Annotated in this window: 31 protein-coding genes and 2 pseudogenes (1 of these 33 running past the window's edge); 18 read left to right on the top strand and 15 right to left on the bottom strand. The window is 69.7% G+C overall.

Going from position 1 to position 57671, the window contains the following annotated elements:
- The first annotated feature begins 701 nt into the window (after positions 1–701).
- From FCI23_RS34735 to FCI23_RS34745, 3 genes are all read left to right on the top strand, one after another.
- A complete protein-coding gene (locus FCI23_RS34735) occupies positions 702–2027 on the top strand; it encodes a hypothetical protein (protein ID WP_136728156.1) in 1326 nt (441 codons plus the stop codon).
- Between the two features lie 285 nt (positions 2028–2312).
- Positions 2313–2825: a hypothetical protein gene (locus FCI23_RS34740; protein WP_136728157.1), complete on the top strand. Its 513-nt coding sequence runs from the start codon at positions 2313–2315 to the stop codon at positions 2823–2825.
- Between the two features lie 221 nt (positions 2826–3046).
- Positions 3047–3793 carry a DUF5131 family protein gene (locus FCI23_RS34745; protein WP_136728158.1) on the top strand — a complete coding sequence of 249 codons (747 nt, stop codon included), beginning with the start codon at positions 3047–3049 and terminating at the stop codon, positions 3791–3793.
- Positions 3794–3846: 53 nt separating this feature from the next.
- Here FCI23_RS34745 and FCI23_RS34750 read toward each other — a convergent pair whose 3' ends face one another.
- The 3 genes and pseudogenes from FCI23_RS34750 to FCI23_RS34760 all read right to left on the bottom strand — a co-directional run bounded on the left by FCI23_RS34750 (position 3847) and on the right by FCI23_RS34760 (position 9915).
- Positions 3847–4440, bottom strand: a complete 594-nt coding sequence (locus FCI23_RS34750) for a hypothetical protein (protein WP_246144352.1) — start codon at positions 4438–4440, stop codon at positions 3847–3849.
- Between the two features lie 84 nt (positions 4441–4524).
- Positions 4525–5620, bottom strand: a pseudogene (locus FCI23_RS34755) (integrase core domain-containing protein).
- Positions 5621–6072: 452 nt separating this feature from the next.
- A complete protein-coding gene (locus FCI23_RS34760) occupies positions 6073–9915 on the bottom strand; it encodes a Kelch repeat-containing protein (RefSeq protein ID WP_211265574.1) in 3843 nt (1280 codons plus the stop codon).
- 403 nt (positions 9916–10318) lie between these two features.
- On the opposite strand from FCI23_RS34760, the gene FCI23_RS34765 reads away from it, so the two are divergent.
- Both FCI23_RS34765 and FCI23_RS34770 read left to right on the top strand, forming a co-directional pair.
- Positions 10319–11245 (top strand): transposase, encoded by a 927-nt coding sequence (locus FCI23_RS34765; protein WP_136728160.1) that lies wholly within the window; start codon positions 10319–10321, stop codon positions 11243–11245.
- Positions 11172–11372, top strand: a complete 201-nt coding sequence (locus FCI23_RS34770) for a hypothetical protein (protein ID WP_136728161.1) — start codon at positions 11172–11174, stop codon at positions 11370–11372. Before FCI23_RS34765 ends, FCI23_RS34770 begins: the two co-directional genes overlap by 74 nt.
- Positions 11373–11495: 123 nt before the next feature.
- Here FCI23_RS34770 and FCI23_RS34775 read toward each other — a convergent pair.
- Positions 11496–11996: pseudogene (locus FCI23_RS34775) on the bottom strand (helicase associated domain-containing protein); the annotation flags it as partial.
- A 218-nt stretch (positions 11997–12214) separates the two neighbouring features.
- Between FCI23_RS34775 and FCI23_RS34780 the strand changes: the two are divergent.
- Entirely contained in the window at positions 12215–13009 is a 795-nt protein-coding gene (locus FCI23_RS34780; RefSeq protein ID WP_169317069.1) for an SGNH/GDSL hydrolase family protein, read from the top strand.
- A gap of 96 nt (positions 13010–13105) precedes the next feature.
- On the top strand, positions 13106–13387 hold the full coding sequence (locus FCI23_RS34785) for a protein NO VEIN domain-containing protein (protein ID WP_136728162.1): 282 nt from the start codon (positions 13106–13108) through the stop codon (positions 13385–13387).
- Between the two features lie 114 nt (positions 13388–13501).
- Here the strand turns inward: FCI23_RS34785 and FCI23_RS60520 are convergent, their stop codons facing one another.
- Positions 13502–13930, bottom strand: coding sequence for a DUF3761 domain-containing protein (locus FCI23_RS60520; RefSeq protein WP_246144355.1), 429 nt, complete (start codon positions 13928–13930; stop codon positions 13502–13504).
- A gap of 473 nt (positions 13931–14403) precedes the next feature.
- Here FCI23_RS60520 and pglW point away from each other — a divergent pair, with 473 nt between their 5' ends.
- Genes pglW through FCI23_RS34820 form a run of 6 tightly spaced genes read left to right on the top strand, consistent with a single transcriptional unit; the run spans position 14404 to position 32985 of the window.
- Positions 14404–18879, top strand: coding sequence for a BREX system serine/threonine kinase PglW (pglW, locus tag FCI23_RS34795; RefSeq protein ID WP_136728163.1), 4476 nt, complete (start codon positions 14404–14406; stop codon positions 18877–18879).
- 51 nt (positions 18880–18930) lie between these two features.
- On the top strand, positions 18931–22713 hold the full coding sequence (gene pglX, locus FCI23_RS34800) for a BREX-2 system adenine-specific DNA-methyltransferase PglX (RefSeq protein WP_136728181.1): 3783 nt from the start codon (positions 18931–18933) through the stop codon (positions 22711–22713).
- 23 nt (positions 22714–22736) lie between these two features.
- Positions 22737–26687 carry a PglY protein gene (locus FCI23_RS62555; protein WP_136728164.1) on the top strand — a complete coding sequence of 1317 codons (3951 nt, stop codon included), beginning with the start codon at positions 22737–22739 and terminating at the stop codon, positions 26685–26687.
- Positions 26684–29503, top strand: coding sequence for a BREX-2 system phosphatase PglZ (pglZ, locus tag FCI23_RS34810; RefSeq protein WP_136728165.1), 2820 nt, complete (start codon positions 26684–26686; stop codon positions 29501–29503). Before FCI23_RS62555 ends, pglZ begins: the two co-directional genes overlap by 4 nt.
- Complete coding sequence (gene brxD / locus FCI23_RS34815) at positions 29504–30835, top strand: BREX system ATP-binding protein BrxD (protein ID WP_136728166.1); 1332 nt, start codon at positions 29504–29506, stop codon at positions 30833–30835. It abuts the gene before it with no gap.
- The gene (locus tag FCI23_RS34820) at positions 30832–32985 is read left to right on the top strand and encodes a DEAD/DEAH box helicase (RefSeq protein WP_211265575.1); all 2154 of its coding nucleotides are present in this window, start codon (positions 30832–30834) and stop codon (positions 32983–32985) included. Before brxD ends, FCI23_RS34820 begins: the two co-directional genes overlap by 4 nt.
- A gap of 203 nt (positions 32986–33188) precedes the next feature.
- Here FCI23_RS34820 and FCI23_RS34825 read toward each other — a convergent pair whose 3' ends face one another.
- Together FCI23_RS34825 and FCI23_RS64655 are read right to left on the bottom strand one after the other, a co-directional pair.
- Positions 33189–33395, bottom strand: coding sequence for a dehydrogenase (locus FCI23_RS34825; protein ID WP_136728167.1), 207 nt, complete (start codon positions 33393–33395; stop codon positions 33189–33191).
- 397 nt (positions 33396–33792) lie between these two features.
- Positions 33793–34071 carry a DUF7848 domain-containing protein gene (locus FCI23_RS64655; protein ID WP_456318851.1) on the bottom strand — a complete coding sequence of 93 codons (279 nt, stop codon included), beginning with the start codon at positions 34069–34071 and terminating at the stop codon, positions 33793–33795.
- A 476-nt stretch (positions 34072–34547) separates the two neighbouring features.
- Between FCI23_RS64655 and FCI23_RS34835 the strand changes: the two genes are divergently transcribed.
- Positions 34548–35828, top strand: a complete 1281-nt coding sequence (locus tag FCI23_RS34835; protein WP_136728184.1) for a transcriptional regulator — start codon at positions 34548–34550, stop codon at positions 35826–35828.
- Here the strand turns inward: FCI23_RS34835 and FCI23_RS34840 are convergent.
- Complete coding sequence (locus FCI23_RS34840; protein WP_136728168.1) at positions 35809–36468, bottom strand: HAD family hydrolase; 660 nt, start codon at positions 36466–36468, stop codon at positions 35809–35811. The genes FCI23_RS34835 and FCI23_RS34840 overlap by 20 nt on opposite strands.
- 703 nt (positions 36469–37171) lie before the next feature.
- Here FCI23_RS34840 and FCI23_RS62560 point away from each other — a divergent pair.
- Positions 37172–37306, top strand: coding sequence for a hypothetical protein (locus FCI23_RS62560; RefSeq protein WP_265737790.1), 135 nt, complete (start codon positions 37172–37174; stop codon positions 37304–37306).
- A gap of 421 nt (positions 37307–37727) precedes the next feature.
- Here the strand turns inward: FCI23_RS62560 and FCI23_RS34845 are convergent, their stop codons facing one another.
- On the bottom strand, positions 37728–37973 hold the full coding sequence (locus FCI23_RS34845; protein WP_136728169.1) for a hypothetical protein: 246 nt from the start codon (positions 37971–37973) through the stop codon (positions 37728–37730).
- 133 nt (positions 37974–38106) lie between these two features.
- On the opposite strand from FCI23_RS34845, the gene FCI23_RS34850 reads away from it, so the two are divergent.
- Complete coding sequence (locus tag FCI23_RS34850; RefSeq protein ID WP_246144358.1) at positions 38107–39069, top strand: nucleotide kinase domain-containing protein; 963 nt, start codon at positions 38107–38109, stop codon at positions 39067–39069.
- Positions 39070–39119: 50 nt separating this feature from the next.
- Here the strand turns inward: FCI23_RS34850 and FCI23_RS34855 are convergent, their stop codons facing one another.
- The gene (locus FCI23_RS34855) at positions 39120–39677 is read right to left on the bottom strand and encodes a hypothetical protein (RefSeq protein WP_136728170.1); all 558 of its coding nucleotides are present in this window, start codon (positions 39675–39677) and stop codon (positions 39120–39122) included.
- A 42-nt stretch (positions 39678–39719) separates the two neighbouring features.
- On the opposite strand from FCI23_RS34855, the gene FCI23_RS58510 reads away from it, so the two are divergent.
- Positions 39720–40109, top strand: a complete 390-nt coding sequence (locus tag FCI23_RS58510; protein ID WP_211265576.1) for an integrase core domain-containing protein — start codon at positions 39720–39722, stop codon at positions 40107–40109.
- 116 nt (positions 40110–40225) lie between these two features.
- On the opposite strand, the gene FCI23_RS34865 is transcribed toward FCI23_RS58510, so the two are convergent.
- Genes FCI23_RS34865 through FCI23_RS34880 form a run of 4 tightly spaced genes read right to left on the bottom strand, consistent with a single transcriptional unit; the run spans position 40226 to position 55072 of the window.
- Positions 40226–46369: an AAA family ATPase gene (locus FCI23_RS34865; RefSeq protein WP_136728171.1), complete on the bottom strand. Its 6144-nt coding sequence runs from the start codon at positions 46367–46369 to the stop codon at positions 40226–40228.
- A 60-nt stretch (positions 46370–46429) separates the two neighbouring features.
- Complete coding sequence (locus FCI23_RS34870; protein ID WP_169317071.1) at positions 46430–47056, bottom strand: hypothetical protein; 627 nt, start codon at positions 47054–47056, stop codon at positions 46430–46432.
- Positions 47019–49022: a hypothetical protein gene (locus tag FCI23_RS34875; protein WP_136728173.1), complete on the bottom strand. Its 2004-nt coding sequence runs from the start codon at positions 49020–49022 to the stop codon at positions 47019–47021. Before FCI23_RS34875 ends, FCI23_RS34870 begins: the two co-directional genes overlap by 38 nt.
- The gene (locus FCI23_RS34880; protein WP_136728174.1) at positions 49019–55072 is read right to left on the bottom strand and encodes a DEAD/DEAH box helicase; all 6054 of its coding nucleotides are present in this window, start codon (positions 55070–55072) and stop codon (positions 49019–49021) included. Before FCI23_RS34880 ends, FCI23_RS34875 begins: the two co-directional genes overlap by 4 nt.
- A gap of 534 nt (positions 55073–55606) precedes the next feature.
- Between FCI23_RS34880 and FCI23_RS34885 the strand changes: the two genes are divergently transcribed.
- Positions 55607–55789: a hypothetical protein gene (locus FCI23_RS34885; RefSeq protein ID WP_136728175.1), complete on the top strand. Its 183-nt coding sequence runs from the start codon at positions 55607–55609 to the stop codon at positions 55787–55789.
- A gap of 389 nt (positions 55790–56178) precedes the next feature.
- On the opposite strand, the gene FCI23_RS34890 is transcribed toward FCI23_RS34885, so the two are convergent.
- A protein-coding gene (locus tag FCI23_RS34890) for a hypothetical protein (RefSeq protein WP_136728176.1) crosses the window boundary here: on the bottom strand, positions 56179–57671 show its 3' portion. 574 nt of this gene lie beyond the right edge of the window; the window shows 1493 of its 2067 coding nt (coding positions 575–2067); its start codon lies beyond the right edge, outside the window; the stop codon is at positions 56179–56181.

Genomic DNA, 57671 nt, shown 5'->3' on the forward strand with positions numbered 1-57671 from the left:
CCGCGCCGACCAGTGGCACGGGAGGCCGTCCGGCGGCGCGATATCGTCTTCACTCGGCAGGTGTCCTTCTGGGGAGAGCGATCAGGCGTAGAGAACCTCGATCATCTCAAACCAGCAGAAGCACCTGTCGTCGTATCAGCCGCCGAACCTCGCCACTACCTGCGGATTCGGGTCAGAACACCTGCCTGGACACCAGCACGACCGACCCCAGTCACTACTTCCTCGACACATACGGCCACCCGTGTAACGGTTCCACAGCCCAGGCCTTCGCCTTCCACGCGATGCCCAACGGGCCAGCCGGAACCTACGAGGTCACCAGCCAGGCCACCGGCCAATGCGTCGTCCCGTGTCGCAGCGCCCTCCGGCAAACGGCCTGCAGCGGATCAGTGCCTCCCGACTCCGTCAACGACGAGTGGACGCTCCAGCCAGTGGGCACAACCGGCAACCAGTACCGGTTCGTCCTCACCTATACGCTCGGCAATCCCACGCCCGCGTGCATACAGGTGAACCCGCAACCGAACGGATATCCTGGCCCCCTATTCAATCTGGCGTACTGCAGCTCCAGCACCGCACAGATCCTCACACTCAGCACCACGCCGTAGCGTCCGTCTTCCCTCGGCGCCACACCGACGCGGGTACGTTCAACCGCGGCGACCGGAGGCACCCACCCCGGCCACCCGTCGGCGGCTGTCCTCCGGCGCTTGTGGGACGCGCGGGGGGTGATCGGGCACGCGCTGGCGCTGGAGCGCAAGGAGCTGGCTACCTGGTTGAGGCTGCTGGAGGCGCTGTTCGCTCCGGGGTGGGCGCACCGGGACGGTTCGGTCACCCCGGCCGGGTTGTTGGGTGCGCGGACGGGGCGGGCTGCGTCGACTGATCGGCTGGCGCTGCTGCTGCTGGTGCTGGAGGCGACGGAGACCGGGCGGGTGCGGCTGTGCGGCGGCACGGTGGACAAGCAGCGGGGGCGGGCGGCGGTGACGCTGGCGCGGCTGCTGGGCTGTGCGGCGGCGGCGGCGGGCGGGGAGCGGGTGCTGGAGCGGCTGGAGGACGGCGGCCTGGTGGAGCGTCCGCGCCGGGAGACCGGCTCCGGGCTGCGCCACCGGGGCCGGCTGGTGGTGCCGGCGGTCGTCGCCGCGCACCGCCGGGACACGGTTTCGGCAGTCCCGGAGCGCCGTGCTGTGTCCCCTTCTGCTGGTTTTTCAGACCCCGACGGTACGGCCAGGCCTGGTGAGACTCCGGACCCGGGTGAAAACCCGCAGGTCAAGGCCGTGCCGGAGGCTGCCGGGCCCGGTGTTGAAGATCCCGACGCTACGGCAGCCCTTCACACTGACCACCCTTGTGTGGTTACTGAGGTTGCTGATGGTGCTGGTGATTTTGGGTTTTTCGGCGAAGCCGGTCGGGGGTCCTGCCGTCAGCCGGAGCGCGCGGGCGCGTGCGAGGACCGGGTTGCCGGTGGCGAAGGTACGCCGCGGCTGACTGTCGTGGACAGCGAGGGCGGCCCGCTTCGCGGGGAACAGCCGGAATCCCCCGCCACCCACGACCAGGATCACGACGACCGGGGCCAGGAGCGCGACCAGGAGCAGCAGCCGGACGCCGCCGTGCGGCTGCCCGCCCAGGTCGGTGCAGGTCACAGCGGCCAGCGACAGGGGAGAGTGCCCCGGCGTCCTGGTGATCTTCAGGTCGTGCTCGCTGCGGTCGCCGGACTGTGGGCGCGGCTGGAGCACGGCGGCGCCCGTCATGTGGTCATTGAGGCGGCACGCGCTCAGCTCGCTGCGGTGGCCGGTCTCGCAGGTCCTGCCGTTGCCGAAGCGGTGCTGGCGGACCGGCTGACCCGCCGCCTGCGCGAGCAGGGCGGACCGGCGGCGGTGAGCGATCCGGTGGGCTGGCTGGTCGGCAAGGGCCTGCCGCGCCGCGCCGTCTGCTCGGACGTGCGCTGCGACGACGGGTTGCGGCTGGACACTGGCGGCAGTTGCGAGACCTGCGATTTCCGGCTGGCCGACCGGCGCGCGGTGCGGGGCCGCGAAGGTTGATGCCGAGCTGCCCGGGGCCACCGAGGCGGAGCGGCGGGCGGCGTACGAGGCGCGGCTTCGGCACCGGACCGGCGTCGATGCCGAGAAGGCGCAGATCCGGCGGGAGCAGCGCGAGGCGGAGCGCGCCGCCCGCCAGGCCGCAGGCGTGCAGGCCCGCGCCGAGCCGAGGCGCAGGCCCGGCAGGCGGTCCCGTGCGCGGACTGCGGCGCGCCCAGGTCGGCGGGTCTGTGCGAGGCGTGCAGCAACCGGCATACGGCGGAGAAGCTGATCGAGGAGACAGCGCTGATGACGGCCGCCGCGTGGGCCAACATCTCCGACCGCGCGGACGTCGACGCGGTGGCCGAGGATGCCGAGGCCGGGATCCGGGCTGACGTGGACCGGGCCCTGGACGGTGCCCGGGCGCAGGGCGCCACCGGCGACACCCTGGCGTTGCTGGCCCGCATCACGGTGGAGACCGCCGCTGCCGAGTACCGCGGCTCCGCCTTGGCGCTGCTGGCCCGCAGCCCGGAGGCCGACACCGAGGCGAAGCTCGCGAACGAGAAGATGCGCAGCTGGCACCGGTTCGTCACCCGCGCCGCCGCGAAGGAGGCAGCCGGGCAGGCCCGGGCGCGCGTCGCCGGGCACCTGCTGGCCACCCGCACCGCCGCGCTGCTCACCGCCCGCCCGGCTGCCGGGACGCCGCCGGTCGACGACGGCGAGTTGGACCCGTACGCGGCAGGGGCGGCTCAGGTGCGTGCCGCGATGCGCACCCGGGTGCAGCGGACCGGCCCTCTCGGCGGGATGGCTGCGCGGTCATGATCTGGTGGGGCAGCAGCTGCACGACCACAGCCGAAGGTCTGCCCTGTCGACTCCATCGGACTCGACTACTAGATTCGAAACTTGAGGTTAGAAGAACGGCCAGAAACCCTGGCAATCCCGATCAACGGCCGCCGGTACTGGCGGGATAGAGGCATCGTTAGGCAGCACACCGTGCCCGTCCTGGGTGACGGCGTGAAGGCGTGCATGGCAGGAAGAGACCGGTGAGCGACCGCAGCGCCATCGAGTGGACCGAGGCGACCTGGAACCCCACCACCGGGTGCGACCGCGTCTCGGCCGGCTGCGACAACTGCTACGCCCTCGCCCTGGCCAAACGGCTCAAGGCGATGGGAGCGGCGAAGTACCAGAACGACGGCGATCCCCGCACCTCCGGGCCGGGCTTCGATGTCACCTTGCACCCGGATGCCCTGGACATCCCCTACGGCTGGAAGAGCCCGCGGGTGGTGTTCGTGAACTCCATGTCCGACCTCTTCCACGCCCGCGTGCCACTCGGCTTGGTCCGGCAGGTTTTCGAGGTCATGGCTGACACTCCGCAGCACACCTACCAGGTCCTTACCAAGCGGGCCCGCCGCTTGCGTCAGCTCGCGCCGAAACTGGACTGGCCGCCGAATGTATGGATGGGTGTGTCCGTGGAGTCGCAGGCGGAACTGCCGCGCGTGGACGACCTGCGGCAGGTTCCTGCCGCTGTGCGATTCTTGTCCTGCGAGCCGCTTCTCGGCCCGCTGCCCGGGCTGAACCTGGAGAGCATCCACTGGGTCATCGCCGGCGGCGAGTCCGGCCCACGCCACCGCCCGCTGGACGCGGCCTGGGTCACCGGGATCCGCGACCGCTGCCAGGACGCCAACGTCGCCTTCTTCTTCAAGCAGTGGGGCGGCCGCACCCCGAAGGCTGGCGGCCGCACGCTGGACGGCCGCACCTGGGACCAGATGCCGCTGCCCACGGCCGCCTGAACGGCCGTATCCCGTGAACATAGCCGGGCAGTCAGCTGCCCGGCCACACGGAGTCAGGCGGCGAGATCCTTGGGACGGACGGTGATCTCACGAATCTTCCTCACGCCCACACCGTCGCTGGGCGTCTTGCCCTGATCGTGCAGAAGCCGTACCGCCTTGCGCACCACCGGCTCGGTCACCTGCCCGTAGAAGTCTCCGAAGACCTCCAGCGTGTGGTCGACCAGCTTGATGGGCCGCCGGGTGAGCAGCAGCAGCTTCTCCAGGTTGTCCGCGATCTTTGACAGTGCCCTGTTTTCGACCTCCTGCGGGTCCGGGCGCGCCATCGACGCCATCGAGAACAGCGCCAGGTCGTCGCTTTCCTCGCGCGACTGGAGCGTTTTCCACCACTCGTCCCGCGCCCGGGCGACCGTGTCACCGAACACCCACAGGCCGTACTGGCTCCGGGTCGCGAACACCAGCCGGTAGACGGCACGTTTGCGCGGCGAGTGCGACACGGGCACCGACTGTACGAGCATGCCCATACGCCGGGCCAGACGTCGGGCGTACTCGGAAGCCACCGCCTCGATGGCGTCCTCCGCAGCGCCGTCCTTGTCGGCTGCGGCCGACGCGTCGGCGAAATACTCACGCCACCACGTCCCGCCGCACACATCGTCGAAGCGCTGCAGCGACTTCTCGTTACCCTTCGGCGAGCGGATGTGGCCTGCGGGTGCCGATTATTGCGTCCGCGCAGCTCAGGCGGCATGTGCGTACTCGTGCAGGGTGCCGCCGAGTAGGTCGCGTCGATGGACCTCGAGTCGGTCGAGTCGGTCTGGTTCGGTGATCGGTTCGGGAACCGGCCGCAGGGGTGCCGCGCTGTGCAGGGTGCGGTGAGGCCGGTGCTGGTTGTAGAACGACTCGAACTCGCCGAGCGTGTGGAGCAGGTGGGGCAGGTTCCAGATCAGGGTACGGTCGAGGAGTTCGTGTCTGCAGGTCTGCACCCAGCGTTCCATGATCGAATTCATGCGGGGGAACGCGCACACCGGTAGTGACGATCTCGATACCCTCGCCCTCGAAGACTGCATCGAACGCCCGGGTGAACTTGCTGTCGCGGTCCCTGATCAGGTACCTGACTGTGGCGCCGGCGTCCTGGAGGTCCATGACCACGTTCCGGGCGGCCTGGGTGACCCAGTCCGCGGTGGGGTGGGTGGTAGCGCCGAGAATGCGGATGCGGCGGCTGGCGTGCTCGATGACGGCGAAGACATAAAGAGTCGCGCCGTTCAGGGTGGTGACGGTAAAGAAGTCACAGGCCAGGATCGCGTGGGCCTGGCCGCGCAGGAACGCGGCCCAGGTCTGACGGTCGCGTTCGGGCGCCGGCTCGATTCCGTGCTGCTTCAGGATCTCCCAGACCGTGGAGGGTGCGACCTTGATGCCGAGGGCAGCGAGTTCGCCGTGGATGCGCCGATAACCCCAGGAACTGTTCTCGCGTGCCAAGCGAAGGACGAGAGCCTGGATGCTGCGCCGGGTCGGCGGTCTGCCCGGCCGCTTCTTGCGACCAGACGCCTCGGCGTGGCGACGGCGCACGAGGTCACGGTGCCACCTCAGGATCGTCTCCGGGGAGACGATCAGGTGCAGCTGCCGCAGCTTGGGCCTCGGGAGCCGATGGAGGAGCGCGGCAAGGAACGCACGGTCCGCCGGCGTGACGCGCGGCCTGTCAATCTGCCGCTGCAAGACGGCCAACTGGTGGCGCAGCGTCAATATCTCGATGTCCTTGTCCACATCACTCGCCGGCAGCAGCCGTATGAAGGCGAACACACCCGACACGGCGAGGTAGGACAGTCGCAGCAGCACGATCAATCAGCCTGACACGCTGGCCCGGCGATCACCGGCCGTTCGCGAGAACCTGCACGTCACAGGCCATGGATGGGGTTTTCGGCACCCGCAAGGTCAGCGCAGGCGCGGAACTTTTGGAACCGTACACCCCGCCCGGCGGACACCTGTGCGCGGACACACGCGACCGCGGACCTGCTCGTCGGTCAGGTCGCGGATCGCAGGCAGCGGCAGCGGAGGCCTGCGTCGGCCTCCGCTCACGCACAAGCCCGGTGAGCAGATCGCTCACCGGGCTGTCCAGGCCCTGACCCGGGCCCGGGCTGGAACCCCCTGTCGGATTCGAACCGACGACCTTCGCTTTACGCGCCGACCCGGGGCTTCGGTTGTCGTGTGTAACGTCCGCGCCTTGCGTGCAGTGGCGCCTTGCGTGCAGTGAGGGTGACTACCCGGTCACCCAGCTCCTTTCCTGGGGTTCAGTTCGTCTTGGACTTCGGTGGGGCGACATGCATCGTCACCTTCGCCGCCGGGAGCGGGTACGGGGTGGTGCTGTCGAACACGAGCTGAGCGCTGTAGTCGCCCGGCTTGGTGATCTGCGCGACCCGCGCGTCGAGGGTGACCGTGATGGTGGCGCGCTCACCGGGCCGCAGGGTGAGCCGCTGGGTGCTCTCATTCAGCCAGGGGGCGTCGTCGGTGTACTCCGGGAGGTTCTCCACGGCCGTGGTGGGGCTGCTTCCGCTGGTCGCACCGCCGACCTTGTAGAAGTCGAGGGCTCCGCCGCCCCGGTACGTCGCGGTGCCGGCGTTCGGGAGGGTGCTCCAGGTGCCGCTCTTCGGGTCGTAGGCGAAGCCCTGGTTGGTGATGGTGTCCCCGGTCACCCCGCTGGAGATCATCAGGAGGCCGTTGGCCGCGGCGTACGCCGAAGCAGCCAGCGGGATCGGCATGTCGGGCAGCTGGGACCAATAGTTGGTGGCTGGGTCGTAGACGTAGGCGTCCTGGACGAATCCGCTTTGGGTGAAACCGCCTGCGCAGTAGACCTTGCCGTCGATGCCGCCGCAGGAGGTATAAGAGATGGGCTCCGGGTACGGGGCGATCTGGTTCCAGCTGTTGGTGGCCGGGTCATAGACACTGGTGTCAGTGGTGCCGCAGCTTGAGGACGCGTCGCAGCCGCCGATCTGGTAGAGCTTGCCGCCAGCCACGGCGCTGCCGGCTGCCGCGTACGGCTTGGGGTCGGAAGCACCCGTGGTCCAGGTGTTGGTGGCGATGTCGTAGATCTCCAGCTTGGCGTCGATCGGGCCGTCGGTGCTCCAACCGCCGACGGCGTAGAGCTTGCCGTCGATGATGCCGTGGCCGGGGGCCTCCCGTTCGTCCGCGGCGCCGGCCAGCTGGGTCCAGGTGCCCGCGGCCGGATCCAGGACGTAGAGAGTGCTGTACATCGGGCCGTTGGCTCCGGCGACGCCGAAGGACGAGTAGACCTTCCCATCGTAGCCGTCCGCCGCGTTGTCCATCACGGCGTCGGGCAGGGCGGGTGCGCTCTGCCAGGGGGCTGCCGAGGGGACGTCCGAAGGCACAGGAGACGGCTTGGCCGCCGGCGTGCCGGTCTTCGCGTTCGCCCCCAGGAACCCCATCGGGTAGTCACCCGTGATCCGCTGGAGAGGAGCGCCCTTGGCCGTGCTGGGCTGCGACCCCAGGCCGTAGGCCTGTTCGCCGATCTGGAGCGTGGCGGTCGCGGTGCCGGTGTTCTTGACCGTCAGCTTCCTGGTGGCGTGCTTGCCCCAGCCGACCGAGGCGTCGAGCGAGCCCGGGGTCACCTGCAGCTGCCCGGCCTTGAGCCGGTAGGAGGCCGGGACGGTGTCGTCGGCGGGCACCTGCACCGTGTCGGACTGGGTGGTGTAGTTGTGCTTGGAGGCGTCGAGGACGTGCTTACCCGCTCCGGGGACGAACAGGGAGTAGAAGCCGTCCGCGGTGTTCGGGTCCTCCGGGGTGGGGACCGTTTCCGCCTGCACCGAGGGGTCGCTCTTGTCGGCGACGGTCGCGTCGACCGCCCCCTGGCCGGTGTTGACGTCCGTCACCGTGCCGACGGCCATGCCGCCTGGCGTGGGCGGGTAGTCGCGCTGCCCGACGAAGACGTTGTCGATTCCCCAGTACCAGCTCCACAGAGCCGTGTAGCGGAAGCGCAGCTGCACGGCCGGCTTGCCGGCGAAGTCGGTGAGCGGGATCTCGACCTTGTCCGGTCCGGCGGAGTAGCCAGCGTTCACGTCCGGTGTCCAGACGCTCGTCCAGGTGGCGCCGCCGTCGTCGGTGGCCTCCACCTCGAACGTCTGCCTGTACGGGTTGAGCGTGTACATGGTGTCGAAGGCGAGTTCCGGGTCGGTCTTCCCGGTGAAGTCGTACACCGGGCTGATCAGCTGGGTGTCCGTGTGCCCGGTTGTTCCGGCCAGGCGGCTGTCGACGCTGGCGAACGCTCCGCTGCCGCCCGTGTGGTTGCCGTGGCTGCCGGGGTCGTCGAACTGCCAGCCGTTGGTGAGGCCCGCGGCGTTGACGACGCTCCAGCCCTGCGGCGCGGAGCTGGTGGAGTCGAACGTCTGGGTGTCGCCGGAGAGGTGGAGGGCGTAGCCGGGGGCGGTGGCCTGCCAGGGGTCGGCGGTCGGGGCGGCGTCCGCGGTCACCGGGGCCTGGCCGACGTGGACGGTCTTGGTGGCCTCCTTGTAACCGGGCGAGAAGGCGTCGAAGCGGAGCGTGTAGTCGGAGCTCTGAGGGACAGTCACCTTGTAGGCACCGGTGACCGGGTCGCTCCACACGGGATTGCTGTCGCCGTCGATGGTGATCTTCGAGTAGAGCGGCCACTTGTGCCCGGAGCCGTCGGTCACCTTGCCCGAGAGGGTCTCACTGGGAAGCTGCGCGAGAGCGAAGTCCTTGGTGAAGGTGGTGCCTTCGGTGACGGTCACGGTCGCGGTGCCGCTCGCGTAGCCGAACGCGGTGACGGTGAGGTCGTCGCTGCCGGCCGGGAGTCCGAACTCGTAGCTTCCCTGGGCGTTCGTGTGCGTGACGCTGGTCCCGTCGCTGACCGTGGCGCCGGCGATCGGCTTGCCGGTGGCCTGGTCGGTGACGGTGCCGGACAGCTCACCGTGCGGACCGGTACGGAACGCCTGCAGACCGTTCGGGGTGCCCAGACCGGTCGGGCCGTCGTAACCGGTACCGGCCTTGCACTCGTAGAGGATGGTGCAGCTGCCGTTGCTGCCGCTGGTGACGTCGTTGAGCCCGTTCCCGGCCTCATAAGGGTAGGAGTTGGGGTACGTGCCCGGCGCGGGGGTGCCCGCGTCGGCGTACACACCGGCGATGATCGGGGACGCGGCACTGGTGCCGCCGTAGGCGGTCCAGCCGCTGTGGCCGTAGGTCTGGTAGACGGCCACGGCGGTGTTCGGGTCGGCCTCGGCGGAGACGTCGGCGACCGAGCGGTTCGCGCAGCCGCTGTCCTTCTGGAAGGCCGGCTTGGACTCGTAGGCGGAGCAGCCCGAGCCGGCGTTCGACCACGCCGACTCCGTCCAGCCCCGCGGGCTGTTCGCGTCACGGGTCAGGGACGTGCCGCCGACCGAGGTGACGTACTGCGAGGCGGCGGGATAGCCGACGCCGTAGCCGGAGTCACCGGAGGCCGCCACCACGGCGACGCCGGGGTGGTCGTAGTAGGCGTCGAGCGAGGCCGTCTCGGACGGAACCTCGCTCATTCCGTAGGAGTTGGAGATGTACTTGGCGCCGAGCGCGACGGCCTCGTCGACGGCGGCTCCCAGGGCGACGCTGTCGGCGCTGTCGCTCTCGACGAGGAGTATGTGCGCGTTCGGCGCGACCGCGGAGACCATGTCCAGGTCGAGGGATATCTCGCCGGCCCAACTGGAGTTGGCCGGCGGGTACTGGGTGCCGCCGCGCTGGTCGACCTTGGAGAAGCAGCCGTTTTCGGTGGTGCACGCGGGCAGGCCGTACTGCTGGCGGTACACGGCCAGGTCGGCTTCGGCTGTGGGATCGTCGTAGGCGTCGACGATGGCGACGGTCTGTCCCGCACCGCCGTCGCTCGGCAGGTTGTAGGCACTCTGCAGATCGGCCGGTCCCAGACCCACGGGAGCGGCCGCGGCGGGCTGCGGCCCCCTGGCCGACGGGACGTCGGTGCGGCGCAGTGCGTAGCAGGAGAACTGACCCGGCTTCGGGGTGCCGCAAGCGGGTTGGTACGAGGCGCTGTTGGTGGTGGTGGCGCCGGCGGCGGCTTGCGGCTGGGCTGTGGCAAGCGGTGCCTGCAGACCCAGAACCGCCAGCCCAGCGGCGCTCAAGGTGGCCAGGGTGGCGGACACCATCCGCGCCGCGGCTGACCGTCTTTAGTGAGACGTGCTCAACGAACAACTCCTTTACGTGCTTTCAGAAGCCGCCCACCGGCACTCGGAGTGACGGTGGACGTGAAGATCCGCTGAACGACCATTAGGAAGATCATATGAGACACAAGTCAATGGAGTGCCGGGGATCCACAGGTTCGGTGCTGCGACAGCTGCGAAACTTGACTCCGCCTTGGTGTTTCCCGGCACGGCAGCCTGATCAGTGGGCGAACCTGACCGCCCTCTGACCCGAATCCGCAGGTAGTGGGACTCTGTTGGCGAAGTCTGGCTGCAGTGACGTGGGACAGTGGTGGCCTGCCCGCCGAAGGGCGTTGTCCGCCAAGGGTGGCGCAGGACGGACGAAATGCGGGTCCGTGACGCACTCGGTCCGCTGTTCACCGACGCCGACTTCACCTCCGGCCCGCTGGCCGGGATGTTCTCCGAGCTGGGTCAGCCGGGCCTGTCGCCGGCGCTGCTGCTGATGGTGGTCATCCTGCAGTTCCGCCACAACCTCTCCGACCGCCAGGCCGCGGAGGCCCTCGCCGACCGGATCTCGTGGAAATACGCTCTCAGCCGCGAGTTGGACGCTCCCAGCTTCCACTACAGCGTCCTGTCGGAGTTCCGCACACGACTGGCCGCCGACGGCCGGGCCGACGCCGTGTTCGACCTGATGCTGGCCTGGTTGAAGGAGGCGGGCCTGGTCAAGGCGGGTGGGCGGCAGCGCACCGACTCCAGCCACGTGATCGCCTGCGTGCGTCGGCTGAACCGGATCGAGACGGTCGGGGAGAGCCTGCGCGCCGCCCTGGAGGAGATCATCGTGATCAGCCCCGGCTTCGTGGTGCCCCTCCTGAAGGAGGGCTGGGACCAGCGCTACGGCCGCAAGGTGGAGACCTCCCGCCTGCTCGGCCGTTCAGGCGCCTCCGCCCAGATGCTGGCCGAGCAGATCGGCACCGACGGCCAGGAACTGCTGGACGCCATCGATGCCGACCCCACCGCCGACTGGATGAACACCCTGCCCAAGGTCACCATCCTGCGCACCGTGTGGGACCAGCAGTACGAACGCACCCGCAGTGGAGCGCGTCCACTCGCCCCACGATCCCGACGCCCGCTACAGCACGAAGACCACCCCCGCCGGCGAGAGCGACCTGGAGTGGGCGGGCAGCAAGTGCCACCTGACGGAGAGCTGCGAGCCCGGCACCCCGAACCTGGTCACCGACGTGCACACCACCGCGGCCACCGACCCCGACGTCACCGCCACCACCGACATCCAGGACAAGCTCATCACCCGTGACCTGACCCCGGGCCAGCACCTGATGGACGCCGGCTACCCCAGCTCCGCCAACTTCGCCGCCTCCGTCAAGCGCGGCATCACCCTCATCGCCCCGGTCATCGCCGCCACCGGCCGCAACGCGAAGTGATGATCTGCAACCTTTTGTCAGTGATGGTTCGGCATAGTTATGTCAGTGTGGTTGTCATCGGGTTTGTGCTGTTCAGTGGGATGTGAGTCGGGTTTCGAGTGGTGACACGGATGCCGATTCAATGCTGACGACGCGGTAGTGGCGTTGCCAGTCGAGCGGCCAGGGACAGTTCCAGTCTGGGTCGATCGCGGCCAGCTGCTGCGCGCGTTCCTCGGCCCGTTCCGGGTCCTTCCCGAGACCGCCCTTCCTACGGAGATTGGCCATGTGCTGGCCGACCGGCACCATCGCCTCGCTCTCGCCCCAGACCTGGTCCTGGCGGGGAGCAAGGTGGCCCGTGGCCTGCCGGTAGGAGCGCAGCGCGGCGAGTTTGGTCTCCCAGGCTTCCTCGCCGGGTTCCCACACCATCCCGGCCTCCGGGGCGTCCAGCAGTTCCTTGCGCCGCGGCTCCAGCTCCCCGGCCCGCAGTGCCTTCCTCTGCTGGTGCACCCACCTGCCCAGCGGGAAGTTTTTCGTGACGCCCACCGTCGTCTCGGTGTCGTAGGGGACGGCGTACAGGCCGGTGATCTTGTTCTCCTTCCGCCAGCGGAGGAGGGCTTGGTAGCCCTCGAGCCACACCAGGGACTCTCCAGAAGCTCCTACATCAACGCCTCCTTCAGCGTTCGTGGCACACGAGCTGGCCGGATGATTTATCGGCACCCGCTGGCCGCGCCCCGACCACCTCCCGCTCTCCCACGGCGTGAACACGGGGTCTACGCGGGAAGAATCTTTGGCATGAACACTTCCCCTAGGTGGCTATCGCTTGCTACCAAGTGGTAGCCAGCTTTCCCGCCCAGGGAGGTTCCGTGAGACAGACCAAGTCGCTATCAGCTCTCGCCACGCTGATCCTCGCGATGATGTTCAGCCTGCTACTGACCGGTCCGGCACATGCTGCCGGACCTGCGTATGTGGCGCTGGGAGACTCGTACTCCTCCGGCAACGGCGCCGGGAACTACGACAGTTCGAGCGGCAACTGCCACCGCAGTTTCAACGCCTTCCCGTACCTGTGGAAGAACGCCCACGCACCCTCCTCGTTCGCCGACACCTCCTGCTCGGGTGCGGCGACCACGGATGTGACCAACAACCAGCTCGCCCCGCTGAACTCATCCACCGGGCTGGTCTCCATCACCATCGGCGGCAATGACGCGGGCTTCTCCGACGTCATGAACACCTGCGTGACCGGCACGGACACCGACTGCGTCAACCGGGTCAACCAGGCCGAGAGCTACGCCCAGAACACGCTCCCGGCCCGCCTGGACGCCACCTACAACGCGATCCGCGCCAAGGCGCCCAACGCCAAGGTGGTCGTGCTGGGTTACCCGCACATGTACACCCTCAACGTCTACTGCGTCGGCCTCAGCGACACCAAGCACCGCAAGATCGACGAGGCCTCGGACGCCATCGACAGCGTCATCGCCAACCGGGCCGCCGCCCACGGCTTCGTCTTCGGTGACGTCCGCACCACCTTCAACGGCCACGAGCTGTGCTCCGGCGACGGCTGGCTGCACTCCCTGGTGATCTCGCCAAGCTGGGAGTCGTACCACCCCACCGCCACCGGCCACGCGAGCGGCTACTACCCCGTCCTCAACGCCAACAGCTGATCACTCTCACGAACGACTGGCGCACGGCAGAGCCCCTGTCCGCGGCACTCCGCGAACAGGGGCCCTGCCGCGGCTGGTGACGGGTCTGGTCCGAAAATGACGTCTGAACGCTGTCCCGCTGAGGAGCCTCACGTGGAGGTGAAGGGCACCACCGGTGCGCCGACGAGTGTGGAGCTGACCATCAACGAGGTCCTGCACGCCCGTGACAAGGGCAACACGGTCGACTTGTACGTGGTCAGTGACATCACCGTCGACACCCGCACCGAGCCCTACACCACCGCCGAAGGAGTGCTCTCACACTTCAAAAACTGGGAGCCCGCCGAGGAAGACCTGCGCCCGCGCAAGTACGAGTACCGCCTGCCGGCGAACGGCAGCTGACAGCGGGGCGGTCCTGGCCGCGGCAAGCGAGTCGATGAGCTGACGCCAAATCACATGCCTCGCAACCAGAGCCCCCACCATGGTGGTGCCGTACCGGGGCTGGCAAGCCGGTATTCACCTGCGGGTCTTGCTTGATTTCCCCCGGATGCCCTCGCGCCGGTTCAGGGCGCAGCGCCGTGACCAGACGCTGCGCCGTCGGCTGCTAGTTGTAGAGATGGCGACGCCGCCGTGGTGGGAGCAGGCGCCTTGGTGGTGGGCGGCGTAGGTGTAGGTGCCGTCGTTGCACTTGGCGGTGGCCGGGTGGGACGTGGTGATGCCGCCGGAGGTCGACGAGCCGCCGCTGCTGCTGCCCGAGGAGCCGGTGCTGGACTTGTGCGTCGCCGTCGCTTTGGCTTGGGCTTGGTCGTCTTGGTCACAGTGACCGTCGGGTGCGGCGTGGCCGTCTTCGTGGCGGTCGCGGTGACGGTGACCGTGGGGCGCGGCGCGGGAGCTGGCCGTGCTGGAGTCACCGCCGCCGAATGCGGCACCGATCGAGAGCAGCAAGATGCCGCCAATCCACACGCGCTTGCGCTGGTGCAGCGGACGCGTGTCGGGCAGGTTGAGGCGGGCGGACGGCCCACTGCGGGCCGGGCTGGTGCTGGGTCATGTGGGTAGCACCTGCGCTGACGCGTAGGCGCTACCCGGTGGTGGACTGATGTCGTTGGCGTCACTGCGGTGCGGGCTGACCGTGCAGGCTGTCGCGGTCAGCCGGTGGTGAGGACGCCGAGGTGCTGGCGGCGGCCGGTGGTGCGCTGGGCTCAGCGGGGCTGTAAATGGCTGGCCATGGGGGGGTATGTCGCGTCTGCTGTCGTCCCTCCGCGTTGGGCGTGTGAACTGGCATGTTGTGACAGGATGGTGATAATAAGGTGCTCGACTCGGGCGAGAGTGGTCAGAATCTCGTAATCAGGCTGTCTGAAGAGTCATGCGCTACGGCCCCGGCGTAGCTAACAGGACGATGGAAGGCGCGGTGAACGTCGGTGGCGGCAGCAGGCGGGTCGGCATCCCCCCCACCGAGACCGGCGCCCAAGCCGGCTCAGCCCAAGGTCCAGCGGTGGCACCAGACCCGCACCTCCCCGTTCCCGTGGGAGCAGGACGCTCTGGACCACGTCAAGCGGCTCATGCCGCAGAGCGAGCCCTACCGCGCCTGGGCGACGTTCTCCTTCTCCGCGGCCTCCGGCCGCGTCAATGAGTGTGATCTGTTCATCGCCGTGCCGCGGGGCCTGTACCTGGTTGAGCTGAAGGCGCACCCCGGGCGCCTGGTCAACCACGGTTCCACCTGGTCCTTCCAGGGCGAGGACAAGATCCGCACCATCCCCAACCCGCTGCACCTGACGGACTTGAAGTCCAAGGAGCTCAAGGGCCAGTTGGAGTGGGCCGCCCGCAAGCTGTCCTCGGGTCGGGCCTTGCGCATACCGCGGGTGGAGCCCGCGGTCTTCCTTTCCGCCCCGGGTCTGGTCAGTGAGCTGGATGAGGTCCAGCGCATCCGCGTCTACGGGCGCGACGGCGCCGCGAGCGGCCTGCCCGGCATCTGGCAGGACCTGCTTGCCACGCCCCCGCTGCGCGAGGAGCAGCGCATCACCGCGGACTTCGCCCGCCGCCTGGATGACTTGATGCGCACGATCGGCGTCCGGGCCTCTACCGCGCACCTGGACTTCGGCGACTGGCGCCTGCAGCCGCGCCCCCTGGATGCCGGTGACACCTGGGAGGACCGCCTCGCGCAGCGCGAGGGCCTGGTCCATGAGGAGGGCCGGGTCCGCGTCTACCTGGTGGAGCTGCAGGCCACCGAGGCGGCCCGGCGCTCCACCGAGCGCGCCGCGCTGCGGGAGTATCAGGTGCTGCAGGGCATCACCCACCCCGGCATCGCCCAGGCCGTCGACTTCCGCGAGCACCAGGGCGGCCCGGCCATCCTGTTCCGCCACCGCCACGAGGATCTGCGGCTGGATGACTACCTGGCCGCACACGGGGCCAGGCTCAGCGACGAGACCCGCCGCGCCATGGTCCGCCAGCTCGCGGATGCCCTGCGCTACGCGCACCGCCGCAGCCTCTACCACCGCGCTCTGGCCGCCCGCTCCATCTACGTCACCGCCCGGCCCGACGGCGGGCAGCCGGCGCTTCGCATCACCGACTGGCAGAGCGCCGCGCGGGACTTCGAGGCCACCTCGCTCAGGTCGCTGGGCAACAGCCCGCTGGGTGAGGAGCACCTCCCAGACGCCGCCGAGGTCTACCTCGCCCCGGGCTTTGAGGAGGAGTACGCCGACCCGGTGGAACTGGACGTCTTCGGCCTGGGCGCGGTCGCCTACCTCATCCTCACCGGCACCGCCCCCGCCGCCCGCCGCAGCGAACTGATGACCCGGCTGGGCGCTGATGGCGGCCTGCACCCCTACGCCGTCAGCGACAGCATCGCCGCCTCCCTGGACGAACTCATCTACCAGGCCACCCGCTCCGACGCCGCCGACCGCCTCGAATCCGTCGACGCCTTCCTCAAGCGGCTGGACACCGCCGAGCAGGACGTCAACTCCCAGGCCGCCGCCGCGGAGGCCGACCCGCTCAGCGCCACCCCCGGCCAGGCCCTGGACGCGGAGTGGAGCGTGGTGCGGGTGCTGGGCAGCGGCGCGACGGCCCGCGCCCTGCTCGTGCAAGCCGACCCCGAGGACGGCGCGGGCTTCCCCCAGCCCCGGGTCCTGAAAGTCGCCCTGGACGCCGGGAAAGACTCACGGCTGCACGCCGAGGCGACGGCACTGAAGCAGGTCGGCGGCGGCCGCATCGTCCGGCTGCTGGACGGCCCGCGCACCCTGGGCGGGCGAACCGTCCTGGAGCTGGAGTACGCAGGCGAGCAGTCCCTCGCCCAGCGCCTGCGCGGCCAGGGCCGCCTGACCTACGACGACCTGGAGAGCTTCGGCGAGGACCTCTTCAAGGCCCTGGAGGAACTCACCGCCAAGGGCGTCCGCCACCGGGACATCAAACCCGACAACCTCGGCGTCCAGCACGGCGCGGACGGCCGCGAACACCTGATGCTCTTCGACTTCTCCCTGGCCGACGTCCCCGACCGCGACGTCAAAGCCGGCACCCGCGGCTACCTGGACCCCTTCCTCGACCACGGACACCGCCGCGAGTTCGACGACTACGCCGAGCACTACGCCGCCGCCGTCACCCTCCACGAGATGGCCAGCGGCGAGCGCCCCGTCTGGGGAGACGGCACCGGCGACCCCCGCACCACCAGCGACGAGCACCCGGCGCTCGCCGAGGACCTCTTCGAGCCCGGCCTACGCGAGGGCCTGACCGCGTACTTCGCCCGCGCCCTGCACCGCGACACCGCCCACCGCTTCGACTCCCTCAAACAGATGAGCGCGGCCTGGCGCGAGCTGTTCACCCACGCCGACGCCGTCCCACCCGCCACCACCCCCGCCACCGCCACAGCCACCACCGACTCCGACACCCTGCAAGAGATCCGCGACGCAGCAGCACTGGCCGCCGAGCCGACGACGGAGCTGATCGCCGCCGGCCTGTCGCCACGCGCCGTCTCCGTCGCCGCCGACCTGGGCGCCAGCACCGTCAGCGACCTCCTGGCCCTGCCACCACACCGCTTCTCCCAAGCACGCGGCGCCGGCGTCCTCATCCGCAACGAACTCAAACGCCGCCACAGACAATGGACCACCGCGCTACGCCGCAAGCCCACAGCAGGGACCCCGGGCGCGGCGGCGACGGGCAAGGCCGTGGGGCCCGCGACCCCGTCCGGCAAGGCTACGGCGTCCGCCGGGAGCGAGGAGGCGGTCCTGGACCAGGTGACCGCACGCGGACCGGTCGACCAACTCGCCACGCTGCTCGCCCCCGGCCCCACCCGCGCCACCTCCAACAAGTCCGAGGTCATCCGCGCGACCCTCGGCCTGCCCGGCGACGGCCCCCAGCCCGAACCGTGGGAGGCAAAGCTCGCCCCCTGGCCCACCCAAGTCGCCATCGCCGGCGCCCTGCAGACCGCCCAGCCCACCGTCTCCCGCCACCACGTCGCCGCCATCAAAGAGTGGGCACAGACGGGATGGCTGCAGCACATACGCAACGAACTCGTCGCCGTCCTGGACGCGGCCGGACGCGTAATGACTCCTCAGGAGCTGGCTGTCGAGCTGCGCGTGCGCCACGGCGCGGGCGCCGACACCCCCGCGCGGACCCTGGCCAAAGCCCGCGCCGTCGTCCGCGCCGCCGTGGAGGCCGAGGCCCTGCCCGACGGACGCGACGAGGAACACCAGCCACGGCTGGCGGTACTGCGCCGCGGCGAGCGGGTGCTCATCGCCTTGGAGTCGCTGCCGGGATCGAACGCACCCAGCGCCCCCGACCTGGCCGACTACGCCGCCAAGCTGGGCGCGAAGGCCGACGAGCTGGCCGGCTCCGATCCCCTGCCGGGACGGGCCTCGGTCGTGCGGGACCTGCGCGTCGTCCCCACCCCGCAGGGCATGGCCCCGCTCGCCGAGACCCGCCTGGTCGCCCTGGCCGCGGCGGCAGCGGCGATGGCGGCGGCGTCACCGAGGCTGGAGCTCTACCCGCGCGACCTCAGCCTGGACCGGGCACTGCGCATCTCCCAGGCCCCGGCCGGTGTCCGGCGAGAGCTGGGCATCACGGTCGAGGACCTGCTCGCCAAGGTCCGCTACCGCTTCCCGGAGCTGGACTTCGGCGCCCCCACGCACGTCAGGGTCGAGGACGCGCTGAAGAAAGCGGACTTCCCGCTGGAGTACGACACCGCCGCGCACTGCTTCCGCCCGCCCGCGCCCTCGGTGAACGGGACCCAGCTGCGCAGCGGAACGGGCACGGGCACGCTGACCGCCGCGGGCAGCGCCGCCATCGGCGCGGCCTCGGCCGGACGCGACCCGGACGCGCTGCTGGCGGGGAAGCTGCGGGGGGCGGTCGAGCGCGGCGGCTTCGTCGCCCTGAACGTGCACCTGAAGTACCTCGCGGGCGCCGCGGAGGCGGTGGCGGGGGCCTTGCCGGTGGTGCCGGTGAACCTCGCGCAGGTGTTCCTGGCGGAGTTCCGCGCTCTCGCGGGCGAGCGCGGGACGGACTGGAGCAAGGTGCTCGGCGCGGACACCACCTTCACGCGCTCGGGCGAACTGCCCGGAGGCCTGCGGTCGTACGTCTCGCGGGTATGGCCCAGGGTCGGCGAGCAGATCGCGCAGACGGCGCGAGAGCGGCCGGGCGCGGTGGTGTTCGTGCACACCGCCGGGCTGCTCGGGCGGTACTGGGAGGCGGGCGGACGGGAGACGCTCGTGGAGCTGCAGAACGCCGCACGGCGGGGCGGGGCGAGCCCGCACGGGCTGTGGGTGCTGTGCCCGTCGGAGTCCCCGCGCGGAACCCCCCACCTGGACCGACGCACGGTGGAGGTATTGGGGGAGGCCGAGCGGGTGGTGCTGGAGCGCTCGTTCCTCGACACGCTGAGGACGGCCGGGGCGGCACCGCTGGCCGGCTGAGAGGCCGCCCCTCGGGAGGGCGGCGCTGGATGTTGCTGCATGTCAATGGGGATGGGGAGGGGCGGGCGAGTGTCCGGGCGTGGCGTGAACCAGACGGAGCTGCTGAAGGACCTGCGCAAGCAGGTCACGGCACTTGAGGACGACCTGCGTGCGCGCAGCGAGGTCGTGGCGGAGTACCAGGCCAAGCTGGAGACCGAGTACGCGCAGGCCCGGGAGGCCAAGCGCACCGCGGCGACGTACGGGGCGTGGCGGGACGAGCGGATCACGCAGGTCGCGGCCGCGTGGGTGCTGGCGTGCGTGTTCGTCCGCTTCTGCGAGGACAACCAGCTGATCGCCGACCCGTTCCTGGCCGGCCCGGGTGAGCGCCTGAAGGACGCTGAGGACCGCGACGCGGAGTTCTTCCGGTTGAACCCGGAGAAGAACGACCGGGACTGGCTGGTGCACGCGTTCGAGTCGCTGGCCGCGACCAATCCGGCGGTGGCCGGGCTGTTCGACCGCGCGCACAATCCGTTGTGGGAGCTGGCACCGTCGTACGAGGCGGCGAGTGGGCTGCTGAAGTTCTGGCGGCGGCGCGGGTCGGATGGCGAGATCCTGCACGACTTCACCGACGAGACGGTGGTGGGGGCCGACGGCGTCGTCGAGCACGAGGGGTGGAGCACCAGGTTCCTCGGCGACCTGTACCAGGACCTGAGCGAGCACGCGCGCAAGACATACGCACTTCTGCAGACGCCGGAGTTCGTGGAGGAGTTCATCCTCGACCTGACGCTGGAACCGGCGGTCCGGGAATTCGGCCTTGAACCGGAGACGGTCGTCGGCGGGGACGGTGAGATACGCAAGGGCCTGCGAACGATCGACCCGGCGTGCGGGTCGGGGCACTTCCTGCTGGGCCTGTTCAAGCGGCTGCTCGCGAAGTGGCAGAAGGCCGAGCCGGGCACGGATGTCTGGGAGCTGATCCGGCGCACGTCGGAGTCGGTGCACGGCTGCGACAAGAACCCGTTCGCGGTGTCGATCGCCCGCTTCCGCCTGCTGATCGCAGCTCTGCAAGCCGGCGGGGCGAAACGGCTCGACCAGGCCCCGGCGTTCCCAATCAACGTGGCGGCGGGTGACTCGCTGCTGCACGGGCGGGGGGCGGCGGGCATCCAGGTCGATCTGCTGTCGGACGGCGAGGCTTTCGCGTACAGGACGGAGGACGTCAAGGAGTACGCGGAGCGGTGCGACCTGCTGGGGGTTTCGAGCTACCACGTGGTGGTGGGAAACCCGCCGTACATCACGGTGAAGGACAAGCAGGAGAACGACAATTACCGCAAGGCGTACAGCGCTTGCGCGGGGACGTACGCGCTGTCGGTGCCGTTCGCGCAGCGGTTGTTCCAGCTCGCTATCCGTGCGGGTGGGTCGGAGCGGGCGGCGGGGTATGCCGGGCAGATCACCGCGAACTCCTTTATTAAGCGGGAGTTCGGGAAGAAGTTGATCGAGGAGTTCTTCGTCAGCGATCGCGAGGGCGTGCACCTGACGCACGTTATTGACACCTCTGGGGCATACATTCCCGGGCATGGTACGCCGACGGTGATCCTAATCGGGCGCAATCACATCCCCCGTCAGAGGGAGCCCATTCGCGCCGTGTTGGGTGTGCGCGGTGAGCCATCGCAACCGGTGGATGCGGCGCGGGGTGTAGTGTGGACTGCGATTGTCGATCAGGTGGGAGCGCCCGAGAGCGAGTCGGAGTGGGTCTCTGTGATCGATTCCGAGCGCGGTAATTGGACTGTGCATCCCTGGTCTCTCAGCGGTGGCGGCGCGAGTGATCTCGTTAGCGCGCTTGAGGCCATTGCCTGTAGTCGCCTGCAGGATTCCGTCCGGCTGATCGGGCGTACAGCACACACGGGGTCCGATGATTCCTACTTCGCCCCGCCAGGTGCATGGCGGCGCCAGGGGGTCGCTGCCTCCCGGTCCATCCAACTTGTCCAAGGGCAGATCATACGAGATTGGGATCTAGACCCGGTGACGGAGGCCCTGTTCCCATATTCGAAGGAGCTGATCGCTGATCTTTCTGATATTTCCTCTTCCAAACAACTGTGGACACATCGGGTACTTTTGCGCACTCGCCGCGAGCCTGGTGGCACACACGAGGAGATCGGCCTGACGTGGTACGAATGGAGTCGATGGCATCCTGAGCGGTTCTCAGTACCGTTTGGGATCGCCTTCCCGTTTGTGGCGACGCACAACCACTTCGCGTTGGACCGGGGCGGGAAAGTGTTCAAGCAGACCGCGCCGGTGATCAAGTTGCCCGAGAGGGCGGGGGAGGATGAGCACCTGGAGTTGTTGGGGGTGCTCAACTCGTCGGCGGCGTGCTTCTGGCTGAAGCAGGTTTGCCATGACAAAGGCAACGGAGGGATCGGTGGCGGTATCGCCAGTGAGGACTGGGAGAAGTTCTACGAGTTCACTGGCACCAAGCTCCAGGAGTTCCCCCTCCCTGGCCGACTCCCCCTCGCGCTCGGCCGCGCTATCGACGCATCCGCGCAGGAGCTCGCTGTCCACGAGCCTTCCGCTGTGTGCGCGTCCGGCGCGACGCCGACCCGTTCCGTGTTCGACGCTGCCTACGCCGCCCACACCGCCACTCGTGAGCGGATGGTCGCGCTTCAGGAGGAGCTCGATTGGGAGGTCTACGGTGCGTACGATCTTGTCCGGTTGAGCGGGACAAACGATCAGCGCCTCACCGCCCCCGACATCGACGCGCTCCCGCCCGTCAAGCTCGGTGAGCGCGCGTTCGAGATCGTCCTCGCACGCAAGGTCGCCGCTGGCGAGCTGGACACGGCGTGGTTCACCCGTCACCACTCCACGCCCATCACCGAGATCCCCGCCCATTGGCCCGGCTGGTACCGCGCCATCGTCCAGAACCGCATCGACGTGATCGAGAAGCGCAGGGACCTCGCGCTGATCGAGCGGCCGGAGTGTAAGCGCCGTTGGGCGTCCGAGCCGTGGGAGAAGCGGGAGAAGGAAGCGCTGCGCACCTGGCTGCTTGACCGAGTCGAGGATCGCCGCCTGTGGTTCGCGCTTCGCGACGGTTTCGAGCAGCCGCGTCCGCTCACGATTAGTCAGCTTGCCGATGAGCTCGCCAAGCTGGACCCTGAGGTGTCTGCCGTTGCAGCGCTTTATGCCGCCGACCATCTCGGCAAGCGGGACCTTCCGCTGGAAGCGGTCTTGGCCGAAGTCCTCGACGTCGAGCACGTCCCCTACCTCGCTGCGCTCCGTTACAAGGACACCGGCTTGCGCAAGCGCGCCCAGTGGGAGGATGTCTGGGAGCAGCAGCGGGCGGAGGACGCGACCGGTGAGCGTCTGAGCATCCCGGTCCCGCCGAAGTACGCCTCCGCCGACTTCGTCAAGACCTCGTACTGGTCCAACCGCGGCAAGCTCGACGTTCCCAAGGAGCGGTTCGTCTCCTACCCCGGTGCCAATCCCGACGCGGACCCGACCCTGCTGCTCGGCTGGGCCGGCTGGGACCACCGCGACCAGGCCCAGGCGCTGGTCAACGTTGTTAAGGACCGCGCCTCCCAGCTGAGCTGGGAGGAGTCCCGAATAGCGCCGCTGCTTGCGGGGTTGGCTGAGCTGATGCCGTGGGTGCGGCAGTGGTTCGGGTCGGACGACCAGGAGTGGGGCGGCAACGCGGCGGAGGAGTTCGGGGCGTTCTTGGATGCCGAGCGTGCCAAGCGCGGCTTGAGCGCCGCGCAGCTTGCGGCCTGGCGTCCCGCGCCGAAGGCCCGGGGCCGCAAGGCCGCCGCTACTGCCACCGCCCGTACCGCGAAGAAGACTGACACCGCTGCCGACATGCAGTCGGCCTGAGCGGGAGAGGGAGACCACCGCCCATGAGTTCTTCCAGTGACGCCCTCTACCTGAAGGACGTTCTCAATCTGCCCGAGTCCGTCCTTGCGGGTGACTTCAAGGTCGAGTTGTCGGGCGGCTTCGGCGAGTCCGGGCAGCGGGTTCGCGAGTACGTCGTCACCGACCAGCTCGAGCAGGCGTTCCGCAAGTCCTTGGGTATCGTCAAGGCGGCGGTCCGCGACAATGCCTCCCACGCCGCGTACCTGCACGGTTCCTTCGGTTCCGGCAAGAGTCACTTCCTGACCGTCCTGCACGCGGTCCTCAACGACAGTGGGGCAGTGGCCCGTGACAAGCCGCGCCTGCAGGCGGTTATCGCGGAGCACGCCGACTGGCTGGTTCAGGAGGGGACGAGGAAGCGGTTCCTGATGGTGCCGTACCACCTTGTCGGCGCGGCGTCGCTCGATTCGGCACTGCTCGGCGGCTATGTGGCGACCGTCCGGCGGCTGCACCCGGGCGCGCCGGTGCCGCCGGTCTACCGCGCGGACGCAGCCCTCGCGGACGCCCGCCGGCAGCGCGACTTCCTCGCGGACGACGCGAAGTTCATCCAGTGGCTCGGCGACCCTTCCGGACCGGCCTCCGCCCAGAGCAACGTCGAGGCCGGCGACGACCTGGAAGACCTGGACGCGCTCGCCGCCCCCGCCTCCGGTTGGACCTCCGCAAGCCTGGACGCCGCCTTCGCCGCAGCCGCCGGCAGCGATCTGCGCAACGCGCTGATATCCGCGCTGATCTCGGACTCCGGCCCCATGTCGGCCTACGCCCGCGGCGCGCAGGGCGACAAGAACGCGTTCCTACCGCTGGAGAACGGCCTCGCCGTCATCAGCCGCCACGCGCAGAGCCTCGGCTACGACGGGCTGGTGCTCTTCCTGGACGAGTTGATTTTGTGGCTGCAGGCGCACCTCACCGAGAAGGCGATGGTCAACGACGAGGTCAGCAAGCTGGTGAAGCTGATTGAGTCGGGTGACACCGACCGGCCGGTGCCGATCGTGTCGTTCATCTCCCGGCAGCGTGACCTGTCCCAGCTCGTCGGCTCTGATGTGGTCGGCGCGGATGTGAAGAACCTCGAGCAGCAGGTCGGCTACCTCGCCGGGCGCTTCGATGTCGTCAGCCTGGAGGACCGCAACCTCCCTGCGATCATCAAGGAGCGTGTTCTCCAGCCGAGGGACGACGCGGCCCGCGCCGCGCTGCGCAGTGCCTTCGCCGGCGTCGAGTCCTCCGACGCTGCTGTGCGGGGGGTGCTGCTGGATGCGGCGGGGGCGACCGGTGCGGACTGGGCGGACTTCAAGGAGCTGTACCCGCTCTCGCCGGTCCTGCTCAACACCCTGGTTGCTCTGTCCGGTGCGCTGCAGCGTGAGCGGACCGGTTTGAAGCTGATCCAGGAGATGCTCTACCGCCGCCGCGGCGACATGAAGCTCGGCGACCTGATCCCCCTCGGTGACCTGTGGGATGTGTTGGCGGACGGTATGGGGGAGGCGTTCACTGACCGGCTGCGTGCCCAGTCCGAGGCCGCGATCCGCTTCCACACCAAGGTCCAGGCGTACCTCCTGCAGAAGTACGGCTCCACGGAGGAGGCCGGCTACCGCGCGGATGACCGTTTTGTGAAGACTCTCCTGCTGGGCTTCCTCGCGCCGGAGGTCCCCGCTCTGGCTCGCCTGACCGGCGGGCGCCTGGCCGCGCTGAACCACGGCTCGCTGCGCTCGCGCGCGGTGACGCCGGGGGAGCTGGCGGTGCGGCGGCTGCGGGAGTTGCAGGCGGAGTTCCCCGGTGAGCTGCGCAGCGACGGCAACGACGCCGACCCGGTGTTCACCCTGCACCTGTCCGACCTGGACGTGGAGCCGATCCTGGATGCGGTGGGGGAGAAGGACAACGTCGGGCAGCGTCGCATCTGGGTCAAGGAGCGGCTGTGGCAGGCGCTGGGCGTGCGTGACACGGGCGCGTTCGTGTGCGAGCACGAGGTGGTGTGGCGGGGCACCAGGCGCACCGCGGAGTTCGTCTTTGAGAACGTCAAGGAACCGGCGACGATGCCGACGATGCAGTTCTCGCCCAGCGTTCCAGGCCGTGTCCGCTTCGTGGTCGACTACCCCTTCGATGAGTCCGAGGGGCATCCCAGCGATGACACCGCGCGCATCCAGCGGCTGCGGCAGGAGGGTTTCGAGGCTCCCACGATCGTGTGGCTGCCGTTCTTCTTCTCCCCGCAGCGCTCGGCGCAGCTCGGCCGGCTGCTGAAGATCCAGTACCTGTTGGAGCGGGACCGGCTGGCCAACTACGCCGCGCATCTGCCCTCTGACGACCAGATACGGGTCAAGCACCAGATGGAGGCCCAGCGGGAGACTCTCACCAGCCAGCTCACCGACGTGCTGCGGCAGCTGTACGGGATCGCGAGCGTGGATGAGACCAACGTCGGCGCGGAGACCCCCGACGGGCTGCACGTCTACTGCCTCTACCCGGGGCACACCCCGCAGCTGCAGGGCGGCGCGCCCTTCGACTACAACCTGGCCAAGCTCGCCGACGGGCTGTTCGCCGCGCTCTACCCCAAGCACCCGGACTTCGACCCGCAGGAGACCCGTAAAGCTGTCACCCCCGGGGAGCTGAAGAGCGTCTACGGCTGGATCGCGCGAGCCATGGAGGACGGGTCGCGCCGGGTCGTCGTCGACAGCAAGCAGCTCGGGCTGGTCAAGCGGATCGTGCACCCCCTGGAGCTGGGGGAGGTCCACGACGGGCCGCTGAACGTCGGCACCGAGTGGCGCCGCCGCATCGAGCAGCACGCCACCGCGCAGGGCGTCACCGGCGACTACGAGGTCGAGGACATCCGCCGCTGGATCGCCGAGCTGGGCTGGAGTGGACTGGACAAGGCGGTCAGCAGCCTGCTGATCGCCGTGTACGCGCTGGTCGCGGACCGCTCCTGGGTCTTCAACGGCTCCTCGGCTGCGGCCCCGGACCTGGAGCGCATCGGCCCCGGGTGGGCGCTGCGCGCGCAGGAGCTGCCCAGCGAGGAGGAGTTCACCGCCGCGCACGGGCGCGCAGCCGCACTGTTCGGGGAGAGCGTGCCGCGGGTGCGCTACGCCCGCAACGTCAACGACCTCGCGGCGAAGGTCCGCGCCAGGGCGCAGGGCTGGGAGCCGGCCGTCAACGGGCTGCGGCGCTCCCTGGCCAACCACCGCACCGCACTCGGCGTGACGCAGGAGCAGAGCGCCCGCGAGATCTCGGTGCACGACGCCGCCGACCTGATCGCCCGTCTGGTCCGGCACAAGGACGCGACCGCGCTCGTGCGGGAGCTGTCCGCGCTCGCCTACGCCACGTCCGATGACGCACTGGCGAAGGCGATGTCCTCGGCGCATGCCACGCTGGACGCTCTGGACCGCGTCAAGTGGCAGCTGCTGGGCAGCGTGCGCGGCCTCACCGGCCGGGGCGACGGTCTCGCGGACCGGGCGCAGCGGCTGCTCGCGGAGATCGCCGAGGCGGCCGCCGCGGTGGAGCGTGACCGGGAGTTGGCTGCGGTGCTGAATGCGGCCGAGAGCCGCGCTGTGGACATCATCAGCGAGTCCGGGCGGCTCAACGCCCTCGCCGCGCCGGCACCCGCCGCACCCGCCCCGGCACCGGCTGCTGCTCCCGTCCCGGGCCCGAGGGGCGCGGACCAGGTCAGCCTGACCGTTCACGGCCACCCCCCGCTGCCCGCTCAGCCGCAGGCGGACCCCGCCACGCCCGCAGCTCCCGCCGAACCCGCAGCTCCCGCCGCGCCCGCCGACGCACCCGCTGCTCCTGCTGTACCCGCGGCCCGGCGCCGCCGCCTGATCCTCGCGACCAGCCCAGGCAGCCTGGACCCCGACCTCGCCCAGGTCCTGGCTGAACTCACCCAGCAGATCCGCGCTCACGCCGCCGCGAAGCCCGGCACCGAGATCGAGATCGGCTGGCAGGAACTGGAAGGCGGTGCGTCATGACCCAGGCCACCAGCGGTACCGCTGTCCCCGAGATCGACCAGCGCGCCGTCGAAGCCCTCCTGTGGACCGCCCTCCCGCACGCCAAGGGCTGCCGCCTGGTGCTGGTTAGCGGCCGCTACCGCGAAGGCGCCCCGGCGGAGTTCACCACCCGCCTCGCCCAAGATCGGGCGGCGGACGGTGAGCCGCAGCAGCGCCGGATTCATGTCAGCCACCAGTCCTCGGTGCTGGGCATCGTGGACGCCTGGCAGAACCATCTCGCCCGGCACGCCGACGCCGCCGGCGGTGGCGACGTCCTCGTGGTCACCACGGACGCTCCCGATACCCGCCCGATGCCGCTGGACCTGCGCGGGGAGGCCATCGGCCGCTCCCTGCTCACCGTGGACCGCGTTGAGATCGTCAAGCAGCGGTTCGGCGCGGTGGACGTCGACCCTCGCATCCGCCGCGAACCCTGGCTCGCCGACGCGCTGCTCGCCGCTGAGCCTGCCGGCGGCTGGCTCCCCGTGGGCTCCGTGTTGACCCTGGATGCCGCCATGCACGCCCTGGTCCATGCCCGGATCGGCCTGGGCGACGGCGTGTCCACCGACGCGGTGCCACTGGACGTGGAGGCCTTGCTCACCTGGTCCCGCACCCCCGGTGGCCCGGCCCGTTTCACCGAGCTGCAGATGGAGGAGCGAGCGGGGCTGACGGGCTGGCTGGAGCGGGCGGTCGGTGACTCCGCGCCGCTGCTGCTGGCCCTGGCGCAGGCCGGGCGCGGCGGCGACGCGATGGCGCTGGGCGTCGTGGCCGCCGTCCTCACCGGGCCGCGGGCCACCCCGGACGCGGCCCTGGCCGTTGGAGCGCTGTTCGGCTCCGTCCCCTTCCGCCCCGACGAGCTGCGCCACTACACCCGCGCCGTGGAGGGCGTCCTCGCCCGCTGGATCACCCAGGCCACGGCAGGTGGGCCGCGCAGCGCCGAGGCGCGCACCGGTGTCCTTCAGGTTTTGGAGCAGGCCGACGGCCTGGCCGATCGGGCGGGTCTGCGTGAGGCCCTGGCCGACAGCGTCTTTCTTCCCTCCGGCTTCCGCGCCCGGCTGCGGGCACTGGCTGCCACTCTCACGCCGCGGCCCGGCCAGCGGGCCGTGGCGGCTGCCGAGGCGGCCTTGCACCAGCTGCGGGGCCATCACCTGGCCGATCTGCTCTTCCCCGAGCAGGTGCAGCTCGCCGAGATGGCCGTGCGCCTGCAACGCTGGCTGACCACCGGCCAGGCCGGCATCGCGGCCGGCTCCGGCGCGGTCAACGCCGCCGTCCACGCCCACCTCGGCGACTGGGGCTGGGCCGACCGCGCCCTGAACCGGCTGTGGGCCGGGGACGGCGCCGCCGACCCGCACGTCAACGAGGCCTACCGCATCGTCCACGACGCCGCCCGGGCCCGCCGTGACCACCTGGACCGCGACTTCGCCCAGGCCCTGGCCACCTGGACGCAGCACGCCACCAGCACCGCACCTGAGGGGGCGCTGCTCGTGGAGGACGTGCTGCGGCGCATCGCCGTGCCGCTCGCCGCGCAGCGGCCCCCGCTGATCCTGCTCCTGGACGGCATGAGCAGCGCGGTCGCCGCCCAGCTCGGCGAGGAACTGGGCGCCCCGCGCTGGACCGAGGCCGCACCCGAGCCGGGCCGGCGGGCCGCCGCCGTCGCCGCGATACCCTCGGTCACCACCGTCAGCCGCGCCACCCTCCTCACCGGCGCCCTGGTGAGGGGCGGTCAGAGTGTGGAGAAGGACGGCTTCGCCGCTTTTTGGCGGAAGCGGCGGCACGAGGCGGTGCTGTTCCACAAGGCGGAGCTGCCCGGCCCGGCCGGACACCGCCTCGCCCCCGAGGTCATCGCAGCCATCGCCGGGGACGGCGTGGTCGGCGTGGTCCTCAACACCATCGACGACGCTCTCGACCACGGCCAGGAAAGCTCCAGAGGCCACTGGACGGCCAGCAGCGTGCGCTACCTGTCCGAGCTGCTGGACGCAGCCCGCGGCCAGGGCCGCCCGGTGGTGCTGGTCGCCGACCACGGCCACGTCCTGGACCGCACCCTGGAGGGGCCGCTGCCCGCGCAGGGCGTGGAGTCCGCCCGCTGGCGCATCGGCCGACCGGGGGAGCAGAGCGGGGAGGACGAGATCCAGCTGGCCGGCCCGCGCGTGCTGGAGGGCGGCGGCACGCTCACCGCGCTGTGGCGCGAGGACCAGCGCTACACCCCCCGCAAAGCCGGCTACCACGGCGGCGCGGCCCTGGCCGAGATGACCGTCCCGGTCCTGGTGCTGCTGCCCTCGGCCGAGATCCTGCCGCCCGGCTGGTCGGTGCTGTCCCCGGAGGCCGTCACCCCGCCGTGGTGGCACGACGCGTCCCGCACCGGCGCGAACGCCGCCGCGGTCCCCCCTGCCAAGACCCCCACGAACAAGAAGAAGACCAAACCGGCAGCCGACGACCTGCTGTTCCAGGTCCCCGGGGCAGCCCCCGCACCGGCCTCGCCCCTGACCCTCGGCGCGAAGGTCGTGGACACCGGCGTCTACGCGGCACAAAAGCAGTTCGTCCGCAAGGGCCCCGAGAAGAAGGCCGTCGCCGCCGTCATCGACCACCTCGCCGAAGCAGACGGTACGCTCTCGCTCGCCGCCGTCAGCGCAGCCGCCGCCTCCTCCGGCGGCCGCGCCCCGCGCAACGCGGAATTCTTCGTCGCGGCCCTGCAGCGACTGCTCAACGTCGAGGGCTACCCCGTCCTCGGCCTCATCGACGCCGGCGCCCGCGTCAGACTCGACATCGCACTACTGAAAGACCAGTTCGGAGTGACAGCGTAGATGAGCACGGTCTCTGCAGTCAGCGCAGCCCGCCGCCGCGAAGTCGTGGACGCGCTGCGGCGCGGCACCGTACCGCACTCGGGCCTGGACCTGTTCGCCGTCGGCCTGGACCGCTTCTCCGCCGCCCTGGACGACGACCTGGCCACCGCCGCCCGCGGCGGCGCCGCCTTCCACGCCATCCGCGGCGAGTACGGCTCCGGCAAAACCTTCTTCGCCCGCTGGCTCGCCGAACGCGCCAAACGAGCCGGACTGGCCACCGCCGAAATCCAGATCTCCGAGACCGAGACACCCCTGCACAAACTGGAGACCCTCTACCGCCGCCTCACCGAACGCCTCACCACCGCCACCCACCCCCCCAGCGCACTGCGCGCCGTCATCGACTCCTGGTTCTTCACCCTCGAAGAAGAAGTCCTCGACGCAGGCCAAACCGACCAGGACGACGCCGAAGCGCTCGCCACCGCCGTGGACACCCTCATGGAACAGCGCCTCGCCGACGTCGCCCGCACCACCCCCGCCTTCGCCGCCGCCCTGCGCGGCTACCACCGCGCGCACGCCGCAGGCGACGCACCCACCGCCGAAGCACTCATCGCCTGGCTCGGCGGCCAAAAGTCCGTCGCCGCAGCCGCCCGCCGCTCCGCCGGAGTGCGCGGCGACCTGGACCACTTCGCCGCCCTCGGCTTCCTGCAGGGCCTGCTGGCAGTCCTCCGCGACTGCGGCCAGCCAGGACTGCTCATAGTCCTGGACGAAATCGAAACCCTGCAACGGGTGCGCGGCGACGTCCGAGAAAAGGGCCTCAACGCGCTGCGGCAACTCCTGGACGAGATCGACGCCGGACGCTTCCCCGGCCTGTTCCTCGTCATCACCGGCACCCCCGCCTTCTTCGACGGCCAGCAAGGCGTCCAGCGACTGCCCCCGCTCGCGCAGCGCCTGGCGACTGACTTCTCCACCGACCCGCGCTTCGACTCACCGCGCGCCGTGCAGCTGCGCCTGGCCGGCTTCGACCTGGCCCGACTCGGCGAGCTCGGCCGCAACATCCGCGACCTCTACGCCGGCCAGGCCACCCACCCCGAGCGGATCGCCCGCGCCGTGGACGACCAGTACCTCGCCCAGCTCGCCACCGCCGTCACCGGCGGACTCGGCGGCAACGTCGGCGTCGCACCCCGGCTGTTCCTGCGCAAGCTCGTGGCCGACGTCCTGGACCGCGTCGATGAGTTCGAGGACTTCGACCCGCGCAAGCACTACGCCCTCACCGTCTCATCCGCCGAGCTCAGCGACGTCGAACGCAACGCCGCCGCATCCAGCGCCGACGACATCGACCTGGACCTGACGTGAGCGACACCGTCTCGGAGGACCCGCTGGAGCGACTGGACACCGTACTGCTGCACCACATCGTCAACACCCTCGGCTGGAAGACGCTCCGCCCGCTCCAGCAGGAGGCCATCGACCCGCTGCTGTCCGGAACCGACACCGTGCTGCTCGCCCCCACCGCGGCCGGCAAGACCGAAGCCGCCGCGTTTCCCCTGCTGTCCAAGATGGCCGCCGAGCACTGGACGGGCACATCCGTGCTCTACGTGTGCCCCCTCAAAGCTCTCCTGAACAACCTGCTGCCCCGTCTGGAGACCTACACCTCCTGGCTCGGGCGCACCGCCGCACTGTGGCACGGCGACATCTCCCAGCCCCAACGCAAAGCCATCCTGCGCCGGCGCCCGGACGTCCTGCTGACCACGCCCGAGTCGCTGGAATCCATGCTGGTGAGCGTCAACGTCGACCACCATGCGTTCTTCGGCGGCCTGCGCGCCATCGTCGTGGACGAAGTCCACGCCTTCGCCGGCGACGACCGCGGCTGGCACCTCCTGGCCGTCCTGGAACGCCTGCAGCGCGTCGCCGGACGCCCCCTGCAGCGCATCGGACTGTCCGCAACCGTCGGCAACCCCGAGGAACTCCTGCACTGGCTGCAGGGATCAGCCGCCGGAACGCGCCCCGCACGCGTCATCGCCCCGCACCTACGCAAACCCGCCCACACGCCCCCAGGCGCCGCCTCGGCACCGCCGCCCGGCGATGTACAACTGGACTACGTCGGCTCACTCAGCAACGCCGCCACCGTCATCGCCGCCCTCCACCGAGGCGAAAAACGCCTGGTCTTCTGCGAATCCCGACGCCACGTCGAGGAACTCGGCGAGACCCTGCGCGCCAAAGGCATCACCACCTTCCTCTCCCACGCCTCCCTGTCCGTGGACGAGCGCCGCCGCGCAGAGCAAGCCTTCGCCGACGCCCGCGACTGCGTCATCGTCTCCACCAGCACCCTCGAACTCGGCATCGACGTCGGAGACCTCGACCGCGTCATCCAAATCGACGCACCCCACACCGTCGCATCCTTCCTCCAACGCATCGGACGCACCGGACGACGACCCAACTCCACCCGCAACTGCCTCTTCCTCACCCTGGACGACGGCGGCCTGCTCTCCGCCGCCGCCCTGCTGCTCCAGTGGTCAAGAGGCTGGGTCGAACCCGTCCTCCCCCCACCCGAACCACGTCACATCGCCGCCCAGCAGATCCTCGCCCTGTGCCTGCAAGAACACCGCATCGGCGACAACCTCTGGCACGAGTGGTGGGGCGGCCTCGGCCCGTTCGGCCCAGCAGCCGCACCCATCGTGCGCCACCTGGTCCGCGAGGGCTACCTCGACCAGGACGGCGGAATGCTGTTCATCGGCCCCGAGGCCGAACGCCGCTTCGGACACCGGCACTTCATGAACCTCACAGCCGTCTTCACCGCCGCCCCCGAGTTCACCGTCCTCAACGGCCGCACCGAAATCGGCAGGACCGACCCCACCCTCCTCACCGAGCAATGCGCCGGACCGCGACGCCTGCTGCTCGCCGGACGCAGCTGGCAGGTCACCTACATCGACTGGCACCGCAAACGCTGCTTCGTGGAACCCGTCGACGGCGGCGGCAAGGCCAAGTGGAACAGCGGCGGACTGCCCATGGCCTCCTTCGACCTGGCCCGGGCCGCCCGCGAGGTCCTCCTCGGCCAGACCCCGCCGGTCGCCCTCACCAAGCGCGCGGAAGGCGCCCTGGCACAGCTGCGCGAGGAGAGCGCAGAGACCGTCCACCCCGGCGGCAACCTGATCATCCGCGACGGTGCAGGCAAGGACCTGCAGTGGTGGACCTGGGCCGGCCACCGCACCAACCTCACCCTGGCCGCCACCCTCGCCGGCATCGCCGACCCCCTCCAGCGCGGCGACGATCTGTACGTGCGGCTGCGCTCGGACCTCACTGCGCAGATGTGGAAGGAGGCCACGGTGGACGCCGCCGACCGTCTCTGCCTCCCCGAGGTCGACCCCCGCGCCCTGAACGGCCTCAAATTCAGCGCCGCCCTGCCACAACGCCTCGCCGAGGCGACCCTCGCCGCCCGCCTCGCCGACCTCGATCACGCTGCCCAGGTCCTCACCGAACCGGCCCGCTTCGTCGACTTCCGGGCCTGATCCTCGCCTTGGCGGAACACGCGGTTCGCGATCTCTTGCCGACCGTCGAGCACTTCGCGTAGGAGGCGGCTCACTCACGGACCACCGCTTTACAAGTTCGATCCGGGGCGCATGCCCACCTGGGACGAGCCTGTCCAGCGGGAGGCTGGCCGCCATCGTCCGTCTGTCGCCGTGGCTGTCCGTCATCCTGTCAGCCATCCAGGTCAGCGCGCGAAGAGATCGGGATAGGGACAGGACTCCAACGCCTCCCAAGGCCGGTCGGCCCACTGCCACCACAGATGCGACGCCGCACACCGCCAGAGGGACCGGCACGTGCGTTTGCGGTCGTCCTCCCGCCGACCGAGCACGAGCCCGCCGGAGGTCAACGCCGTGCCGCACACCGGACACTCGGGCACGGGTTCAGTGGACATGCCACTCACGGTACCTCGGGCCCCGTCCCTGACCCCCCCGATGCGAACTACGGGCGGGGCGCAGGTCTGCCCGGCTGGTCAGCCGTGTTGCTGAGGTCGATGACGGTCGGCTGCGGTCGCGGTGGTTGCTGTGCTCCGCTGCGGTACGGCAGTCGTCTGGGCGGCGTGAGGAGCCTGTGATTCAGTTCGCCGTGGCTGCCTGCCATGCCTCTGGTGCACCTCCTCCATCTGCCACCATTCCAGAGCCACCCCGTGATCGAGAAGTCGACGGACCTTGGTGAGGCCTCCGGAGGAATGCCACTGCCCTGCGCACGCGTCTTGGTTCCCGCTGCCCACGTGGGACCTTCTCCGTCCTGCCCCGGCTGATGATGACCAGCAGCGCAGACGGAAGTCTTGATCACGGAGTGGGACAGCCATCCTCCTCGCACAGCGGATTTCCCGAGGCGGGATCCACGCGCCAATAGGTCTCGGTGTGCAGCTTGAACAACCGGTGATCCGTATTGCGACCGGTGTGCTGCATCGCCCACTCCTGAGGCACACGGCCGTCGTTGTCCACGGGCTCCGACTCCTCATGACACGTCATGCACTCGATGGTGAAGATCGCATCCGGCGAGCCCTCACCCGTTTCCCCGTGGAACCTCCATGGAGCCCGCTTGATCACCGACCGCACCGTCATAGGACTTCCCCTCGGCTCCTGGCATTGGCGCCGGCCACGCGCGCGCTGAGCGATTCCTTGTCGCTCGCAGGGCGGAGGTCAGCCAGGACCGCGACCCACTCACGCCCGCCGCCAATTGGTCTGAGCCACACGCGCGTTTCCGTCCGTCCCATGACCCGCCCGACACGGTTGCGCTTGGCGTCCACCGAGACAGCGCCCACCGCTGGGGAGTACGGGGTTCCCTTAGGCTCACCCTCCGCATTTGCACCCGGCGCCACCGCGTCGCCCATGACCATCCCCCCGAGACCTCTTGCTTTCCCTTGGCCCTAGACATGATGGGGCCAAAGAACGTCCTGAAGAAGGTCGCTCAAGGGACTGAAATAGGACTTCTGGAGGACCTAAAAGGGCTACCATCGGGACAGGGGTCCCCAAAGCGGTCCTTTGAAGCTACCGTGGGCCGGAGTGATCAGGACCCACCAGGAGCTGTGAGGAAGTCAGTGGCCAGGCCCGTAGGGAACGCTCGACTCAAGGCAGCCCGCCAGGCAGCGGGATATGCGTCCCAGGAAGCGTTGGCGGAGGCGATCCGCCATGCGGCACCGCAGCTCGGCATCAGGTCGTTGCAGATCAGCGTGCGTCAGGTGCGTCGATGGGAGTCGGCGAATCCACCCTGGCCGCAGCCGGACTTTCAGCGGGTACTGACTCACCTACTGGGCCAGCCCATGGAAGACCTCGGCTTCACCGCGCCTTGGGGAAGGGCGAGCTCGCAGCAGGAAGGCCCCGGTCGGCGAACCACTACATCGGCAGCAGCGCCCGCAATCGGGCCGGCCGCCGGGCCCCTGCCCATCACCGGAAACGCCACGCAACCAGCCTCCGTGGGTGCCGTTTTCGCTGCGGTCACCGCCGCCCACCGACGGCTCTACTGGTCCGTCCAGCCCTCCCAGCTTCATGCCACCGTGGTAGAACACACCCGCTTGGGAACAGCCCTGATCGGGGAGACGACCGGCCGTTGCCGGACGACGCTCGCCGCCGCTCTCGCCGAGTCCTACCTACTGGCCGGGCGCATCGACTTCTTCGACCTCCAGCAGCCCGGGGCCGCAGGCAACGCTTTCGTCCGTGCCCTCCAGGCCGCCGGGGAAGCCGATGACGCCCTACTCGGCGCGGCGATCCTGGCCCACACCGCCTTCATTCCGGGTTGGGCCGGACGCAAGGAGGATGCCGAGGAACGGATGTCGGCCGCCCGTGCATACGCCCGCCGGGGGAACGCGCCTGCGATGATGCTGGCGTGGCTCGACGCCGTCGAGGCCGAGTGCATGACCCGTTGCGGCGACACCCGCGCGGCACTTCGCCTGATCTCCCACGCCGAGGACGTGCTTGCCGAAGGCCCCGACGAGCCGTGCCCGGTGTGGATGGACTGGTTCACCCCGATCCGCCTCGCCGCATTCAAGGGAAACACGCAACTCGCCGCCGGGCACATCGCCCAGGCCCGCGAAACGCTGCGCGAAGTACTGGACCACCTGCCCGCCGGCGACGGCAAACAGCGCACGGTCATCCTTGGCGACTTGGCCGCCGTTGAGGCTGCGGACGACAAGCCGGAGGCAGCCTGCCATTGGGCGGGCGAAGCGCTCGACCAGCTCCGGGTCACGTGGTACGCAGCAGGCATGGACCGCATCCGCGATGTCCGCAAGCGGCTGCACCCCTGGCGGAACGAACCATGGGTCCGTGACCTGGACGACCAAATGTACGGGTGGGGGACGACCGTCAGTGCTCTCCAGCGTTGAGTTCGGCGACCCGGCCCGGAAGCTCGGCAAGGCTGTGCAGCCGCAAGGTCGCGACAGTGACGGCCTCCGGGTCGTCCCACTGGATCGTGGCCCACGGTCCGCGCCGGATCAGCGCCGTCGCCATGCCCACCTTGGCCGCCGGCCGGATGTCGTTGTCCAGCCGGTCACCCACATACAGGATCTCCTCCGCCGCGCACGGAGCGGCATCTGCCACGTGGGAGAAGAACGCCGGGTCCGGTTTGGAGACGCCCCAATCATCGGACGTGGCGATGAAGTCGGCCGGAAGATCGAGCGAGCGCAGAATGCCGCCGGCCCGCATCGTCTGATTGCCCGCGATGCCCACCCATAGACCAGCGTCGCGCAACGCCCTGAGCGACGGACGCACATCGCAATACAGGTCGCCGTCGTCGAAGTGCTCCGGCTGTCCGGCCTGGGCCCGCTTCTCCCGCTCCTCGTAGAGGTCGAAGCCGGGGCGGAAGACCTGGAATGTCTCGCGGTAGTCCCGGCCCTGAGCGATCACGGCCCCGAACATCGCCGCGAACGTGTGCCGGGGCACCCCCAGCCAGTCCGCCCAGGTGCCATACTCCCGGGTCTCGTTCACCAGGCACTCACCGACGTCAAACACCACAGCTCGGATCATGACGATCAGCGTAGGACACCGCGTACCGCCGCGCCGTCCCGCTCGTGATGGGGACGGCGCACCTCACTGCCCAGGGCGGCTTCGTCCGCTAAGGTCACGGGCGCGGCATCAGTCTGCTGTTCCTCCGCGAGCCCTCGGCCCAGCGGGCTCCAGACGGAGGCGAAGAGGCTCGGCCTCGACCACCACAGTCCAGCTCACTTACGCGACATGCGCTGCCTGTTCCTCACGTTCCGCGGGCCGACGGGACTGAGTGAAGGGTGCCTCGATGTCGGATCAGATCAGCCGCCGAGCCTGCCAATACGCCCGGTACACCGGCGCACCCCGGCAGGTCGCCTGCCGGGGCGCCGCCGCCCTCGCGCCGGACGCGCCGATCATCCCAGCGCCGACGGAACGCGCACAGCTCCTCCTCCAGGCCGAGGCCATGTACTGGGTGCTCCAGACCCACGCGGTCTTCACCGAGTACCCCTCGGCATCGAGTACGCCGAACCCACCCGGCCGGCCTCCGCCTGTACATCGAGGGCGACAAGCGCGCCGACAACCTCCTGACCGGCCTGCTGCCCTGCTGGGAACCACGAAGCGCGACGGGCCGCGGCGAGGTCCACGGACTCCACGGTCTGCGCATCCGCCGACGCACCGAGCGGGGGATCGAGCTGCACCGGCCCGGGCAGCCGACCGGCCTCTGGCTGACCGGCCCGCTGCCGCGGTGCGGTACTGGATCGCCCACTACCAGCGAGGACTCACGCTGCGCGCGCTCCACCGGGCCGCGTACGGATCCGGGTACCACATGGGGACGCTCGCTGTCGGCGTGATCCTCGTGTGGCTCCGGCACCGGCACTGACCCCATGACCGTGCAACCCCCGGACGGTTCGATGGATCCGGGGGCTGCCTCGCGTGACCGACTCGACGACGCACGCCCCAGTGGAGCGCGCTGTGCCAGCGGGCGCCCAGCCGCTGGATCCGCTGAGCGTTCAGCCCAGGGACCAGTACGGCGCGCAGACGGGGGAGCAGACGCGATGCCGCGCGCCGGGCCGACAGAGGGCGCCGACACGCGGGGGCGTTCGTTTGCCACCCCACTCTGCGTGTCTACTGCGCGCGGTAGAAGCGACCGGCCGACCGGCGTTCGTCCGGCAGCCGGGCCCTGGAGCGAGGTGGGAGAGGCCGGGGCCAGGGGACCGCGTTCGAGCATGTTGCCGAAGGGTGTGTTAGGTGCATCTGCACCGAGAGGGCGGGAGAGGGTGACCTCCTGTGCGCCTGCTCCGTTAGGACGGCGTGCGGCGCGGCCCTGGCGTGCGCACCGCCGGGAGGTCGTGGTGCTGCTCGTCGGCGGCGAGTGCGTCTGCCGGCAGCCGCCGGTAGTCGTGCAGCAGTTCGGCGAGGCGGTCCGGGTCGATGTCGGTGGCGGTGACCAGTGCGGCCAGCAGTTCGGCCCGGGAGGTGCGTTCACCGGCCGCGGCCGCGGCGCGGACGAGGACGTTGAGTCTGGCGTCGACGTCGGCGGGCCACATGACGGAGGTGGTGCGGCGTGTCTCCTGGCGGCTTCCCCCTCGGTGACACTCGCCGCGTATAACGAATATATATTGAGTGTATGGTGACGCTGCTGCAAGACCGTCAGGCTTCCGGAGCATTACGGCTGAGCCGGTGACGGTGCAGGTGGCGGGGCGGACGCTGCGGCCCTCTGCGGTGTTCGACACCTATTGGCGGTTCGCCGCAGCCCGCCAGGCGGTGTACGAGGCGCGCCTGGCGGGGCGTCCGCAGCCGTGGACCGACGACCCGATCCTGAGCCGGCACCGGTTCACCAACTGCTATCGTGCCGCCGACCGCGTCAGCCAGGTGCTGATCGGTGAGGTGGTCTACCGCGGGTCGCAGGACTGGGAGGAGGCTTTCTTCCGGACTCTGCTGTTCAAGATCTTCAATAAGGCATCCACCTGGCAGCTGCTTACCGGCGCGCTGGGGGAGGTGCGGTGGGACACCTACGACTACCGTGCTTTCGACGAGGTGCTGTCCGCGGCGTTCGCCAAGGGCGAGCGGCTGTACTCGGCCGCCTACATCGTGCCCCCGCCGCAGCTGGGCGAGGACCGCAAGCACCGCAACCACCTGCGGCTGCTGGAGATGATGATGACCTCCGGCGCGCCCGGCCGTATTCTGGACGCGCCGACGATGCGCGACGCCTACGAGGTGCTGCTCGGCTATCCGGCGATCGGCCCGTTCTTGGCCTACCAGTACCTGATCGACCTCAACTACGCCGCGCAGATGCCTTTCCCGGAAGGGGACTTCGTCGTGCCCGGCCCTGGTGCCCGTGACGGTATCCGCAAATGCTTCGGCCGCGCTGCCGACGGCGTCGAGGCCGAGATCATCCGCTACATGGCCGACACCCAGGGCGAGCATTTTGCCCGGCTGGGACTGTCCTTCGGCGGCCTGAAGGGCAGGCCGCTGCAGCTGATCGACTGCCAGAACCTGTTCTGCGAGGTCGACAAGTACGCGCGCGTCGCGCATCCGGACATCGCCGGTGTCAGCGGCCGCAGCCGCATCAAGCAGGCATACCGCCTGGATGCTGCTCCCATGACGGCGTGGTTCCCGCCGAAGTGGGGTCTCCAGACCTGACCGGCCTGGCCGATGGGGGTGTGGAGGGCCGGCCGGCGGCGTGCCTTGGATCAAGCGCCGATGCCGAAAAGCGGTGCGGTGGTGGTGTGTTGCAGGGATGCGAGTTCGGCTTTGGTGCAGCCCAGGCGGGCGCATCCGGCCATGACAGTCAGGGAGCCGGGGGTGAGCCCGGCCTGGGTGGCGACCCAGGCGAGCAGGTGGCCGAGCGCGAGGTAGTTGCCGTAGGCGCGGTCGAACATGTAGTGGCTGCGGTAGTAGGCGGCCAGGTGCACGGTGTTGGTGGCGGAGTCGAGCTGGAACGAGCAGTGGCTCAGGCAGGGGAAGTCAAGGGTCTGGGTGTCCAGGGCGGCGACCCGGATCACCGCTTCGACTCCCGCCGCGTCGCCCGCGGCCGGCACTTCCTCCTCCACCTCCTGATACGGGTCGGTGTCGGTGACGTGGGCGACACCGGCTTCGTAGATCGCGTTCCACTTCGCGGACTTGCTGAGCTTTTCCAGCCGGTCGATGACGCGGGCGAGTTGGTCGACCGGCTCGGGCTTGTTGCCGGCTCCGGGGTAGGCCACGAGACGGCCGAAGTAGGTGCCGTGCACGTTGCGCGGTATCTCCATCAGGCGCGGATACATCGCCCGGTAGCGGGAGGTGAGCTGCGGGTGCGCACATCGGGCGGCGCACCGGCCGGCAGCTCATCGCGTCCCTTCCGGTTCTCCCTGCGCGACCGGGACGGGAAGTTCTCCGACGCCTTCGACGCCGTCCTCGCCGGCGCAGGCGTGCAGGTCCTTCTCCCACCGCCGAGATCGCCGAAGGCGAACGCCTTCGCGGAACGCTGGGTCGGCACCGCCCCCCGCGAGTGCACGGACCGGATCCTGATCATGAACGAGCGGCACCTACACGTCGTCCTGGACGCTTACACCAATCCCTCCACCAACGACCTCCCCGCACCGTGGAGACCGGCCAGAGGGCACCCGCCATCCCATGGGGAGGCCGCATCCGCCGCACCCAACTACTCGGCGGCCATCAACGGGTACCAGCAAGCAGCCTAACCGCACCCATACAAACGACCTGGTCAACAGCCCGAACCGGAATTTTCACGCGGGACAGGGTGCGGGCTGCCGCACACCCACCATCTCGGCAGCCCGCACTTCTTGTCGTTGCTCTGTTAGCCGGCGTGAACCCGGTTCCAACACGCACGAAGGACCGGCTCAAGGCGGTGCTTGCCTGCGGTGTCCACATCGAAGACCTGCATGGCGCGCAGGATGCGGAGGGCGTCGGCCGCGTCCAATTGATCACCGTCCGTGTCAGCCTCGATGGCCGCCCGGAGGTCGTCGATGATCATGCCGTCATCGGTCATGAACACCAGAACCGCGCGGTAGGCGATCCACTGAGGCGTCTTGGAGGTCAGCCCGGCCTGTCTCAGGAACTCGTTCGCACCGTCGCCGCTGTCCAGAGCGGCCGTTGCCTGCCGCAGCGCCTTGCCCCCGTTCGGCTCCAACTTAAGGGTGGCCGCGAGCCGGTCGACCAGCAGAGGCCAGCCACCGGTGGTGTCCCGGAGGTCCTGCAACTGCGACTCAGAGGAGAACGGCACTCCCTCCTGTTCCTGGGCCCAGGAGCGAAGGCCGTCCGGTGTGTACCGGCGCAAGGGGAGCGCCTCGATCTCAAGGCCTTCGACCTGGCCTCCAGCCAGGGCGAGTGACCACAGGGACCGCTGGTCGGGACCCGCGATGACGACCGCCGAGCGGGTGACACCGGACTCGACCGGGTTGCGGTGGACGGCGATCTCCAAGGTTTCCCTGCACGCCTCCTCGCCCGGCGACTTCACCGTGAGGTCCGATACGACCACCCGCTGCTGGCCGGCCTTGCCTCCCATGAGTTCACGATCGAAGTCGGAGCGCTTCGATACTTGTGGCATCTCCCAGCCGGTGGTCTCGGCCACGTCTCGCAAGGCGGCGCTCACCCGGTCGATTCCGGTGGCGATCGTCCCGATGATCAAACGAGCCTGATTACCGTGACCAGGCAGTACGTCCGCGATCTGATCGGCGGTGAGGGGGGAGTGGGAATGGCCGTCGCGTGAGCGGTGCCGCGCTTCGAACTTGCTGAAGTCCTCCGCCACCCTCCGGCTGGAGGCCTGCTCCAGCTCAGCCTCCACCATCCCCAGGTTGCCGATCATGCTCAGTGCGTTGGCGCTGCGCAGGTGCCAGCCGCGATGGTCGGGATCCGGCGCGAGCACGCCGAGCCCTTCCATCTCGGAGAGGTAGGCGCGGAACTGGTCGGTGTCCAGATTGTCGAAGCCCTTCGGCCACCAGTACGTGCACTCCTCCCGCAGCTGAACCTGACTCAGCCGGGCGTCGAGGCCATAGTGGTGCGCGTGGTGGGCGACCACGTTGGCGATCACGTTGTAGCGGGAGTCGAGCCGCAGCGTGTCATGGAAGGCCTCGGTGATGCTCACCCGCAGGTCCTTGTCCGACTGGACCGCCTCCACGTCGGCGCGCGTGATGGTGTATGGCGGGCCAGACGCAGTGCCGCTCCGCTTGGAGTGCATGGTCTGCACCAGTCGGTGGCCGAACATCTGGAGAAGGAACGGCTGGTACGAGCAGTGCCCGAGGATGCGGTGCACCAGCGCGGGCTCTTCGAACTCGTACCCCAGCACGGCAAGCGGAGCGATGAGGAGATTCACTGCATCCTGCGGACGGAGCGGTCCGATCACCGTGGGGCGCTGGGCGAGGTGGCTGAACGGGCTGTTCACGGCGATCTTCGCGTAGCGCTGCACCGAGTGGAGTCCCGCGAACACGACCTTGACCCGGTCCTCCGTCTCGGCGCCCAGGTCGCGCAGCCGGCGGGTCTCGGTGAACTGGGGAGAGTCGGACTCGAAGAAGCCGTCGGCCTCGTCGAGCATGATCAGCAACCCCCGCTTGGTGTCCTCACGGAGCCATGTCTTGATGCCGTCCAACACGTGCTGGTAGGCGAGGGTGGAGTCCGCCTTCACCCTCCGAGGCAGGGCAAGCGCCTCACGCTCCAGCAGGCGTCGGCCGATGCGGTCCCAGACGGTGGAGGACGGCGCGTTGGTGCCGGTGAAGGTGGAGTCCAGCGACAGCAGCAAACTGAAGCGGGAGTCCGGGATTTGAGCCTCGTACTTCCGTCCGGCCTCCTTCAGCAGGGCCGACTTGCCGAGTCCGCGCCCACCGAACACCACCTGGTCGCCCGTGGCCCGCTGCACCGAGGTGAGCTCGTCACGGCGGCCGAAGAACATCTCCTCGGACACGGGAGCACGCTTGCCCATGACGTAAGGATTGACCGCCGAGAAGGGCAACAGGACGCGCATGGCCGAGTCCAGACGCTGATTGCCGATTGCGGCCAGATGGGCGAGTGCCGAGTCGTCGAGTACGACGATGGCTCGCCTCCCACCGGCGCTCTGCGCCGCGAGGGCCCTGCGGTTCCGCACCGACAGCGTGCCGAAGTACGCGACGAGCAGGCTGTCGTCGTTCGGATCCTGCTGGATCCAGGACATCAGGGTCTCGGCCGAGGGCCTGTCCCACACCAGCATCACACGGAGGCTGCCTCGCAGTCCGGATCCGAACGCGGGCACCAGCGCCGACCCGGTGTACTCGACCGCGGGTACATCGAGGAAGCGGTAGCTGCCGGACCGCGGCTTTTCGATCCGCTGCGGGCCCTTCTTGCTGCTGTAGCCGATCAGGCGGAGAGCGGGCATCAGCAGCTCGCTCTCGCGGACACCCTGGGTGCGGAGACTTCCCTTCCGAGAGGCCAGGTCTGCCCACCCGGCGAGACCTTGGGCCGTCTGCTCGGCGATCTCGGGTGACAAGGCGGAGTAGTCGAGCGCTTCAAGATCCTCAAAGCGCCTCCGCTGCCGCACTGCATTGATCAGTTCGCTGGAGATGCCCATTCCGGGCAGGGCGTTCGGAACGTCCGGGAAGAAGGCGGCCAGGCTCCGGTCCGCCGCCTGGGTGTCCGGGATGCTTTCTCCGTTCACCAGGTGGGAGATGAGCTCATCGGCGGTGAGCAGATCGCGGGCGCTGATCAACTGCTCGACGCGCTCCCGGTCCTCGGCATGGAGTCCGTCGATCTCGTTGAGCCGCGTGAGCAGCGCGGCGGCGTGGGTGGCGTGCGCACGGTTCAGTTCCCCGGAGAGTGCTGCCAGGTCGCGCCGTACGCGGGCGAGATCGCCGTCGGGAGCGGGCACCGCATCCTGGACCCGGCGCTCGAAGGTGCGTTCCCGCTCTTCGGTGAGGGCGCCATCGACGCGGGCGCGCCGCAGGTTCTCCTCAAGGCGCTGGCGTGTGTCACGCAGCTCGTGGGCGACCTGCTTGCCGGACTCCAGGACGAGGGACTGCAGTTTCTCCGGAGGAGTGGTGTGCTCTCCGAGGTCCGGGAGCTGCCGCTTCGTCCAGAGGTCGAGCAGTTTCTGCGCCGTGGCGAAGTGCTCGTTCGACACCTGGACGCGTACGGCGTCCTCCCAGGAGCGGTCTCCCGCGCGAGCCAGCTCGGCGGCAGGCACGTCGGGGGCCGCGATGCCCCCAGCGGTCGCGTCGACGACGGCCCCGGGGACCTTGAGGAGTTCCGCGTGCAAGGCGAGTTCGGTGGTCAGCTCGGTGTCCTCCAGCTGCGCCTCACCGGACAACAGGGCGAAGGTCCGGGCGAGCGACGTAGCCGTGGCCTCCATTGTGGCCGCTGCGACTCCGTCACCAGTGACCGCCTGTTCGCGCACGTCACGAAGGACGTCCTCGCGGTGCCCGAGGACCAGGGCACGCATCTCCTGTACCTGGTCAGCGCTCCAGTTGGTGTCGCGTGCGCCGAGCTCCTGGGCCTGCCGGATCCACCTGTCGACCAAGGCGAGCCGGTCCGCCGTGTGGCGCAAGAGATCCTGGCGGGCCGGACCATCCAGGCGGCTGCGGGCTCCCGGAGACATGAACTCTCGGTCGATCTGGTCCAGTTTGGACTGGATGACCGCCGGCTCGCGAAGCTCGCGCACCGTGCGGGAGAGCGCGTCGAGACCGCTCCTGTCGTCGTCCACCGCGTGCCGCAGCAGCGAGCCGATGAGCCCCTTCTGCGGGTTCCACCAGCGGCGGACGATCTTGTGGGCTCGGGTATACCGGATGCTGGGGACCTGGTCGAGCGCCTGCTTGCAGTCCTCCCGGGCATCCTCCAAAGCGCGTTCCAGCTCGGCCGTGTCGCGGGCCAGGGCGAGTGGCGGAGAGTGCAGGAGCAGGGACTTGAGCGCGCGCTGCGCGACCTCGTCCGCGACCTGGGCCAGGCTCAGCGGCAGTCCGGAGGCAACCCGGCTGAGCGAGGCACCGGCCTCGGAGTCGCCAGTGACCAGCACGGTGCGCAGGAGCGCGGCGGTCGTGAGAGCGGCGTCGGGACGGCTGGCTGTGAGTTCCTCGAAGTCAGGACCAGCGAGCAGCGTGCGCATGCGAGTGGCGCTTTCGCTGCTCGCCGAGCGCACGGCTTCGGCGCAGGCGGCGAGCTGCAGCGCGGTGATGCGGTGGGACGGTTCGCCGAGACCGGCGGCGAGGGAGGCGGCCAGGCCGTAGCGCTCGGCCGAGATGAGCTTGGCGAGAGACTTGTGGGATTCCGAGGGCCTGTTCTCCGCCGACCGCCCAGGGTGCTCGGGACGAGGGGAGGCCGCGGGCGCCGGGCCGGCCGAGGGCTCGGGCACCGGGGGCACCGGGTCAGGTTCCGGCTCTACGGCGCCGGCATCAGGTTCCCCCTCCGCCGTCGGGACGACCGGAGCGTTCACGGCAGGCGGTTCCTCCGCTGCCCGAGGCTCGGGAACCGTGGCGCCCACGGCGCTCGCCGCCTCGTTCGCTGCGGTGGCCGGGTGACGGCCCTCGTCGTGGTCACCGGTGGCCTCTTTCGCGGATCCGCGGGTGGGCCGGGGCAGAAGGGCGGCGGTCGCGGCTTCCGTGGGGAGCGCCTCGGGGGCCGATTCCGCAGGGACGGATTCCTCCCCTTGCACGGTGGCCTCGACGGGTTCCTCCCCTTGCACGGTGGCCTCGACGGGTTCCTCGTCTGCGGGACGGAACAGGAGCTGCGTGTAGTTTCCGGCAGGATACGCCAGCCACCGGCTCTTCACCGCGGTGGGGAGCAGGGCGAGGACCTCAGCGGGGTCGTGCTCGTCGGCGTGCAGCTCCACCATGGTCAGCAACGCGTCGAGGGCCTCGGCGTCTTCCAGGTCCGCGGCACCCCACTCGGAGGCGTCGCGAATGGCGCGTGCGCGCTCCCGGGCGGTCACCAGGTCCTGGGCGAGCGCTGCGTCGTCGTGCCGGCATGCCAGCCGTGCCACCTGGGCGAGCCGCTCCCGCAGGGGCGCGGCGGACAGTCGGTCCAGCGCCGCGCGGGTTTCCTTCCGGACATGGGCCAGGTCTGCCTTTGCCGGTTGTGCTCCGTGCGCCCGTAGACCGCGGGCCGCGGCGTCGAAGGCCTCGGTGACGCTACGCAGGGCGCTTAGATCGGCGTCATCCGGGCGGGCCTCGGCGGCGATGGCCGCTGCCGTACGGCGAGCCGGTTCGGCGGCTGCTTCCAGCGCTTCCTTGACGGACTGCAAGGCGGCGCCGAGCCGGTCGGAGTCAGGCCGCTCGGCGACGAGCTCTACTTCGACCTGAGGCGGCCCGTCGGCCTCATCCGGCATGTCTTCCCCTTCGTCCTCTTCGGCTGTCGCATCAGGAGCCAGATCCACCACCAGTTGCGCGGCCTCCAGGACACCCTCGACCGGAACACCCGTGTCCGTCATCCAGGGCTGGATGAGTGCCCACGACCAGATGTGAGCGCTGTCCACACTCGCCCCGAGCTGTGCCCAGGCGGTCAGGCGCAGGAGGGCGGGGCTCCAACGATGCGTGAGGGGGCGCGATGCGTCTTCCGCGACGCCGTTGGTGTGCTCGAAGGCCAGTGCAAGGTCATGGAAGACAGGGTGGGTTAGATGGCGGGCTGCCTGCTGGGCTCGCGGACCTTCCGGATCCCGCTGGATACGCGTCAGCACGTCATGACAGAGCGCTCGGTAGACCCGGGTGCCGTCGATGGGAATGCGGAGCGTACTGAGCAGATTGCGGCGCCACTGCACAGGAGTGGAGTTGAGCGCGTGTTCCACGTCCGCCTCGGTGAGCCTCGACAAGGCGCCGGCCAAGGGCGTGGGGTTCGCTGACCGCGTTTCCGTCAGCGCGGCGGAGAGCGCTTCGAGGGCCGCGAGCAGGTCGGGAGTCAGCCCCTCTTGTTGCAGAGGTCCGAGGTCGACTGGGTAGGGAGTATCGCTCTCCCCGGCTGGGGTGGTGCGGGATTGCCGGGACAAACTCATACAGGCTCCAACATGGCCGATCGATGGTGTGGAGACGCCCGTGGACGGGGGCGGAAGGGGTCAGCGCCCGCGCTTGTGCGGGCGTACGTAGGTGAAACCGCGCGGCAGCTCGGCGGGACCGCTCAACCGGAACCGGCGATGGTCCTCGCGGTAGAGCGTGCGTTGCTCATCGGTCGCCTCGTGTCCGAGATGCCCGATGCGTCGCAGGAAACCGGCAACGCCGTGCAGTTGTACTGGTTGATCGGGCCGCGCCGACGCCTGCCGGTCCAGTTCATTGGTGTGGGAGCCGGCCTTCACCTCGATCCGATGCGGCCGGTAGCAGACGAGTTGCACGATCGACTCACCCGGTCGGGGCGGATGATGCGTATGGCCCTCCTCGCTTTGGCTGCCCCGTGCGATGGTCAGATGCTGAGTGGCGAGCAGCCCGGTGAGGGCGGTTTCGATGCGGCTGGCCTCGACGGGGACGCCGCCCATGACGGCGTTGACGGCTGCGGGCACGTCCCGCCGGGCCAGCATCGCCTGCCCGAACCGGTCGAGCAGGCCGAGCCGGCGGATCGCGGTCAGTAGTAGCTGATGAGATGTCAGATCCTCGGTGGGTTCGGTGCCGGCTGGGAGTCCGGTGGAGCCGTCACGGGTGAGCACCATCGGGTCATAGCGGTGCTCGATCAGTTCTCCGTCGACGGTCACCGGCTGGGGCAGCAGCGTGGTCCGTGCATGGATCACGTTGCTGCCGCGCTGCCAGGTGAATGAGAGCCAGATCCCGGGAAAGAAGTCGAGCGGCCAGGCGATCCCTCCCGTCCAACCGGGTTCCTGTTGTGCCCGCGGTGACACGCGCGTCGTGACAGGCCTCGGCAGCGGGCAGCTTGACTCCGGCGTGATAGAGCACGACCCGTACCAGGCCGACCGGAGTGCCGACGGGAAGGAACTCGTTACCGATGCGCCCGGGGATCGGCAGGTACTCCTGCATCACATGCGCCAGCCGGAGCGGCTGTTGCCACTCGGCCTGGCTGTCATGCGCCGCCGGCAGGAGGGGGGCGCCGAGATCGCTGTCGTCGGGCCACAGCGGGCCGGGGGCCGACGGCCCGGCATCCGCGTCCGGCGGGCTGCCTTCGGTGCTGCCTTCGGTCCTTCCGCCCGTCACACTGTCCGTCCCGCCGTCGATCCCGCCGTCGGCGGAGACCGGCGGAGCCAGGCCGTCCGGGTATTCCTGTGCCGGCTCCCCGCGGTTCGCGGGGTTCTCCGCAGGGGCCTCCACGGGCGCCACCGCGAAGCAGGCCGGCTCTGCGTCGGCCTCACGAGCTGTTTCACCTCCCCGTGGGTGCGCCGGCTGTACCGCGATGTCCGGCCCGGGAGCCGGGTGAGCCCGTGGCCCGCGGGCCGGTGGCCGGGGGAAGCTCTCCGCCCAGCCGAGGCCGGCCGGTTCATCCGTGAAGCCGTCCCTGGGCTCAGTCTCCGTACGGTCCTTGGCGAGCACGGCACGCCAGACGCCGCCCCCTTGCCAGCGGTCGTCCAGGCTTAGCCGGACGCCGGAGGGAAGCAGACCGGTTGTCTCGTCGTGCTCGCGCCGTGCGTAGTCGGCCAGGACGGAGTTGGCGTGGCAGACGGCCAGCGGGTAGCCGGTGCCGCGTATCGCGTCCTGCCATTCCGGACGGCCCCGCAGCACGGGGCCGAGCGCGGTGTACACAGGCCGTGGTTCTGAGAGGGCGGCGCGGCGGTCCGCCCTGGGAACCGCATGGCTCGCCGTCGACTCGGCCAGGCGGACCAGGTCGCTCCGCCCCAGAGGGCCTGAATCTCCGAGCCGCTGGGCCATCGAGGCCCGCGTGAACGCGTACTCTCCCCACACCCGAGCCGCATCGAGCGACGCCAGCGCCTGCCGCACCGTGCCCATCAACCCTCTGACGGCCGCCATGAGCTCGTCGTTCGAGCTTCCTGGAGCGAGCAGCAGGGGAAGAGGAGTCGGCGCCAGGGCGCTGGTCAGCTGATCGCGGCCGCGGGTCACGAGATAGCGGGCGTAGTAGTCGGTGTCACTGAGGTCGGCGTCCGCGAACTCGTACCTGGACTCGACGAGCAGGTGCCCGAATGAATCGGTCCGGCCTAGGCGGCGCAGCCGCTGGAGCCGCTCCGCTGTAGGCGCCATCCCCTGCCCGAAGGCCGCGCTGTCGAATACGAGCCGCTCGTACAGGGAGGGAGCCTCGTCGGGTGCGAGAAGCGCGGGCCCCCGGGCACCGGAGGGTGCCCCCGAGATCCAGCCGGGGGTCCCTCCGTACGGATCGAGCTCGGGGTGGGCCCCCTCTTTATAGACGATCTCCGCGGGCAGCAGGTCGCCGCCCGTGCGGATGTTGATCATCGCGCCGACGGGCAGCGCGTCCGGGCGGTCGCCGCGCGCGACCGAGGGGAAGTCCCCGAAGTCCAGCGGACCTCCGACGTATCCGCCGGCCTCGACGTCGTATCCGAAGTACAGGGCGTTGAAGGCGACGGTGGTGTGGACGGGGGCAGCTCGGTGCGCCACGACCGCCTCCAGATAAACCAGCAGTCGATCCCGCGTCTCGGGGTCGCAGTCGTCCAGGCCGGTGACCATGTCCTGTGTGATCAGCGGATCGTCGTCGTACGGCCGCCACACCCGGCCGGAAGCTATCTCTGCTGCGGCCGTCATGCTTCTCCTCCCGTCGATGCGGCAAATCGCGCACCGGTCGGCGTCACAGTGCGCCAAAGTTCGCCCGAAGACGTCAGGCGTGCGGCTTCCGCCAGCCGGGAAATGCTGTCCTCTACCGCGCGCAGGGGGAGGTCGGCCTGTGCTCCGAAGTAGCGGCTCCCGATGAGTCCCTGGGGCAGCCGGATACGCCGGCCCAGCTTGGGTGAGTACGAGCTGTCCTCACCGCGCAGGGCCCGCCACACGCTGCGCGGGTGGACGCCCCATGGCACCGCCCAGACCAGCCGAAAGACCTGCTCGTCCAGACGCTTGCGGCGAGACTCCGGCTGTGCGGCGCTGTCGATCGGACGGGGCTTCGGTGTCAACAGCGCCTCGGCGGCCGCTGGTATGGACTCGCTGACCGGCCAGTCAGGCTTCCCCCAGCAGGCGCCACATCGGTTGGCCTCCGTGGTGCAACAGGCCGCCGGCAGCTCGGTGACCCCGAAGTAGTCGGCGAACTTCCGGTGGGCACAGGTGGAGGAGTCGTCGAAGAAATCGCGCAGCCGGTTGATCTCGACTGCGGCCCGCTGCGCCTTGCCGGAGAGGACCGTCAGGAAGTCCGCCGGGAGCTCGGTGGTGTGGACCTCGATCCCGCTCACCCAGTGACGACTGGGTGCGGCAGAGACGTCCAGCAGACCGCGGTCATGGAGATCGCTGAGCAACTGCCAGGTACCGGCCGGGCTTTCGGCCAGCCCGCGATATCCCTGCACTCGCGCGGCGAGCCGGCGATCCAGGGCCTCGACATCGAGCCGGGACAAGGTCAGTGCGTGCACCCCGTGCGTCCGATCGGACAGGCTGTTCACCACGCTCAGTGCTTCGAGAACGACGGGGTCTTCGTCGTCCTCGGGAGCCAGCTCGCCCCGGCGGACCTTGCACAGTGGCGGGAAGTCGCCGTGGTCGGTGACCGACCCCAGACGCGACAGCTGGCTGAAGGTGCGCATCAGGCCGGCCACATAGGTGTCTGCGATGCGAGTCGAACGTCCCTCCTGCTCGGAGATCCGGCCCGACCGGACATCCTCGCCGATCAGGCGATCGGCGATGCCCCGGGCGTCCAGCACAGCGTCGCAGGCCAATACGGCGCGTCCCATGCGTGTCAGCAGACCGGGGCGCAGATCCTGACCGGTCATGAAGGCCACCGTGCGCAGTCCCTTGGTGGTCAGCAGAGCCAGAGCGGCGTTGGCCGGGGCCCCGCCATCCGCCGGTGAGCCGCTCCCCGCCACATCGCGTCCCGCACGCCCCAGCTGCTGGTAGAGCGAGGCCATGTCGGTCGGGGCCGACACGCAGAACACGGTCCGGATGTCGTCACGGTCGATACCCAGCCCGAAGGCGGAGGTCGCGACGACGACCAGAGGCGAGAACCCCTCCTCACCGAGACGAGGAGCCTCACGGAACTCCGTCATGACGGCCGACTTCTCGGCCTGTGTGAGCCTGCCGTGGAAGCGGCGTATCCGCAGTCCCGAATCGCCGAGGTACTCCCGCAGGTACGCGTGAAGGGCAACGACCTCTTTGACCGTGAGGCAGTAGAACACCGCGTGTCCCGTCAGTGCCTCCAGGACATGCCGGGCAAGGCCCGCCACCACAGCCGGGCTGGACTGCTTGAGGGAACGCCGGAAGACCGCCAACTCGGGGCGGATTGGGTTTTCCCGTACGGTCACCAGGCCGCCGCGTGCCACCGAGCTCGTGGCTTCCGTGCGGGCATCCTCACTGCCCGTCGGCGGCGGGATCTCGGGCACCTCGAAGACACCCGTCCGCAAGCCACTGTGCACGGTGTGGTTGGCGGTGGCGGTCAGGGCGGTGACCGGCAGCGCGTGTGCCTGCCGTAGCTCGCTCAGGAACTGCTCGACCCGCTGCATGCTCGGTCGGAAGTCGTCCCATTGGACCATGGTGTGCGCCTCGTCCAGCACGATCCGGCTGACGGTGCCGGCCGCGACCGCGGAGCGGATCAGCTCCCGGAACCTGCGCTGGCACAGCCGCTCCGGACTGACATAAATGATCTTGATTCCATGCTCCGCCCGCTTGAGCAATTGCTCCGCGACCTCGGTCTTGCCCGCCCTGCTGCTGGACTCCCGCAAGGGCGCGATCAGCGCCCGGACGGCGCCGCCGATGGAGCGGTTGAGCTCAAGCGCCTGGTCCTGCATCAGGGCCACGAGGGGACTGACGACGAGCGTCACACCGGGGAGGACCAGCGCGGGGAGCTGGAAGGTGAAGCTCTTGCCGAAGCCGGTGGGGAGCAGGCCCAGCACGTTGCGTCCTCGGGTGACCGCCTCAATGACGGCGCGTTGGGCGGCTTTGAGGCGGAACTGGCTCGGATCGTCCATCAACCGGAGCAACCCCGCCACCTCTGCGGCCCTCTGCAGGACCACCCCTTCGAGCTGGTCGTCGGCCGCGAGTTTCCCGGCCTCCTCCGCCGAGAGTTCCAGCTGCCTGATGCGCAGGGTCTGCGGCAACAGGGTGTGTCGCTGGAGCGATTCGGGCTCGGAAAGCTCCTCCGCGCGCTGAGGGGAGACGATGCCATGGCGGGCGTAGAAATCCCAGATCCGCGCCCACCCCCGGGCCATGGTGACGACGTTCCCCCCTCCCGGCTCGCCGGTTCGAGGGTCGGGGCGGAGCAGTCCCTCGTCGAGGCTCCCCAGGAAGGCGCGACGATAGGCGCGGCGCAGTGCCGTGTGCCCCGCCAGTTTCCGATCGCTGATCACGATCACACCGTGGTGACGCTCCGAGCGGATCAGGCGTCCCACCGCCTGGCGCAGTTGAAGGGCGGCGAGCGGGATGTAGTAGTGCTCCGTCGCATGAGCGTCCGGGTCTTCCAGGCCTGCCGCCTCGGCCTTTGCGCACACGGCGGCGCGCCGCGCCTCCACCAGCGGCGCCGCGAACGGTGCGAAGGGCAGCTTGTTGATCCACACGAGGCGCAGCCGTTCGGGGTCGGAGACGTCGACTCCCTGCCACAGGCCCTTGGTTCCGACCAGAATTCCACCCCCGCGCTGCGGATCGGCGAACTGCTCAACCCCCCGGGCGTTGCCCGTCGCGAGTGCGCTGATCACCGGCGTGGGGTCGCTACGCCGGCGGAGCTCGTCGGCCACGAATTCCGATATGCCGCCGGCGGTGGAACGCGCAGTGGTGAGGACGAGTGCCCCTCCGTCGGTGCCTGCGTCTGCGGAGCGCGGCCGCGCCACCTCGGCCGCGTAACCGGCGAGCTGATGGGCCGTGGTCCTCATGGCGCCTTCCTGTTGCTCGCCCCAGGAAGGGAAGTCGGAGAAGCAGACCAATTCCGCCTGCTGCCCGAGATCGAACGGGGTGTCCAAACACAGCGTCGCAAGCCCGGACAGCCCCAGGCGCCCCATGACGAAGCCCCAGTTTCCCGCCACACGCAGCGTTGCCGACACGTAGTACGTGCGGGGGAAGGAGTCCAGATAGCGCTGCCATCGGGCATCGCCGGGAAGTTCGACGGGGCTGGACGAAAGACGGAAGCGGTAGTGGCGCAGCCCTGCGAGCGGGATGGCGAGTTCCTCGCTCCACACGATGCGGTTGGGCAGTGGAGGGGGGAGCCGGCTGCCCTGGTAGGCGTCGGAACCCTCGTCGCATTCGGTCCCCGCGCTCTCGTCCGCCGCGTCACCGAGATCGGTCTCGCCGTCCGTGCCGGGAGCCTCGGTGTGGGCCGCCGTCGGACCGGTCCTGCCCGCGGCGCCGTCCGCAGGGGCTGCCCCGAGTATCTCCTGGAGGTCAGCCAGTAGGGCATCGGCGGTCTCGCGTATCTCGGACACATGTGTCAGCAGCGCGTTGAGCGCTTCGAGGGAGAAGAAGTCGAGGGAGGGCGCATGAGCCTGCGCAAAGCCGGCCAGTGCCCGCTCCAGCCTGCTGCATACGGATGACAGTCGGCGGATCAGCAGCTTGAGAGTCCGGACCTGAGGGAGCCCCATGCCGCTGCCGTACGGGCTGGCCAGCGTGACGGAGCGGGAACCGACGACCGAGGAGTCCTGGCCGCCCAGCGCGTCGAAGGCCCGGCTGGCGGCCTGAGGGAGGGACTCGTGGTCCAGGAGGGTCTCCAGCTCTGCGGCCGCATCGGCCACCCGGTGCCGGGCCGGCCCGGACGTGGCGTCCTTCAACCAGGTCTGGCAGGACCCGGCGAGTTCCTCCACCGCGCCGTAGTCAAGGGACACCGTCAGGGCGGAGGTGGCGGCGTCCTCCAGCAGGTGCGCCTCGTCGACGATCAACATCGTCTCGCCCGGGAGGGCGCGAAGATCCTCCAGGTGGGCCAGTAGCACCGCGTGGTTGGCCAGCACCAGCTGGTAAGAGGCGATCGCCTCGCGCACCGTGTTCGTGTGTACGGCCAGCGGTGTGCTCGCGGTGGGCGAGTAGTCCCCGCCGGTCTGGGAGAGCGACTGCAGCCACAGGGACAGCAGCGGTCCGCAGTAGGCGTCCAGGAAGGCAGGCACATCGACCGGATCCACCGACCTGGCGGTCCATGCTTCGGGGGCGGCAGGGGACCCGATCAGCCGCAGTGTGAGGAAGACCGCCAGCTCGCGGAATTTCGGCTGTTCCACGAACCGCGAGCGGCCCTGCTTGTCGCTCCGTGAGCCGGATCCGGTCGCGTCGGACAGGGCAGTGGCGAGGGCGCGCAGCGAGAGCCGGTTGGCCTTACCCTTGATCAGGTCCGCGGCCTCCAGAAGACCGGGCATGGCACGGCTCAGCGTGTCGACGTCCCGGGCGAGCTGGCTCTGCAGCTGCTTGGTGAAGGTGGCGATGACCACACTGCGATCCGGAGCGCCGCCGAGCCAGTCCATGGCCGCGGCGAGCACGGCGAAGCTCTTGCCCGTGCCTGTCGGTGCTTCCACTAGGGCGGAGACTCCGGCGTCAGCCCAGCTGTGCAGGCCCGCGGTCATCTGCTGCTGGGCCAGGCGCGGCCGGGCCCCCGCCCCGTGAACCACCTTGGCCAGTTCCCCCGCGTCCACACGGCCGTTGGGGCGCAGCCGCTCGGGAACCACGAGGGGCGCCCGGCCGGGCGGGGCGGCGGGCGGCCCGCCGCGTCGTGGCGCATGGTGCGTCAGCTGGCCGGTGAGAGCGTTGGAGATGCTCGAGAGGTCCCAGCTGACCTGGGTGCCGCCCTCTTCTCCGGGACCTTCGGGTCCGCACGCGAGATGATGCAGCAGATTCCACGCTGGCGAGTCGGGACACGCGGCGGTGACGAACGCGCGGAGGTCTTCGGGCCATCCGGCCAGTTCGCGGGAGGCTCGGTCGACGACGCGGGCAAGCAACTCGGCGTCGTCTGCGGCATCGTGCCACCGAAGTCCGGAACGATCGGCTCCGTAGGCGTCGGCCAATGCGGCAAGGCGGTGGCTGCGGGCAAGGGGCCACATGCAGTGGGCCAGGTAGAGCGAGTCCACGCGATCGCCGGGGAGAGGAGGTAGGTCCTCCCTCTCACAGGCCTCGTCGAGTATCGGAAAATCCGCGGTGGTCCCGTTGTGCGCGACGAGTACGTCCGTGCCGGCGCAGAATTCGTGCATTCGCTCCAAGGCGGTGCGCGGAGCCACTGCCTGGGCCTGCTGCCGTTCCCGCAGTCCTTCATTGCGGATGGTCCACTCGTCACCGGGCAACGAGAGGAAGACCTCGGTCCGGGGATGCTCCGCCACCCACGCTGTGTCCGTTCCTGTCCGGACGGCACCGATCTGGAAGATGCGGCGGTCCACGTATGGAGCCGCCGCTGTTGTGCGCACGACGCTTTCGACATCGATGGTGATCGCCCGTAGGCCGCGCCGCGACGCGAGGCCGTCCTGCGGGGCGGCGGCTTCCTGACCTGAGCTGTCTCCGACGAACAGCAGCCCGTCGCGCTCATGGAGCAGCCCCGCGGACAACGCCTGCTTCAGGAGCATCGCCAGACGCTGGGTGGGTGCGCGCTTGTAGCGGTCCCGGGCGGCTGCCATCAGCTCATCGGGGGTGATTCCCGCGGGAGACTCGGCAACGAGTCGGATGAGCGGGGCCGTAGCGGTTGACGCCGCACTGCTGCTCGGTGTGCCCATCGCGGTCCATTCTCAGTGGTGCCAGCATGGCCGATGGAGAGGCAAGATCTCTGATCGGCAAGGCCTTTCGGGATTGATTCATTGTGCGGGCGCGACTGCCCTGTGTGGCGGTTTTGCGATTATATCGTGACGATCTTGGGGGCTGGTGACATAGGTGCCGATCCGGGGCTGACGTTTTTGGCGGTGATACTGGTCAGTTGGTTGCCGGTCGGTACATCTGGAGTGTGTTGTTGCTGGTCAGGGGCGTGGGAATGAGGTCCCGCGCTCGCCTGCCGGAGGCGGGCAGAGCTGCCGCTTCACGGCGTGGGGTTCAGGCTGTAGCGGATTCCTGTTGCGGTGAGGCTGAGTTGTTCGCCGCATGGGGGTGATGAGGGGGAAGAGCGGGCTGGGAGGTTCAGCCGGGCGCCCGCGTACCGCCGGGCCGCCGCCGCACCGTGGGCGGGGGCTGAGTAGGCGGAGGCCAAGGCTGTGGTGATGACAGCGTGAGTGGGTACGGCGGTTGCCGGGGGCACGGCATGGGGCGGGTGGCCAGCTGTGGCGGTGCTCGCCGTCCCGGTCGCCGCCGTCCTGGTGCTGCTGGCATGGGTCCTGGCCGACGCGGCCCGCACCCGCCGCCTGACCACCCTCATCAAAGCCGCCCGCACCACACCGGCCGCTCCTACTGCGCGCCCGGCCCCAGAAGCCCAGGCTCTCCCGGCCCGCAGGACCCGCCGCTGACCTATTGGTAAGGGACAGGTGCAGTGCCTGGTGCCGGGCGTGCTGGTTGCTCAGTCGTGGAGCGTCTGGTCCCGGACCAGCTGTGGGAGCCGTCGGCGCCGACCAGGCCCTGACGGCAGGCCGAACTGCACGGTGACAGATGGTCGCATCGGCCGGTCTCAGCTGTCCATGCTTCCATCGTTCCATGATCGTTGCTCTTGACCTGGCGAAGTTGTCGCGGGGTTTCTGTCTCGTACCGTTCGGTGGTCGTGCTCCATGCTCTGTGGCGACGGGCTCTCGGCTACGAGGGCACAGGGACCGGCGTCGCAGCGGACCGCGTGCCGGACTGTGACCGGGGCGGTGGGGGTGCCCGCGGGCGCTGACGCTCGAGGCGTGACGATGTCCCGGGATCAGCGCGAGTAGTCGGCCGGGGTGACGCGGTTTGCGGCGACGATCCCGACGACGACGGCGCGGTCGATGCTGGCGCCGTCGGGGCGGTGGGAGGTGGTCCACGTCAGTTCATTGATGCGGCGGGTTCCGGTGGACTTGGCAGTGAGGTCCAGGACGAGGAGCTGGCCGAAGGGGGTGTTGGTGTTGGTGTACTCGGCCGCCTGCTTGAGGTAGCGGCGCTCGAGGCGCTCGCGGGTGTTGTCGGCGTCGTCCTTCTTGATCTCGGTCAGGTAGCGCAGGGCACCGAAGTGCACCAGGACGTCGGCGCGGCCCATGCCCAGGTCGACGGTCTCCACGTGGACGATGTTGTGCAGCGGGCCGGCCTGCAGCCAGCCGTGGAAGTCCCGCTGCAGGTCGCCCTCCAGGGCCTTGCGCTGGCCGGGCCTGGGTTTGCGCCGGTAGTCGTAGGGCCGGTCGCCTTTCTTGCCGGGGCCGAAGAGGTTGGTGCTTGTCAGGTCGGAGCGGCTCTTGAGGAAGAGTAGGGTCTGCGCGACCAGCGCCTCGAAGGTATGCCGGACCTCGCCGGTGAAGTCCGCAAACGCGGACAGTTGCTCCAGAATGCGGTCCAGGGTGGGAACGATCACGGGATCGCAGGCGCTCAAGCGCGCGACGTCGCCGGTGTAGGCGAGGCCTTCGACCGCGGCCAGCGCGGCGTCATCGAGCTGGTCGGCGACTCGGCCGGCCTGGTCGGTGCCCAGGGCCATGACGAAGGTCGGCGCGAGGCGGTGGAGCCGGTGCGGGTCTCGTCCCGGGGGATCGTCCTCCTCGTCCGCGCTCGAGGAGCGCTGTGTGCTCTGGGCGCGCGGTGTCGCGCGGGCCCCGATGTGGGCCAGCACGGTGACGGCCGTCTCCGCGTCGAGGCCGGCCTCGGGGTGATCGGTGGGATGCGCGGCCGCGTGCCGCAGCGCTGCCAGGAAGGACTGCTGCCGAAGGAAGCCGTCTTCGATCGCCGGCTCGATCAGGGCGGCCAGGCCAGTGAGATCGTCGCCGGCGCCGACGGGGCGGACGGTGCGCGCCGCCCGGTAGGCGCCAAGCACTGCGTCCAGCGCCCGCCACGGCTCCATCCACACCGGTTCACTCAGAAGGCTGCTGGTGGCGCGCAGTTGGAGCAGGAGCTGGCTCCAGGCGACCTCGGCGGTGCGGCGCGGCTGTAGCCAGGGCGGCTGGTGGGTGCCCCGCAGCCACGCCGAGCGCTGCTCCAGGGCGCGTTCGAGCACGTCGGCGGCCTCGGCGACCTTGCCCGCGTTGCCCGAGGCGAACCCCAGCAGCGCGTCGCACACCGCGGTGTACGCCTCCGCGTCCTGACGTGCCTCGACGGCCGCAGCAGTGGTCGCAAAGAGCCTGCGGGCCTGTGCGACCTGCTGGGTCACCTGCTCGATGTCGTGGCAGGACAGCGCGCTGCGCAGACGGTCGCAGCCCAGCTCGAACCAGGCGTGGGCGTCGGTAGCCTCCT

It is taken from the genome of Actinacidiphila oryziradicis (assembly GCF_005047355.1).
GTDB classification, from domain to species: Bacteria; Actinomycetota; Actinomycetes; order Streptomycetales; family Streptomycetaceae; genus Actinacidiphila; species Actinacidiphila oryziradicis.

Coding starts and splice junctions, on each gene's coding strand:
- FCI23_RS34785 (WP_136728162.1), top strand. CDS start 13,106: ATGACGTCTGAACGCTGTCCCGCTGAGGAGCCTCACGTGGAGGTGAAG.
- FCI23_RS64655 (WP_456318851.1), bottom strand. CDS start 34,071: ATGACGGTGCGGTCGGTGATCAAGCGGGCTCCATGGAGGTTCCACGGG.
- pglZ (WP_136728165.1), top strand. CDS start 26,684: ATGACCCAGGCCACCAGCGGTACCGCTGTCCCCGAGATCGACCAGCGC.
- FCI23_RS34855 (WP_136728170.1), bottom strand. CDS start 39,677: ATGGAGATACCGCGCAACGTGCACGGCACCTACTTCGGCCGTCTCGTG.
- FCI23_RS34740 (WP_136728157.1), top strand. CDS start 2,313: ATGACGGCCGCCGCGTGGGCCAACATCTCCGACCGCGCGGACGTCGAC.
- brxD (WP_136728166.1), top strand. CDS start 29,504: ATGAGCACGGTCTCTGCAGTCAGCGCAGCCCGCCGCCGCGAAGTCGTG.
- FCI23_RS34875 (WP_136728173.1), bottom strand. CDS start 49,022: ATGACGGCCGCAGCAGAGATAGCTTCCGGCCGGGTGTGGCGGCCGTAC.
- FCI23_RS34880 (WP_136728174.1), bottom strand. CDS start 55,072: ATGGGCACACCGAGCAGCAGTGCGGCGTCAACCGCTACGGCCCCGCTC.
- FCI23_RS34865 (WP_136728171.1), bottom strand. CDS start 46,369: ATGAGTTTGTCCCGGCAATCCCGCACCACCCCAGCCGGGGAGAGCGAT.
- FCI23_RS34845 (WP_136728169.1), bottom strand. CDS start 37,973: ATGTGGCCCGCCGACGTCGACGCCAGACTCAACGTCCTCGTCCGCGCC.
- FCI23_RS62555 (WP_136728164.1), top strand. CDS start 22,737: ATGAGTTCTTCCAGTGACGCCCTCTACCTGAAGGACGTTCTCAATCTG.
- FCI23_RS34840 (WP_136728168.1), bottom strand. CDS start 36,468: ATGATCCGAGCTGTGGTGTTTGACGTCGGTGAGTGCCTGGTGAACGAG.
- FCI23_RS34825 (WP_136728167.1), bottom strand. CDS start 33,395: ATGTCCACTGAACCCGTGCCCGAGTGTCCGGTGTGCGGCACGGCGTTG.
- pglX (WP_136728181.1), top strand. CDS start 18,931: ATGGGGAGGGGCGGGCGAGTGTCCGGGCGTGGCGTGAACCAGACGGAG.
- FCI23_RS34765 (WP_136728160.1), top strand. CDS start 10,319: ATGCGGGTCCGTGACGCACTCGGTCCGCTGTTCACCGACGCCGACTTC.